At 64.0% G+C, this 57,671-nt stretch carries 44 protein-coding genes and 9 pseudogenes (1 of these 53 running past the window's edge); 29 read left to right on the top strand and 24 right to left on the bottom strand.

What is annotated here, in order from left to right; translation table 11 throughout:
- The first annotated feature begins 193 nt into the window (after positions 1-193).
- A protein-coding gene (locus ABC766_RS16150) for an ISNCY family transposase (RefSeq protein ID WP_345822778.1) occupies positions 194-1,704 on the top strand; the annotation gives its coding sequence in 2 pieces (ribosomal slippage) (positions 194-1,091 and positions 1,091-1,704; 1,512 coding nt in all).
- 2 nt (positions 1,705-1,706) lie between these two features.
- Here the strand turns inward: ABC766_RS16150 and ABC766_RS16145 are convergent.
- Together ABC766_RS16145 and ABC766_RS16140 are read right to left on the bottom strand one after the other, a co-directional pair.
- Positions 1,707-1,889: pseudogene (locus ABC766_RS16145) on the bottom strand (IS3 family transposase); the annotation flags it as partial.
- Positions 1,890-1,986: 97 nt separating this feature from the next.
- Positions 1,987-3,213: an IS701 family transposase gene (locus ABC766_RS16140; RefSeq protein WP_345822777.1), complete on the bottom strand. Its 1,227-nt coding sequence runs from the start codon at positions 3,211-3,213 to the stop codon at positions 1,987-1,989.
- A gap of 138 nt (positions 3,214-3,351) precedes the next feature.
- On the opposite strand from ABC766_RS16140, the gene ABC766_RS16135 reads away from it, so the two are divergent.
- A protein-coding gene (locus ABC766_RS16135) for an IS5 family transposase (protein ID WP_345818955.1) occupies positions 3,352-4,189 on the top strand; the annotation gives its coding sequence in 2 pieces (ribosomal slippage) (positions 3,352-3,708 and positions 3,710-4,189; 837 coding nt in all).
- 18 nt (positions 4,190-4,207) lie between these two features.
- On the opposite strand, the pseudogene ABC766_RS16130 reads toward ABC766_RS16135, so the two are convergent.
- A pseudogene (locus ABC766_RS16130) lies at positions 4,208-4,366 on the bottom strand (IS3 family transposase); the annotation flags it as partial.
- A gap of 278 nt (positions 4,367-4,644) precedes the next feature.
- On the opposite strand from ABC766_RS16130, the gene ABC766_RS16125 reads away from it, so the two are divergent.
- Positions 4,645-5,703, top strand: a complete 1,059-nt coding sequence (locus ABC766_RS16125) for a helix-turn-helix transcriptional regulator (RefSeq protein WP_287081763.1) — start codon at positions 4,645-4,647, stop codon at positions 5,701-5,703.
- 307 nt (positions 5,704-6,010) lie between these two features.
- Here ABC766_RS16125 and ABC766_RS16120 read toward each other — a convergent pair whose 3' ends face one another.
- Positions 6,011-7,012, bottom strand: a complete 1,002-nt coding sequence (locus tag ABC766_RS16120) for a GlxA family transcriptional regulator (protein WP_427902243.1) — start codon at positions 7,010-7,012, stop codon at positions 6,011-6,013.
- Between the two features lie 106 nt (positions 7,013-7,118).
- Between ABC766_RS16120 and ABC766_RS16115 the strand changes: the two genes are divergently transcribed.
- The 6 genes from ABC766_RS16115 to ABC766_RS16090 all read left to right on the top strand — a co-directional run bounded on the left by ABC766_RS16115 (position 7,119) and on the right by ABC766_RS16090 (position 14,547).
- Positions 7,119-8,369 carry a sarcosine oxidase subunit beta family protein gene (locus ABC766_RS16115; RefSeq protein WP_345818952.1) on the top strand — a complete coding sequence of 417 codons (1,251 nt, stop codon included), beginning with the start codon at positions 7,119-7,121 and terminating at the stop codon, positions 8,367-8,369.
- A gap of 12 nt (positions 8,370-8,381) precedes the next feature.
- Complete coding sequence (locus ABC766_RS16110) at positions 8,382-8,669, top strand: sarcosine oxidase subunit delta (protein WP_345818950.1); 288 nt, start codon at positions 8,382-8,384, stop codon at positions 8,667-8,669.
- Positions 8,666-11,701 (top strand): sarcosine oxidase subunit alpha family protein, encoded by a 3,036-nt coding sequence (locus ABC766_RS16105; RefSeq protein ID WP_345818947.1) that lies wholly within the window; start codon positions 8,666-8,668, stop codon positions 11,699-11,701. The genes ABC766_RS16110 and ABC766_RS16105 overlap by 4 nt, the downstream gene beginning before the upstream one ends.
- On the top strand, positions 11,694-12,317 hold the full coding sequence (locus tag ABC766_RS16100) for a sarcosine oxidase subunit gamma (RefSeq protein ID WP_345818945.1): 624 nt from the start codon (positions 11,694-11,696) through the stop codon (positions 12,315-12,317). Before ABC766_RS16105 ends, ABC766_RS16100 begins: the two co-directional genes overlap by 8 nt.
- Positions 12,318-12,569: 252 nt before the next feature.
- Complete coding sequence (locus tag ABC766_RS16095; protein WP_345822775.1) at positions 12,570-13,235, top strand: XRE family transcriptional regulator; 666 nt, start codon at positions 12,570-12,572, stop codon at positions 13,233-13,235.
- A gap of 262 nt (positions 13,236-13,497) precedes the next feature.
- Entirely contained in the window at positions 13,498-14,547 is a 1,050-nt protein-coding gene (locus tag ABC766_RS16090; protein ID WP_345818943.1) for a ketopantoate reductase family protein, read from the top strand.
- Between the two features lie 11 nt (positions 14,548-14,558).
- Here the strand turns inward: ABC766_RS16090 and ABC766_RS16085 are convergent, their stop codons facing one another.
- From ABC766_RS16085 to ABC766_RS16060, 6 genes are all read right to left on the bottom strand, one after another.
- Positions 14,559-15,560 carry a GlxA family transcriptional regulator gene (locus ABC766_RS16085; protein WP_345818941.1) on the bottom strand — a complete coding sequence of 334 codons (1,002 nt, stop codon included), beginning with the start codon at positions 15,558-15,560 and terminating at the stop codon, positions 14,559-14,561.
- 1,701 nt (positions 15,561-17,261) lie between these two features.
- Positions 17,262-17,810: a formaldehyde-activating enzyme gene (locus tag ABC766_RS16080; RefSeq protein ID WP_345818939.1), complete on the bottom strand. Its 549-nt coding sequence runs from the start codon at positions 17,808-17,810 to the stop codon at positions 17,262-17,264.
- A 104-nt stretch (positions 17,811-17,914) separates the two neighbouring features.
- Entirely contained in the window at positions 17,915-19,213 is a 1,299-nt protein-coding gene (gene glnT / locus ABC766_RS16075; protein ID WP_345818937.1) for a type III glutamate--ammonia ligase, read from the bottom strand.
- Positions 19,214-19,298: 85 nt separating this feature from the next.
- A complete protein-coding gene (locus ABC766_RS16070; protein WP_345818936.1) occupies positions 19,299-20,645 on the bottom strand; it encodes an FMN-binding glutamate synthase family protein in 1,347 nt (448 codons plus the stop codon).
- Positions 20,645-21,334 (bottom strand): protein glxC, encoded by a 690-nt coding sequence (locus ABC766_RS16065; protein WP_287082013.1) that lies wholly within the window; start codon positions 21,332-21,334, stop codon positions 20,645-20,647. The genes ABC766_RS16070 and ABC766_RS16065 overlap by 1 nt, the downstream gene beginning before the upstream one ends.
- The gene (locus ABC766_RS16060; RefSeq protein WP_287082014.1) at positions 21,334-22,227 is read right to left on the bottom strand and encodes a class II glutamine amidotransferase; all 894 of its coding nucleotides are present in this window, start codon (positions 22,225-22,227) and stop codon (positions 21,334-21,336) included. Before ABC766_RS16060 ends, ABC766_RS16065 begins: the two co-directional genes overlap by 1 nt.
- A gap of 727 nt (positions 22,228-22,954) precedes the next feature.
- On the opposite strand from ABC766_RS16060, the gene ABC766_RS16055 reads away from it, so the two are divergent.
- The 5 genes from ABC766_RS16055 (at position 22,955) to ABC766_RS16035 (ending at position 26,049) form a co-directional block, all read left to right on the top strand.
- Positions 22,955-23,260, top strand: a complete 306-nt coding sequence (locus ABC766_RS16055; protein WP_287080773.1) for a hypothetical protein — start codon at positions 22,955-22,957, stop codon at positions 23,258-23,260.
- Entirely contained in the window at positions 23,257-23,658 is a 402-nt protein-coding gene (locus tag ABC766_RS16050) for a hypothetical protein (RefSeq protein WP_345818931.1), read from the top strand. The genes ABC766_RS16055 and ABC766_RS16050 overlap by 4 nt, the downstream gene beginning before the upstream one ends.
- Before the next feature lie 63 nt (positions 23,659-23,721).
- Positions 23,722-23,892 (top strand): hypothetical protein, encoded by a 171-nt coding sequence (locus tag ABC766_RS16045; RefSeq protein WP_287080774.1) that lies wholly within the window; start codon positions 23,722-23,724, stop codon positions 23,890-23,892.
- A complete protein-coding gene (locus ABC766_RS16040; RefSeq protein WP_287080775.1) occupies positions 23,892-25,349 on the top strand; it encodes an APC family permease in 1,458 nt (485 codons plus the stop codon). Before ABC766_RS16045 ends, ABC766_RS16040 begins: the two co-directional genes overlap by 1 nt.
- A gap of 7 nt (positions 25,350-25,356) precedes the next feature.
- Positions 25,357-26,049, top strand: coding sequence for a hypothetical protein (locus ABC766_RS16035; RefSeq protein WP_287080776.1), 693 nt, complete (start codon positions 25,357-25,359; stop codon positions 26,047-26,049).
- A gap of 577 nt (positions 26,050-26,626) precedes the next feature.
- Here the strand turns inward: ABC766_RS16035 and ABC766_RS16030 are convergent.
- Both ABC766_RS16030 and ABC766_RS16025 read right to left on the bottom strand, forming a co-directional pair.
- A pseudogene (locus ABC766_RS16030) lies at positions 26,627-26,974 on the bottom strand (IS5/IS1182 family transposase); the annotation flags it as partial.
- 105 nt (positions 26,975-27,079) lie between these two features.
- A pseudogene (locus tag ABC766_RS16025) lies at positions 27,080-28,026 on the bottom strand (IS110 family transposase).
- Positions 28,027-28,164: 138 nt separating this feature from the next.
- Between ABC766_RS16025 and ABC766_RS16020 the strand changes: the two are divergent.
- The 4 genes and pseudogenes from ABC766_RS16020 to ABC766_RS16005 all read left to right on the top strand — a co-directional run.
- Positions 28,165-28,485, top strand: a pseudogene (locus ABC766_RS16020) (IS481 family transposase); the annotation flags it as partial.
- Between the two features lie 74 nt (positions 28,486-28,559).
- Complete coding sequence (gene istA, locus ABC766_RS16015) at positions 28,560-29,858, top strand: IS21 family transposase (protein ID WP_427902312.1); 1,299 nt, start codon at positions 28,560-28,562, stop codon at positions 29,856-29,858.
- Positions 29,858-30,646 (top strand): IS21-like element helper ATPase IstB, encoded by a 789-nt coding sequence (gene istB / locus ABC766_RS16010; protein ID WP_127991182.1) that lies wholly within the window; start codon positions 29,858-29,860, stop codon positions 30,644-30,646. Before istA ends, istB begins: the two co-directional genes overlap by 1 nt.
- A 66-nt stretch (positions 30,647-30,712) precedes the next feature.
- Positions 30,713-31,174: pseudogene (locus tag ABC766_RS16005) on the top strand (DDE-type integrase/transposase/recombinase); the annotation flags it as partial.
- Between the two features lie 95 nt (positions 31,175-31,269).
- Here ABC766_RS16005 and ABC766_RS16000 read toward each other — a convergent pair.
- A complete protein-coding gene (locus ABC766_RS16000; RefSeq protein WP_427902310.1) occupies positions 31,270-32,484 on the bottom strand; it encodes an IS110 family transposase in 1,215 nt (404 codons plus the stop codon).
- A 272-nt stretch (positions 32,485-32,756) separates the two neighbouring features.
- On the opposite strand from ABC766_RS16000, the pseudogene ABC766_RS15995 reads away from it, so the two are divergent.
- Positions 32,757-33,002 (top strand): annotated as a pseudogene (locus tag ABC766_RS15995) (integrase core domain-containing protein); the annotation flags it as partial.
- Between the two features lie 109 nt (positions 33,003-33,111).
- Here ABC766_RS15995 and ABC766_RS15990 read toward each other — a convergent pair.
- Positions 33,112-34,395, bottom strand: a complete 1,284-nt coding sequence (locus ABC766_RS15990; RefSeq protein WP_427902242.1) for an outer membrane beta-barrel protein — start codon at positions 34,393-34,395, stop codon at positions 33,112-33,114.
- Between the two features lie 677 nt (positions 34,396-35,072).
- Between ABC766_RS15990 and ABC766_RS15985 the strand changes: the two genes are divergently transcribed.
- Together ABC766_RS15985 and ABC766_RS15980 are read left to right on the top strand one after the other, a co-directional pair.
- Entirely contained in the window at positions 35,073-35,921 is an 849-nt protein-coding gene (locus ABC766_RS15985) for a Crp/Fnr family transcriptional regulator (RefSeq protein WP_345818920.1), read from the top strand.
- A 239-nt stretch (positions 35,922-36,160) separates the two neighbouring features.
- The gene (locus ABC766_RS15980; protein ID WP_345818918.1) at positions 36,161-36,373 is read left to right on the top strand and encodes a dodecin; all 213 of its coding nucleotides are present in this window, start codon (positions 36,161-36,163) and stop codon (positions 36,371-36,373) included.
- 808 nt (positions 36,374-37,181) lie between these two features.
- Here ABC766_RS15980 and metB read toward each other — a convergent pair.
- Positions 37,182-38,345 (bottom strand): cystathionine gamma-synthase, encoded by a 1,164-nt coding sequence (metB, locus tag ABC766_RS15975; protein ID WP_345818916.1) that lies wholly within the window; start codon positions 38,343-38,345, stop codon positions 37,182-37,184.
- Positions 38,346-38,787: 442 nt separating this feature from the next.
- The gene (egtD, locus tag ABC766_RS15970) at positions 38,788-39,741 is read right to left on the bottom strand and encodes an L-histidine N(alpha)-methyltransferase (RefSeq protein WP_345818914.1); all 954 of its coding nucleotides are present in this window, start codon (positions 39,739-39,741) and stop codon (positions 38,788-38,790) included.
- 570 nt (positions 39,742-40,311) lie between these two features.
- Here egtD and ABC766_RS15965 point away from each other — a divergent pair.
- From ABC766_RS15965 to ABC766_RS15955, 3 genes and pseudogenes are all read left to right on the top strand, one after another.
- A pseudogene (locus ABC766_RS15965) lies at positions 40,312-40,647 on the top strand (IS5/IS1182 family transposase); the annotation flags it as partial.
- Between the two features lie 329 nt (positions 40,648-40,976).
- Positions 40,977-41,582 (top strand): XRE family transcriptional regulator, encoded by a 606-nt coding sequence (locus tag ABC766_RS15960; RefSeq protein ID WP_345818912.1) that lies wholly within the window; start codon positions 40,977-40,979, stop codon positions 41,580-41,582.
- An 867-nt stretch (positions 41,583-42,449) separates the two neighbouring features.
- Positions 42,450-43,919, top strand: coding sequence for an MFS transporter (locus ABC766_RS15955; RefSeq protein WP_345818911.1), 1,470 nt, complete (start codon positions 42,450-42,452; stop codon positions 43,917-43,919).
- Between the two features lie 610 nt (positions 43,920-44,529).
- Here ABC766_RS15955 and ABC766_RS15950 read toward each other — a convergent pair.
- From ABC766_RS15950 to ABC766_RS15920, 7 genes are all read right to left on the bottom strand, one after another.
- Positions 44,530-45,141, bottom strand: coding sequence for a TniB family NTP-binding protein (locus tag ABC766_RS15950; protein ID WP_345822774.1), 612 nt, complete (start codon positions 45,139-45,141; stop codon positions 44,530-44,532).
- Between the two features lie 144 nt (positions 45,142-45,285).
- A complete protein-coding gene (locus ABC766_RS15945; protein WP_345818909.1) occupies positions 45,286-46,263 on the bottom strand; it encodes a hypothetical protein in 978 nt (325 codons plus the stop codon).
- Between the two features lie 62 nt (positions 46,264-46,325).
- A complete protein-coding gene (locus ABC766_RS15940; protein ID WP_345818907.1) occupies positions 46,326-46,586 on the bottom strand; it encodes a hypothetical protein in 261 nt (86 codons plus the stop codon).
- A 229-nt stretch (positions 46,587-46,815) separates the two neighbouring features.
- Positions 46,816-47,364 (bottom strand): hypothetical protein, encoded by a 549-nt coding sequence (locus ABC766_RS15935; RefSeq protein ID WP_345818904.1) that lies wholly within the window; start codon positions 47,362-47,364, stop codon positions 46,816-46,818.
- Between the two features lie 244 nt (positions 47,365-47,608).
- A complete protein-coding gene (locus ABC766_RS15930; protein ID WP_345818903.1) occupies positions 47,609-48,520 on the bottom strand; it encodes a hypothetical protein in 912 nt (303 codons plus the stop codon).
- 152 nt (positions 48,521-48,672) lie between these two features.
- Positions 48,673-49,773 carry a hypothetical protein gene (locus tag ABC766_RS15925; RefSeq protein WP_345818901.1) on the bottom strand — a complete coding sequence of 367 codons (1,101 nt, stop codon included), beginning with the start codon at positions 49,771-49,773 and terminating at the stop codon, positions 48,673-48,675.
- A gap of 343 nt (positions 49,774-50,116) precedes the next feature.
- A complete protein-coding gene (locus ABC766_RS15920; RefSeq protein ID WP_345818899.1) occupies positions 50,117-51,067 on the bottom strand; it encodes a GSU2403 family nucleotidyltransferase fold protein in 951 nt (316 codons plus the stop codon).
- A 793-nt stretch (positions 51,068-51,860) separates the two neighbouring features.
- On the opposite strand from ABC766_RS15920, the pseudogene thyA reads away from it, so the two are divergent.
- The 5 genes and pseudogenes from thyA to ABC766_RS15895 form a co-directional block, all read left to right on the top strand.
- Positions 51,861-52,133, top strand: a pseudogene (gene thyA, locus ABC766_RS15915) (thymidylate synthase); the annotation flags it as partial.
- On the top strand, positions 52,130-52,621 hold the full coding sequence (locus ABC766_RS15910) for a dihydrofolate reductase (RefSeq protein ID WP_043348252.1): 492 nt from the start codon (positions 52,130-52,132) through the stop codon (positions 52,619-52,621). The pseudogene thyA and the gene ABC766_RS15910, both read left to right, overlap by 4 nt.
- A gap of 284 nt (positions 52,622-52,905) precedes the next feature.
- Positions 52,906-54,090 (top strand): FtsH protease activity modulator HflK, encoded by a 1,185-nt coding sequence (hflK, locus tag ABC766_RS15905; RefSeq protein ID WP_043348254.1) that lies wholly within the window; start codon positions 52,906-52,908, stop codon positions 54,088-54,090.
- Entirely contained in the window at positions 54,087-55,064 is a 978-nt protein-coding gene (gene hflC, locus ABC766_RS15900; RefSeq protein ID WP_075381092.1) for a protease modulator HflC, read from the top strand. The genes hflK and hflC overlap by 4 nt, the downstream gene beginning before the upstream one ends.
- 116 nt (positions 55,065-55,180) lie before the next feature.
- Entirely contained in the window at positions 55,181-56,722 is a 1,542-nt protein-coding gene (locus ABC766_RS15895; protein WP_043354872.1) for a DegQ family serine endoprotease, read from the top strand.
- Between the two features lie 298 nt (positions 56,723-57,020).
- Here ABC766_RS15895 and serB read toward each other — a convergent pair whose 3' ends face one another.
- A protein-coding gene (gene serB, locus ABC766_RS15890; protein WP_075381093.1) for a phosphoserine phosphatase SerB crosses the window boundary here: on the bottom strand, positions 57,021-57,671 show its 3' portion. 243 nt of this gene lie beyond the right edge of the window; the window shows 651 of its 894 coding nt (coding positions 244-894); its start codon lies beyond the right edge, outside the window; its stop codon occupies positions 57,021-57,023.

Here is a 57,671-nt window from a genome sequence, read left to right as displayed (position 1 = left end):
GAGTGCCCCCTGTTTGACCGGACATGCGGCGAGCTCGGTTTTTTTCTAGGACGGCAAAGCTGGCTGTCTGGTAGCTTGCGGATTCGGAGCCGCCTGATGGAGGCGCGCCATGTCCCGCACCCAAGCTCGCGTTCCCAATCGTGAGCGGATGTTGGTGCCGGTTCGCCGGCTCTGCCCGGCCTGCGGGACGCGCATGCGCATCCGCTACGAGAACCGCCGCACGCTGGTGACACTCTCCGGCACGGTGCTGCTGCGACTGAAGATCCGTCGCTGCGAGGCGGAGGGCTGTGCCCGTTTCCACAAGCCCTACCGTCCCGAGGCCGAGGGCGCGCTCGCCCTGCCGCAGCATGAGTTCGGCCTCGACGTCGTGGCGCTGGTGGGCGCCCTGCGCCACCGCGAGCACCGCTCCGTCCCGGAGATCCACGCGATCCTGCGCGGGCGTGGGGTCGGGATTGCCGAGCGCAGCGTGACCAACCTGCTCGACCGCTACGACGAGGTGCTGGCCGCCCAACTCGGCGACTCTGTTCACCTGCGCCGGCAGCTTGCCGGGCAGGACCGGATCGTCCTCGCCCTCGACGGCCTGCAGCCGGACGTCGGGCACGAAGTGCTCTGGGTCCTGCGCGACTGCCTCTCGGGCACGGTGCTCCTGGCGCGCAGCCTCCTGTCCAGCACGGCCGAGGATCTCGCTGTCCTGCTGCGCGAGGTGGTCGAGGCCGTGGGCCTGCCGATCACGGGCGTGATCAGCGATGGTCAGCATTCCATCCGCAAGGCGGTGGCCGCCGTGCTGCCGGGCGTACCGCACCAACTCTGCCACTTCCACTTTCTGCGGGAGGCAGCGCTGCCGATCTTCGAGGCCGACCGGCATGCCAAGAAGGAGCTGAAGAAGGGCGTGCGCGGGGTGCGCCCGATCGAGCGGGCGGTGGAGGGGCGGACCGATCCAGAGGCGGAGTTGGTGCGAGGCTACGCGGCGGCCGTGCGCAGCGCGATCACCGACGATGGCCGTGCTCCGCTCGACGCGGCCGGCCTGCGGTTGAAAGGCCGTTTGGAGAAGGTGGCCGGGAGCTTGGAGCGGGTGCGTTCAAAAGGGGGGCATCGCGCCCGCTCGCGCGGCTCACGTTCTTGATCGAGCGCGCGCTCGCCGGCACGGCACCGCTCTGGCCTGCGGTGGAGCAGGGCTTCGTCTTCGTGCATGCTGCCGCGCGTCTGCTGGCCAATCCTGCCGAGGAGACAGGAGCCAAGGTCCGGCGGCGCTTCGAGGGTCTCTTGGCATCGATGCAGCGTCACCGCCACCGTGTCGGCGACCTTGGGGTCGCCCTCGACCACTTCCGCAAGGTGGCGCGCAGCTACCGGCCCGGGTTGTTCCATGCCGCCGACCGGCCCGACCTGCCGCGGACCAACAATGCCCTGGAGCAGCTGTTCGGCTCGCAGCGCTACCACGAGCGGCGCGCCACCGGGCGCAAGACGGCCTCGCCCGGCGCCGTGCTGCGGGGTGCTGTACGGCTCGTCGCCGGCATCCGCGCGCGGGCCGAGACACCATCCGGACGCGACCTCGGCCGGGTCGATCCGATGACGTGGCGGGCGTTGCGCAGATCTCTCGACCGCGGACGACAGGCCCGCACTGCACGCACCCGCTTCCGCTGCGATCCCGACGCCTACCTCGCCGCCCTCGAACAGCAGGCCCAACAGCCAGCTTTGCCGTCCTAGTTTTTTGCGCGCGCGAGGTCGAGGGCCTCCTTCAGGATCTCCACCTCTACGGTCTTGCGACCCAGCAGGCGTTCGAGGTCGCGTACCCGGCTCGTGCCGGCGACGTCCTCGTCGGAATGCACGGCCTGATAGCCGCCCTCGAGCATGTGTCGCTTCCACGAGAACAGCAGGCTCGGCGAAGTGCCCTAGCATTACAGTTGCATTCTACTTCTGCGATGCGCTTGCTGAGCGGCAGCTTGGTGGGCGCGCCGCCAAGCTGACCAGGCGAGCACGAAGGCGGTCTCAATGCGGCGCTGCGCCAGCCGCATCGCCACGCGCCGGATCTCCTGGATGGACCACGGCACCTGCGAGCTTGGCGATGAGCGTCGTTTTTGGGGGCGGCCCGTTGGCGAGCCGGCGCACCCGCGCCAGCATCGCGAAGGCGAGCATCACCAGGCTGACATGCCGGTGCCAGCCGTGCCACGAACGGCTCTCGTTGTGGGCCAGCCCGAGTTCCGTCTTGGCGGTCTCAAACGCGTCCTCGATCGCCCAGCGCCGGCCTTCCACCATCACCAGCTTCTCGACCGGCGTGCCGGCCGGGCACCAGGTGGTGAAGTACGCGAGCGCCCCGTCCGACAGGCTGCGCCGCACCAGCAGGCCGCGTGTCCACAAGCTCTGATCGAGCGCGGCGTCGAGCGCGTCAGCCCGGAGCGTGGCCAGCGGCAGATAGGCCCAGTCGTACAGGCGCGGTCCCTTGGTGCCGGCTCCGGCCGATAGGCGCACCCAGTCCTGATCGGGGATGCCCTTGGCGATCTCCGCGGCGGTGCCCGCAACGTCGAGGTTTGCGTCCCAGGACCAGAAGCGATGCTGACCGGTGACGCCGAGCACGTAGCCCTTGTAGGCCCGCCGCAGCGCCATCTCGATCTCGCCCACCCCGTAGATGCTGTCGGCGGCTACCCACGCGAACGGAACCTCGGCCTGGATGGCCCGCTCGATCATGGCCAGCGCCAACTGCGGCTTGGTGGCGAACGTGATCGCCTCGGGCACATGCGCCGTTTGCCTTCGGGCCGGATCCCCGGCCCAGGCCTTGGGCAGGTACAGGTGACGGTCGATGAAGGCGTGGCCCTGATCCGAGACGTAGGCGGCAAACACCCCAATCTGGCAGTTGGTGATCTTACCGGCCGTGCCTGTGTACTGCCGGCCCACACCGCACGAGGCTTTGCCCTGTTTGAGAAAACCGGTCTCGTCGACCACGAGAACCGCGTCGGGCGAGGCGAGCGTCTCGACGACGTCGTCGCGCACGACATCGCGCAGCGCCTCCGCATCCCAGTGCGTGCGACCGAGGATGGCCTGCTGGCGCCAGGGACCCGGATCGCCGGCAGCTTCAGCCCGCATCCAGCCGGTCTTGCGCCGCTCACCCCCGAGCAGGCCGTCCAGGAAGGCGTTGGCGGAGGCGGCGACGCTCGGGGCGGCAAACAGCGGGCGAATGCGCTGCTTGGTCTGCCGCAGCGTCGTGGACCAGAGCTCCAGCGTGGACTCGAGCGAGGATCAAGGCATCGCGCTCTCCCATCCGAAACCTCTCAGATAGGAGCCTTAGCTCGCAACTGTAATGCTAGGGCGTCTCTGCAAAGGGTTCACAGGCTGCGGGATCGGCCCCATGTGGGTCTGATGCGACGCTTTGAACTGACTGACGCGCAGTGGAAGCAGATCGCCCCGCTGCTGCCTCCGCAGAAGCCGCGCACGGGCCGGCCTGCTGAGGATCACCGCCAAGTGCTCAACGGCATGCTCTGGATCCTGCGCACGGGCGCGCCCTGGGAGGATCTGCCGGCGCGCTATGGTGCTGTGGGAACTGTGTCGAGCTGGTTCTACCGGTGGCGCAAGGCCGGCGTATTCGACCGGATGCTGCAGCGCCTGCAGGCGCAGGCGGACGCCCGCGGCGCCCTGGACTGGGATCTACACTTTGTGGACGCCACGGTGGTGCGCGCCCACCAGCACGCTGCCGGGGCACGCCGGTCCGGCGCCATCGGGGGGTGAGGGCACGGTCGAGGGCCTCGGTGAAGCGCTCGGGCGCAGCCAGGGCGGCTTCTCGACCAAGCTTCATCTGCGCGCTGAGGGCGGCGGCAAGCCGATCACCGCGGTGCTGACGGCGGGCGAGCGTCACGAGCAGTTCGCACTGGACGCTCTGATGGACAAGGGCGCGGTGCCGCGCCCAGGGCGAGGCCGCCCGCGCCTGAGGCCCCGCAGGACGGCAGGGGACCGGGGCTACTCCAGTCCGCCGGCGCGTTGCCGCCTCCGGCAGCGCCGGATCGAGCCGGTGATCCCGACCCGCAAGGACCAGCCGCGTCAGCCCGACTTCGACAAGGCCGCGTACCGAGAACGCAATCGGGTCGAGCGGCTGATCAACCGGCTCAAGCAGTATCGCCGCATCGCGACCCGCTACGAGAAGCGGGCTGTCAACTACCTCGCCATGGTCACGCTCGGCATGACCATGCTCTGGCTCACATGAGTTTGCAGAGACGCCCTAGCGGCGGCCCGCTAACGACACGGACGAGCCGGGCTGCTGACTCTCCTCGACGAAGCGGATCTTCTCGGCCGTGGACCAGCGACGTCGGCGCTGAGCGCCGGTCAGGATCTCGCCGTGCGCCGGCGGGGCGGTCGGATCAGATGACACAGCCTTATCCATAGGCTTACGCCTATGCCTGCGTGAGCTATGCCGCCTGTCCGGTCAAAACGGGGGTGCGGTTCACTTTCCTCGAGCGGGCGCCAAAGCGCAGTCGCGAGAATGTGACTCAGACGACGTGCATCGGCTGCAAACTCGTGGCCATCCCCCGGAGGGCATCTCTGCCCGGTAGAGCGGCTTGCCACAATCTTGAGCAGGCCGAAAAGTGATAATAGGTTAGCACCCGAGGAGGCTCCGCCATCAGCGCGAATGGGGGGCGTGAGCGTGCAGGCACCCCGGGGATGTGTGACGTAATTTCATGGAAAGAGCCGCTGCAGCTCACGGATGGCGAATGGTTCAAAGAGCTAGGAGGACTGGCAGCTTCGATCGGGACTGATGGGTTTCATCAGAGCCTGCTTAATATGCTGGCGCGATCCATTCAGACCGATTCGGGCTGGATCATAAGATATTCGCGGGTTGCGCCGCCAGATGTGCTATATACCTGGAACGTTCCGCAGAGGACTGTGGATTTCTATAATAATAAGTGCCTATCTATAGATCCATTCTCGCTTTACTGGACTAAATTCGGTCGTCCCGGTGTGCTCACGCTTGCCGAATTGACGGGAACCGGAAGAGAATCCGATCTTTATGCCAAAATCTTTACGGCGGCGGCTAATATCTCTGATGAAATGGGTATAATTTTCTCCACGGTGGGTCACTGTTGTTTAGGGGTATTTCTTGAGCGGGAGAAGGGGCTTTTTACGGCAGCTGACATCCAACTTGCGAATCTCATCTTTCCCGCGCTCGAGGGTTGTCACAAGAGCCACCTAGGACATTTGTTCAACAATCTTCGTTGCACTGACGCTGGCAAATCCGCAGAATTAGTTCTGCAGCCGACGTTGATCCGTGACCGCCACGGCGTGGAGGTTTTTGCCAACGAGTCATGGGCGCTGGCGCGCAGTTCGGATGCGTCCATCAACCCGATGCTAGAGACCGTTGACGGGAAGGCAGATTTTCAAACGATATCCACTAGAGACTTCCTGCTGCGGACGGAGTCGTTTGATCGCAATTTCCCGCTTGCGCCGGGAGGCCGCATCTTCACACTGGAGCGGAAGCCGGCTTCTTCAGATGGGCCGGTCGACTATCAAGCAGCAGCGGTGATTCTTCAAGCGCTCACCCCGCGGGAACGGGGTATATTGAGTCTGATTATGAAGGGTGACAACACCGGGCAGATTGCTCAGAAATTGAAGATTAGCAAGGGTACTGTCAAGAACTGCAAGCTTAGAATATACCGTAAGGCCGAGGTCACATCCGAGCGATATCTTGTTAAAAGACTCGGTCAGTTTTTCCCTCCGCACTAGGTGGGACTGATACTGTTGCTTGCATTTTTTTGATGAGAGTTGAACGCCGTTCGCGGATGCTGTTCGCTATGACCGTTCGTAGAAAGTCGGGGGGAGTAGCCGGTCCGGAGGTCGTGTTTGAGGTAGCGGTACAGGAGATTGGCCGGCGGGATCACCTACTGGCGAACGGAAATTTTTCTGGGTTTTAGGCTCGGGAAGGAGCAGCGTCGCAGATTCAGACCGATACCCAGTTTCGTGAGTGCTGGAGGTGCCGCACAGGTTGGGCGGTCCGGCGCGGAGCGAGGCCGGCTCGTTCGGTCAGGGGATCTCAATCTGGTTCCACCGCTTGCAAGCGTCGCCGACGCTCGGCTCGGGAGAGCTCGTCGGCGCTGGCGAACCCGGTTGCAGCCGCAATCTCGGATCTGCTCAACGAACTCTCCCGGGCAAGCTGATGCGCTCTGTCGAGGCGCAGCTTGAGATAGTGCCGATGAAGTCCTTGGCCGAGGAGATCATGAAATAGCCGCTCCAGTTGTCGCACTGAGACCCGCGCGAGATCTGCAAGAGCGGCGCGTGAGAGCGGTGTCTCTAGATTCGCTTCCATCGCCCCCAGCACACGAAGCAGCCGCGGGTCACGCACGTTAAAGCGCTGACGCAGGTCCATCCGCTGTGGACTCAGGCCCTCGCGGATCTGGTTGTGCAGAAACCAGTCACTGACGCCGGCAGCGAGTCCAGGGCCGTGGTCGCGCTCAATCAAGTTCAGCATCAGGTCAAGGGCTGCAATTCCCCCGGAGCATGTGATGCGATCGCCGTGGATCTCGAAGAGTGAGCGCACGACGTCGATTGAGGGGTAACGCTCCTCAAAGGCTGGAACATGCTCCCAATGCAAGGTGCAGCGGCGCCCGTCGAGGAGCCCCGCCCGGGCCAGGATGTAAGGACCACCCGAGATTCCACCAATGGTCACACCTCGCCGAGCAAGATCACGCAGCCACCCCGACAGAGCGGGATCGTCGAAATCGGCCGGGTTGCCGCCAGCGCAGACAAAGATCCGCTCAGCCTCGCGTGCTGTTGCCCCCACCTCGACGTCTGTGAGGATCGTAACGCCGTTCGAGGCCCTGACGACACCGCCGCCGGGCGCAGCGTGCCACCAATCGTACAGACGGCAACCCGACAAGGTGTTGGCGGCTCGCAGCGGCTCGATCGCGGCTGTGTAGGCCATCAGCGGGAATTCGGGCACGAGCACGAAGCCGACCGTCAGGGTCGACGGAGCCTCGACCCTCGGTGCTTTGCGTCCCGGCTTTGTGCGGGTGGAGACCAGAGCTTCGCTACTCATTTCTGCGGAATTTGCTGGAAGGCTGTCGTAAATTGCCAGCCTGCCTCTCCGGTTGGCGGTTATCAAGGCTTCAACACGCCGCTGTCACCGAAAAACGGTTTCATTCATGCGCTACTCCGTCTTCAGCGTCTTAGGACAAGCTTTGCGAGGCCAGCGGGACTGGAAGCCGCAATGGCGCGATGCAGCACCCAAGGCAGAATACGACGTCGTCATCGTGGGTGGCGGCGGACATGGTGTCGCCACGGCCTATTACTTGGCCAAGGAGCATGGCATCACAAACGTGGCTGTGCTCGAGAAGAGCCATATTGGGTCGGGCAATGTTGGCCGTAATACCACGATCGTGCGGTCGAACTACGGATTGCCTGGCAACATCCCCTTCTACGAGCATTCCATGAAGCTCTGGGAAGGACTGGAGCAGGACATCAACTATAACGCGATGGTAAGCCAGCGCGGCGTGCTCAACCTTTACCACTCGGACGGGCAACGCGACGCTTATGCGCGCCGCGGGAACGCTATGCGGATGGCGGGCATCGACGCTGAACTCCTCGATCGCGAGGGTGTGCGCTCCATGGTGCCCTTCATCGATTTCGACAACGCACGGTTTCCAGTGAAGGGCGGTCTTCTGCAGCGCCGGGGCGGCACTGTGCGGCACGATGCAGTTGCCTGGGGTTACGCCCGCGCGGCGGACCAACGTGGCGTCGATATTGTTCAGAACTGCGCCGTCACAGGCATCCGACGTGAGAACGGCCACGTCGTCGGCGTCGAGACGAGCCGCGGCTTCATCCGCGCCCAAAAGGTCGCATTGTCGGTGGCCGGCTCCAGCTCGTTGCTCGCGTCCATGGTCGACATGCGGCTGCCAATCGAAAGCCATGTGTTGCAGGCGTTCGTCAGCGAAGGCGTAAAGCCGCTCATCGACTGCGTGATGACCTTCGGGGCGGGCCACTTCTACGTCAGCCAGTCGGACAAGGGCGGGCTCGTGTTCGGTGGCGATATCGACGGCTACAACTCCTATGCGCAGCGCGGCAATCTCGCCACGATCGAGGATGTCATGGAAGGGGGCATGGCCCTCTGGCCAAGCCTTGGCCGCCTGCGGCTCCTGCGCCACTGGGGCGGCATCATGGACATGTCGATGGATGGAAGCCCGATCATCGACCGGACCGACATCCGCGGCCTCTACCTCAATGCGGGCTGGTGCTACGGCGGCTTCAAGGCGACCCCGGCGGCAGGCTACTGCTTTGCCCACCTGATTGCCCGTGACGAACCCCACACGGACGCTGCAGCCTACCGCCTGGACCGCTTCGCCACGGGCCACCTCATCGACGAGAAGGGCATGGGTGCCCAGCCGAACCTGCACTGAGGGTCACAGATCATGCGCATTCGATGCCCCTACTGCGGCGAGCGGGACAACGGCGAGTTCAGCTATTTCGGCGACGCGACGCTGACGCGCCCCGACGGCATGGAGACGGACGCCTCCACCATGCACGACTACGTCTACCTGCGCGACAATCCCGCCGGCGAGCACCGCGAGCTCTGGTATCACGCGGCCGGCTGCCGGACTTGGCTCGTCGTCACCCGCGATACGCGAACCCATACAATCAGTGACGTTTCGCCCGCTCGCGACGTCGCCCGCAGCCGCCGGACGGGAGAGGCCGCATGACCACCATCAGCCTGAGGCGCTCGCAAGCCGACGTTGCCGCTGTTTCTGCAGACGGCACCCAAGCGTTTCGCACCGCGAGTGGGGGCCTGATCGACAGGCGCCGGCCCCTCGATTTCCGCTTCGATGGAGCCCGCTACACGGGCTTCCAGGGCGACACGCTGGCCTCGGCGCTTCTCGCCAACGGTGTGCGTCTTGTCGGGCGCTCGTTCAAGTACCACCGCCCCCGCGGTATCCTCTCGGCGGGCTCGGAGGAGCCGAACGCGATTGTTGAGTTACGCACGGGTGCGCGCCGCGAGCCGAACACGCGCGCCACCGTGGCCGAGCTCTACCAAGGGCTCGAGGCAGTAAGTCAGAACCGCTGGCCCTCGCTGAAGCACGACGCGCTGGCGGTCAATGCGCTCCTGAGCCCGATCTTCGCGGCCGGCTTCTACTACAAGACCTTCATGTGGCCGGCCTCCTTCTGGGAGAAGCTCTACGAGCCGATGATCCGGCGCGCGGCAGGGCTTGGTCGAGCGGCGAACGCTCCTGATCCCGACACCTATGATCGAGAGCACGCCTTCTGCGACGTGCTCGTTATCGGAGCCGGCCCGGCCGGCCTGTCGGCAGCGCTCGCGGCCGGGCGATCCGGCGCGCGAGTGATCCTCGTGGATGAAGATTACCAGCTCGGTGGTCGCCTACTTTCCGAGCGCCGTGAACTCGGGTCAGGCTCCGGCGTGGATTGGGCCGAGGAGGCGATCGCCGAGTTGCAGAGTTTGGCGGAGGTGCGCATCCTCAGCCGCACGACCCTGTTCGGTGTCTACGATCATGGCGCCTACGGGGCTGTCGAGCGCGTCAGCGACCATCTGGCCGTTCCAGCCGATCACGCGCCACGACAGCGTCTGTGGCGTATTACGGCAAAGCGTGCCGTGCTCGCTGCCGGTGCAATCGAGCGTCCGCATGTTTTCGGTGGCAATGACCGGCCGGGCGTAATGCTGGCGGGTGCCGTACGGGCCTACATCAACCGCTTCGGTGCCCTGCCAGGTCGGCGTGTGGCCATCTTCACCTCAAGTGATGATGGCTGGCGTACGCTCAGCGACGTCAAGGCTGCCGGGGGGCAGGTGGTCGCGGTCATCGACTCTCGGTCGTCGGTCCCACCGGTTCTGCGGCGTGAGGCCGAAGCCGCAGGGGCGCGGGTCGTCACCGGCGGCTACGTCTCTGGAACGAAAGGAAAGCTGGCGCTTGAGGCCGTTGAGGTCGTTGATGCCTATGGCAGTTCCGAGACCATCGCCTGCGACTGCCTCGCGATGGCCAATGGCTGGAATCCCATCGTTCATCTCGACTCGCACCTGTCACGCCGACCGGTATGGAACGAAGCCATTCACGCTTTCGTGCCGGCCACGCTGCCCTCCGGCATGACCGCGGCTGGTGCCGCTGCCGGAAGATTGACTCTGGCCGAGTGTCTGGAGACCGGCGCGCAAGCGGGCGCCGAAGCCGCGACGGAGTGCGGCTTCAAAGCGGCGGCTCCCGACCGCCTCAAGACGGATCCGGAGGGTACTGAGCACACCCCCCTCTGGCGGGTGGCCAAGCCAAAGGGCAAGGCGTTTGTGGATTTCCAGAACGATGTGGCGGCCTCCGATGTGGAACTCGCCCATCGTGAGGGCTTCCGAGCTGTCGAGCACCTCAAGCGCTACACCACCCTCGGCATGGCCACCGACCAGGGTAAAACGTCGAACTTGGCGGGCTTGAGCATCATGGCCGAGCTGACAGGCCAGGCAGTCCCGAGCGTCGGCACGACCGTGTTCCGTCCGCCCTTCACACCCGTAGCGATCGGCGCTTTCGCAGGTCACCATCGTGGTAAGGAGTTCCGGGCAACGCGTCACGTACCCTCGCATGCCTGGTGCGAGGAGCAGGGCGCGGTCTTTGTCGAGACCGGCCTGTGGCTGCGCCCAGCCTATTTTCCGAAAGCCGGAGAGACCGACTGGCTAGAGACCGTCAACCGCGAGGTGAACACCGTCCGCAGCAAAGTCGGTGTCTGCGACGTCACTACGCTCGGCAAGATCGACATCCAGGGTCGCGATGCACTGGCGTTCATCGAGCGCGTCTGTGCCAATCCATTCGGGACGCTGTCCATCGGCAAAGCGCGCTACGCTGTGCTCCTGCGCGAGGACGGCCTCGTCATGGACGATGGAACCATCGCCCGAATGGCCGACACGCATTACGTCATGACGGCCTCTACCGCGAATGCGGCAAGAGTGATGCAGCACCTCGAGTTCTGTCGCCAATGGCTCTGGCCAGAGCTCGATGTGCAGATTGCCTCAATCAGCGAACAGTGGGCGCAGTACGCCGTCGCCGGCCCGCGTGCCCGCGACACTCTGCGCAGCGTCGTCGATCCTAGCTTTGACATCAGCAATGAGGCCTTCCCGTTCCTCGCCTGTGCTGACGTGACGGTGGGCGGGGGCATCCCGGCGCGCCTGTTCAGGATCTCCTTCTCGGGTGAACTCGCCTACGAGCTCGCAGTGCCAGCGGCCTATGGCGACGCCGCTTGGCGGGCGATCATGCAGGCGGGATCGCGCCACGGGATCACGGCGTACGGCTCTGAGGCGCTGTCGGTGATGCGCATCGAAAAGGGCCACGCGGCAGGCGCCGAGATCAACGGGCAAACCACCGCGCGTGATCTGGGCCTCGGGGGGATGCTGGCCAAGAAGAAGGACTACATCGGGCGCCTGATGAAGGAGCGGCCCGCTCTGACCGATCCTGATCGCCCAATCCTCGTGGGCTTCCGTCCGGTGGATCCGACGCAGCGCCCGCGTGCCGGCGCCCACTTCCTCGCGATTGCCGCCGAGCCGAGCCTGAGTGGTGATCAGGGTTACATGACCTCGGTCGCCTACTCACCCAGCCTCGGCCACTGGATCGGCATCGGCCTGATTCGACGCGGGCCTGAGCGCCACGGTGAGCGGGTGCGCGCCTATGATCCCGTGCGCGGCGGCGATGTCGAAGTCGAGATCTGCTCGCCCGCCTTCGTGGACCCGAAAGAGGAGAAGTTGCGTGTCTGAGGCAGTGATGACGAGCGCGTGGCAGCCCCGCAGCGCCTGGGCGGGAATCGCCCGCAATGGGCGGCACGGCCGATTGCAGGGTGAAGCAGGCATCCGGCTCTCACTCCGGGATGAGATTGGCCTCGCTACAATCATCGTAGCGGATGACCAGGAGACCAAGCTCCGGCAGATCTTGGCGGAACAGCTTGACTGGCTCTTACCCAGTGCTGGAAGAACGAGCATCGAAGGCGAGAAAGGTCTTGTCTGGTCAGCACCCGGCCAGTGGCTCGCAGTGGCCGAGTTTCGGCGGGACTTAGCGGCTCTGGCGGAGACTCTTCGCGGCGTGGCGGCAGTGACCGACCAGAGCGATGGACGCGCCCTGGTGCGCGTTTCGGGCCGACAAGCCCGCGCGATGCTGGCCAAGGGGGTGGCGGTGGACCTGCATCCGCGCGCCTTCCGAGCCGGGCAAGCTGCGATAACGAACATAGCGCACATCAACGCGCAGATCTGGCAGCGAGATGAGGCCCCGATCTACGACATTGCCGTTGCGCGCAGCTTTGCAGGCAGCTTCTGGTCTTGGCTAACTCACGCAGCGGCGGAGTTCGGCTACGAGGTCGAGCGCGCTCCAGTGCACTGACCGGCCAGGGCAAAGGGAGCCAGCAGCCTTTGGTGCGCCAGGAACCAACGGTAACTAGTGATCACGTCTATCGAAGGTGCCTAAGCGGCACCTTCCGGCGCCCGCATCGCTAACGGACCGCGGATCATCCCCGCTAGACTGCTGCACTAGTAGCAGAGGCTGCGGCTCTCTACGAAACGCCGGCGCAGAACATCGTTTGTTCTGTCAGAAAAAGGCGAAGACAGGCCCATGTCGCAGGTCACCAAATCTCCCATGCCGCCAAACTTCCGCGACCAGGTAAGATCAGTCTCGACTTTTCCCGAGGCGGAGCTCACGACGGCGTCCAGCGCTCCGCAGGAGAGCGCAAGGCCATTAGAGAAAGCATTGGGGCATAAGGTACGAATTCTCCGACGCGAGCGCGACTTAACCGCTGCGGAACTCGGACAAGCCGCGGGAATTTCACTCGCGATGATATCGAAAATTGAGAATGGGCAAATATCTCCATCCTTGTCGACGATCAACGCGCTCGCGAGCGCCCTCAATGTGCCACTCAGCTCTCTATTTTCTACTTTCGAGGAAAAGCGTGACTGTTCTTTTGTAAGACGCGCGCAGGGAGTTCTGATCGAGAGAGGCGGTACGAAGGCCGGGCATATCTACGAGTTATTAGGAGCTTCACTGAGAGGCGACGTTGCCGTCGAACCTTACCTAATCACGCTGGAAGAGGATGCCGAGCCCTACACGAGCTTCCGCCATGCCGGTGTTGAATTCATCTACATGCTAACCGGCGAGGTAATCTATAGACACTCCGGTCAGGATTACCATCTCCGGCCCGGTGACTCGCTAATGTTTGACTCGGCGGGGTTGCACGGCCCAGTCCAGCATATAAGAACTCCGATGACATATCTCTCCATCATTGTATATCCCCGTAGTCCGGCCTGAATTGGCAAGTTGCGCGCGTTCTAAAGCGTCGGACCGGCTATTTGGAACGTAGTTCTGCGGACTGCCGCGGAATGAGGACTCTAGCATCCGGCAACAATTGCAGCCGCTGCGCGACTATCAACATCCTCTTCTCCAGTCAGTCTTCAGTGTTAGTTGCGGGGCCGCAGCCGCGCCAGCTCCCATTACAGCTCCTCTTCCGCAGCGCCGGGTCGGAAGCTGTTGGCATCGAAATCAGCTTGTGAGACGAACTATAGGAGTAGCCGTGACACGTCGCATTTTGATTTTGGGAGCTTCTTACGGCTCGCTCCTGGGGACCAAGCTCCTGATGGCCGGTCACAACGTGACCCTGGTCTGCCGGCGGAAGACCGCCGACCTGATCAACCGCGCCGGCACCGAGGTCCGCATCAAGCTGCGCGACGAGAAGGAGCACCGGGCGATCCACGCGCGCGACCTGCCCGGCAAGCTCGACGCGATGCCGCCGGAAGAGGTCGACGTGTCGCGCTACGACCTCGTCGGCCTCGCCATGCAGGAGCCGCAGTACAACAACCACACGATCCGCGTGCTCATGATCAAGATCGCGGCGGCGCAGCTGCCCTGCCTGTCGATCATGAACATGCCGCCGCTGCCCTATCTCAAGCGGATCCCGGCGCTCGCCGCCATGGATCTTGAGGACGCCTACACCAATGCCGGCGTCTGGGACCGGTTCGAGCCGGGGCTGGTGTCGCTGTGCTCGCCCGATCCGCAGGCCTTCCGGCCGCCCGAGGAGGAGGCCAACGTCCTCCATGTCGGGCTGCCGACCAACTTCAAGGCCGCCACCTTCGCGGACGAGGCGCACAACCGGCTGCTGCGGGAGCTGGAGGCCGACATCGACGCGGTCCGCCTCGACGGGCAGGACGTGCCGGTGAAGCTCAAGGTGTTCGACTCGCTGTTCGTGCCGCTGGCCAAGTGGTCGATGCTGCTCACCGGCAACTACCGCTGCATCACGCCGGGCGAGCCGCAATCGATCCACGACGCCGTCCACGGCGATCTGGCGCGGTCGCGGGCGATCTACGACCATGTCGACGGGATCGCCCGGAAACTCGGCGCCGATCCGGCCGACCAGGTGCCGTTCGAGAAATACGCCAAGGCCGCCGAGAGCCTGCTGAAGCCGTCCTCGGCGGCGCGCGCGGTGGCCAACGGCGCCCCCTACATCGAGCGGGTCGATCTCCTCGTGAAGCTGATCGCGCACCAGCTCGGCGAGCCCAGCGCCGAGATCGACCGCACGGTCGAGACCGTCGACCGGAAGCTCGACGAGCGGATCGTCGCTGGTTGACGCGCTGGGGATCAGCGCGGATCTTCGCTCCCCTCGCAGTCAGTCTTACGGGCGCTGACGGGAAAGCTGGATTCATGCAGCCGTTCTACCGATGGGCTATGACCGAAATAGACCCGGTAGCATCGCGAGAAATGTGCGAGACTTGAAAATCCTGTCGCCGCGGCAATAGCGCCGATCGGTAGGCAGCTCTGACGCAGCAGACGCTTGGCGTGGTCCAGGCGAATCTTCCGGTACTGTTCTGAGAAGCTGCATCTCCGCTTCTCACGGAAAAGCCGGTCGAGTTGACGCTCGCTCAGCCCAACGCTTGCAGCCATCTCACCACGACTGAGAGGAGCTCCCACGGTCCTCTGCATCGTTTCGATGGTTGCAACCAGCGCGGGGTGGTGAACGCCGTATCGCTCAGCGAGAGAGGCGCCCTGCAGGTGTTCCGGCGCGGCGATTGGGGTATGGAGAAGGCAGTCTGATACCCGCTTCGCAAAGTCTTCGCCCAGGCGGTCAGCGATAAGCGCGTGCGTCATGTCGAGAACGGCAATGCCACCGATGCAAGTCACGCGACTCCCAGCAAGAACAAAGCGGGCAAGCCCCGGCGTTAAATCCGGAAATTCCTCCTTCGAAGCGGCAGCGTGTTCCCCGCCTATGGTAAAGTCAGAATTTTCAAGAAGTCCGGCTGCCGCCATCATGTAGGTGCCGCCGGATATCCCGCCTATGCGGGTTCCGCTGCGAGCCAAACATCGCAGTGCGGCGTGAACAGCCGGTTGCTGCCATGTTGCCGGCTCGCCGTCTGCACAAACGAAGACTGTGTGCAGCGCCCCTCGGTCTGCTGGTAATGGCTCGACAGGGACCTCCGCTCCGGACGAAGCAGCGACGCGGTCCGCAGCCTCATCGCCGAAGAAGCGCAATTGGTATAACGAACATTCAGCGAGGCGATTCGCCACATGAAAAGGCTCGCAGGCGGCGGCAAAAGACAGCAGCGAAAAACCTGGAACGAGGAGGAAGCCAATCTCTTGAGCCAAAGTCGTCCTGTTCACTTATGCCCCCGGTGGAGATACGCCGCCACGAAAGCGGACGCCCAAACTGTGCACCAGGATACCACCTGCCGGAGCGGGAGGTATGGACGCCAGCCCTGGCCTGAGTCAGCGGTGCTAGACCAGCGATCAGCACATCAGTCAGCGCTTCTCGCGAAAGTACCAGGGTAATCAGGGTGCGGCTGCTCTACTGTGCGACCACCAGCGCTATCTTCAGCTTGTCCGCGCTCTCGACAGCTCGGAATGAGGTCGCCTTTGCGAAGCCGAAAGCTACCCTCGGGGGCACCGTAGCTCCTGCCGTGTAGATCTCCGGGAGGCCGGCGAGCGAAACTTACCTGCAGGCGACCACCGAATGCAGGGGTGTATCTCGCCGTCGCTGGCTCCGACGCAACCCCAATTGGATCAGCGTCTAACCTCATGCGCATGGAGCATGGCCGAGATGTGGAACCCCCGCTACCAGTTTCGTTGTGCGATGCCACATATGGATCACCAACAGAAAGAGATTGCAAATCCGATGGCCGCCCTGCTGCTCTACTATATCTTTTGTGCCGGAATAACCGCTTCAATCTACTACGGCTTCCGTCTCGCTGTATCAGCGAGGATTGGATTTGCTGTTCGATTCGCCGACAGCCTCCGTCCGATTCCCAATGTCCTGAGCTCGAGGGACCGGGTTTCCTGCAGCAACGAGAACATTGTGAGGTCACGTCATCTCGCGGCGTGACAGCGAAGTGGCTTTGAGCGATGCTCGGCTGATACGAAGTGGCCCGCCCAGCTACGCTGAGGCGGGCTTCTGTTTGCGGCCGTACGACCGCAGTACAGTTGCCTTTCGGGTAGTGTGGTGACGCTCCTTCGCGCCCAGGAGTATGAAATCTGTGACTTAGGTGGGTTACTAGAGGTAGGCTCTAAAGGACAATGGCGCCATAAATTAGCGGAAGGTTGGGATTGTGTGTTCGGCGACGCTAAATCGTCTCGAGCTCAGCTTTGACGAAACTCAGAATTAACCAATTGGGCGCTCTTCGGGGAGGCTTATGTACATCCCCGACGTACTGCACTGCGGCACGGTTCGGTATTTGATCCTTCAGGCCGCGCGTGCTGTAGTATTTTCTCGGTTAGTACACGAGGACTGGCCCACGCTATACCCAACCAGTGCGAGAATGACGTACGGTCGCGTCGTTTCGAGGTATGCCGAGCTTCGGCTAGGACCGCGCGTAAAAGCGCAGCACAAACGGCTAACGGCGCGTCTGCTGCCATGGATGGACCCGGCCAACATCCCCACCGATCGCAATAGGCTACGGCACGCTCTCCCGGCCGGCAGATCAGTCGGAGGCGCCAACCTGGAAGAACGGTTCTGGCCAAGCACATGCTCGAGTCGAGGCCGCCGAGGAGGCGAAGATCATCCTCTCGCAGCCAAGCGTTGGCAGGAGCTGCCTGGCCAAATACGCGCGTGACTATCAACGCCCACAGTTCATCATCTAGCCGATGCGCATCGAGTGTCCGCGCCAGTAAGCCGGAGATCGTCTCGAGCCGTCTTTCGAGTTGGGCGTCAGCCGAGACTTCTGAAGGTCGCATTAGGGCTCAAACCTGATGTCGGAGTTGTCGCTATTGACGCGAAACGGTCGTGAATTCGAGACTTTCTCGAGTGCCTGCGCCCCGTAGATTTACTATGATTTCCGAAAGCCTTTTATACAGTCAGATTTTCCCTTCGAGGCCCATCGTGTAGTATTTGTGAACGATCTTGTCTTGGTTCTCGAGGAGCCAGTCGATCGACGGCTCGTTGGACATGGCCTTGCGGATCGCCTCGGTCATGCCCTTCCGCTGGATCTCGAACAGCGCCTTGTGGTCGACCGTCTCGGCCTCGATCACGCCGGGGCTCAGCCACACCGAGCAGATGATGCCGAGGTCGTTGGCCTGCTCCTTCGGGATGTAGCCCGCCCGCACGGCGTCGAGCACGCCGTTGGCGATGGCGAACTGCACCGTGCCCATCAGGATCGACGTGTACTTGCTCTCGGTCACGCTCACCTTGGACACGCAGAGGGTCACCGGGCGGACCATGATGTCGGTGTTGAGCAGCGCGAAGACGCGGCTGTGGCCGACGACCTGGTCGCCCGTCAGGGTCGCGAGCGCGGTGCCGACCGGCCCGTCGAGCGCGCCGATGATGACTTCCGGCTCGGAGGCCGTGTTGGGCGGGCCGCCCGCCACGAGGGCCTCGCCGGCGCGGAGGATGATCCGTTCGCTCATGCGTGCTGCCTTCAGCGTGATCTGTGACCGCGGATAGGTCGTGGTGTACTGGGCTAACTTGTCATTCGCGCCGGGCGGCGGTGCCGCCCGGCGACGCCACGACCTCAGCAATCGAGCGTGTTGTCGCGCTCCCAATCGGTCAGGTGGCGGCAGTAGGAATTCCACTCCTCCTGCTTGAGCTTGAGGTAGCTCGGTACGAAGCTACCGAACGCGTCATTCAGCACGTCGCAGCGATCGAGTGCCCGCATTGCATCGAGCATGTTCAACGGCAACTGCTTGACACCCTCGACCGTGTGACCGTCGGTGTACATGTTGATGTCGAGACGCTTGCCTGGATCGCGGCGGTTGCGCATCCCATCGAGGCCCGCGGCCAGGATGCCGGCCTGCAGGAGGTAAGGATTCGCCGCCCCGTCCGCGAGCCTGAACTCGAAGCGTCCACCGTCCGGGATGCGGATCATATGAGTGCGGTTATTGCCCGTGTAGGTCACGGTGTTTGGAGCCCAAGTGGCGCCCGACGTGGTGCGCGGCGCGTTGATGCGCTTGTAGGAGTTCACGCACGGGTTGGTAATCGCCGCGAGCGCGTCGGCCGAATGGATCAGGCCGCCGATGAAGTGGTAGCCCTCCTTCGACATGCCGATCTCATCGGATTTGTCGCTGAAGACGTTCTGCCCGTCGCGCCATACCGAGACGTGGGCGTGACAGCCTGAGCCCGTCAGATCCATGAAGGGCTTGGGCATGAAGGTCGCTCGCAGCCCGTGCTTCTCGGCAATCGAGCGAGTCATGTATTTGAAGAAGGCGTGCCGATCGGCCGTGATGAGCGCGTCGTCGTAGTCCCAGTTCATCTCGAACTGGCCGTTCGCGTCCTCGTGGTCGTTCTGGTACGGCTTCCAACCGAGCGCGAGCATCGCGTCACAGATCTCGGTGATGACGTCGTAGCGGCGCATCAAAGCGGACTGATCGTAGCAGGGCTTCATCTGCTTGTCGGCCAGATCCGCCGGCTCGGAGCCGCAGGGCGTGATCAGGAAGAACTCGCATTCGACCCCGGTCTTCATCTGCAGCCCGTCACGGGCGGCGTCCTTGATCAGACGCTTGAGGATGTTGCGCGGACCTTGCTCGACGGGCTTGCCATCCATCACGAGGTCGGCGGGCAGCCAGCCAACCTCGGGCTTCCAGGGCAGCTGGATCAGCCCGTCAGGATCGGGTACCGCGACGAGGTCTGCATCGGCCGGACTCATGTCGAGCCATGTCGCGAAGCCGGCGAAGCCCGCCCCGTTCTTGCAAGTGCTGCGGATAGCGGCGGCCGGTACGAGCTTGGCGCGCTGGGTGCCGAACAGGTCCGTGTAGGAGACGAGGAAGTACTTGATGCCGCGCTCTTTGGCGGCGGTCTCGAGATCGAGCGTCATCGCGAAGCCCTCCCTAGGGCGGAGATGGATCGGGTGCCTTATTGGCAAAGGCCGCCCCCCGGAAGGCGCGGCCTTTGCAGTGTTCTTAGAGAGCCGTCATGCCCGGGACCCAGCCCGTGCCCGCGAGCGGCACTTGGGCCATCGCAGCGGCTTCGATCGTGAGCGCCACCAGATCTTCAGGCTCAAGGTTGTGCAGGTGGCTCTTGCCGCAGGCCCGGGCGATGGTTTGCGCCTCCAGGGTCATGACCGCGAGGTAATTCGCGAGCCGCCGCCCCGCGAGCACGGGGTCGAGGCGCTTCGAAAGTTCCGGGTCCTGCGTTGTGATACCGGCCGGATCCTTACCCTCGTGCCAGTCGTCGTAGGCGCCAGCCGTGGTGCCCAACGCTTCGTACTCGGCCTGCCAGCGAGGGTCGTTGTCACCGAGCGCGATCAGTGCCGCGGTGCCGATCGCGACCGCGTCGGCGCCCAACGCCAGCACCTTGGCCACATCAGCGCCAGAACGAATGCCGCCCGACACCACGAGTTGCACCTTCCGATGCAGGCCGAGATCCTGCAGCGCCTTCACGGCGGGGCGGATTGCCGCCAGCGTTGGGATGCCGACGTGCTCGATGAAGACGTCCTGCGTCGCCGCGGTGCCACCCTGCATACCGTCAAGCACCACCACGTCGGCGCCGGACTTCGCCGCAAGCGCGGTGTCGTAATAGGGCCGCGACGCGCCAACCTTCACGTAGATCGGCTTCTCCCAGTCGGTGACCTCCCGCAGCTCCTCGATCTTGATCTCGAGATCGTCCGGACCCGTCCAGTCCGGATGGCGGCAGGCCGAGCGCTGATCGACCCCGGGCGGCAGGCAGCGCATGCCAGCGACCCGCTCGGTAATCTTCTGGCCAAGCAGCATGCCGCCGCCGCCGGGCTTGGCACCCTGCCCGATCACGACCTCGATCGCGTCGGCCCTGCGCAGGTCATCCGGGTTCATGCCGTAGCGCGAGGGTAGGTACTGGTAAACGAGCTTCTGCGAGTGACCACGCTCCTCCGGCGTCATGCCCCCGTCGCCCGTGGTGGTGGAGGTGCCCGCGAGCGTGGCGCCGCGGCCGAGCGCCTCCTTGGCATTCGCCGAGAGGGAGCCGAAGCTCATGCCGGCGATGGTGACCGGAGTCTTCAGCTCGATCGGCTTCTTCGCGAAGCGGGAGCCGAGCACCACCTCCGTACCGCAGCGCTCGCGATAGCCCTCTAACGGGTACCGGCTGATTGAGGCGCCGAGGAATAGGAGGTCGTCGAAGTGCGGCAGCTTGCGCTTCGCGCCAGCGCCTCGGATGTCATAGATGCCAGTGGCCGCAGCGCGACGGATTTCGGACATCACGTCGGGCGTGTAAGTCGCGGAGAAACGCGGCTTAGTGCGCGGGGTGCCGCGCGGATCCTTCGAATGCTCGGCCATCAGTAGGCTCCGGCGTTGTCAACGTGGAAATGGTAGAGGTTGCGCGCCGAGCCGTAGCGCTTGAACTCGGACGGATCGATTTCGCCCGCGAGTCCAGCCAGCTTCAGTTTGGCGTAGAGCTGCTCGCGGTGCTCGTCGCGCAGCTCCTTCTCGACGCAGTCGGCGCCGAGGCTCTTTACCGAGCCACGAACGAACAGTTTGGCCTCGTAGAGCGAGTCGCCGAGCGCCTCACCGGCGTCGCCCAGCACGGTCAACGTGCCAGCTTGGGCCATGAAGGCCGACATGTGGCCGATCGAGCCCTTCACGACGATGTCGACGCCCTTCATCGAGATGCCGCAGCGAGCACCTGCATTGCCGTCGATCACGAGGAGGCCACCATGCGCCGTGGCGCCCGCCGATTGGCTGGCGTCCCCGCGTACGTGGACGAAGCCAGAGATCATGTTCTCGGCGACACCCACCCCCGCGTTGCCGTTGATGACCACGCTCGCGAGCTTGTTCATGCCCGCGCAGTAGTAGCCGACGTTGCCCTCGATCTCGACGCTGATCGGCGCGTCGAGGCCCGCTGCGATGGCGTGGCGCCCGTCCGGGCCCCGCACAGTCCATTGCGTCTCGTTGGTGTCCGGCCGTAGCGCGTGAAGCGCACGGTTGAGCTCGCGCAAAGGCGCATTGTTCAGGTCATAGGTCGGCATCAGTGGCGCTCCCAGGCGTAGACCTTGGCCGGCTCGGGCTCGAAGACGCGGGCCTTGTCGATGCCAGGGAGGCCGACGAGGGCGCGATACTCGGAACCGAAGGCGACGTAATCGTCCGTCTCCGCCATGACGGCGGGCTTGCAGGCGATCGGGTCGCGCACGACCGCGAAGCCGGTCTCAGTTCCGACGACGAAGGTGAAGAAACCGTCGAGGTCGGTTAGGCTCGACTCAAGCGCTTCTTTAAGCGATGCGCCCTCCCGCATGCGCCAGCTCAGGTAGCCGGCAGCAACTTCGGTGTCGTTCTTGGTGGCGAAGCTCAGGCCCTCGCGCTCGAGGCGGCGGCGCATGTCGTTGTGGTTCGACAACGAGCCGTTGTGCACGAGGCACTCGTCCGTGCCCGTGGAGAACGGGTGCGCGCCATTCGTGGTTACGGCACTCTCGGTCGCCATGCGGGTGTGGCCGATGCCGTGGCTGCCCGACATGCTGGCCAGCTTGAACCGTTCGGCGACAGAAGCTGGGAGGCCAACCTCCTTGTAGATCTCCATACGGCGGCCCGAGCTGACGATATCGATGCCGGACGTGTTGGCCTTGAGCCAGGACCGAATCTGCTCTTCGCGCTCGGCCGGTACAGACAGCACGGTGTGCGTGTCGCGCTCCGCCTTGTCGAACGTGCGCTTAAAGACCTCTTCAAGGCCGGAAACCGCCTTGCGCAGCGCAGCCTGATCAGGACCGCGCAGTGTCAGCTTTACGCCCGAGGCGTCCGAGCCGTACACGGCAAAGCCCGCGCTGTCCGGACCACGATCGGTCATCGTCTCCAGCATATTGGACAAAAGACTGCCAAGCTGTGGCTCAAGCTTGGGGTTCTTCAAGAACAAACCGACAATACCACACATCGCAAGTTCTCCGTATCACAGCTCGATGTGATTACTGCTCGCACACTCTGCGCGCGGCGTCAACTGAGGGTCACGAAATTTTCTTTTCGGGAAACACGGCCGGCGGGCACTGGACGGGTACGAACCGGCTCGCGGCCGTTTGCGGTGACGCCGAGAGATGCCGCAACTGCTATAAAGATCCCTCCTGCGCACCTGGGTCGGAGGCTGAATAGCGGACCAGCAGAAAAACTAAGAACCACCTCGTATTTCTGAAAGCCTATACATTTCCAACGGAGCTGCACTAGCCTGGGTTGGACAGGGAAACCCTGGTGAAGACTCCAAGTGCGCTAGGCAAAACTTAGGCCGCACTTATCACCCAGCTACGACGAGCGCGACGTTAGGTGAACTGCGTCAGTATACCTGCTCGACCGCTATCGCACCTTCCTGCTGAGAAGCAAACTTTCTCCATAAGCGAACCGCCGTCAAGCCCTGACTCTAGGCCGAGAACACGGCGGTTTCGGGGGCAGCGAGGCAGATCCACCGCCGCTACAATGGCGGCCCACTCACTCTCCACGACCACCAAATTCAACGGTCACGCTCCGACCTCGTGATTCAATCGGCACAAAATTTCGTGTTTGCGCCTCATCCGACCCGATTGGGGTCTTGACATCACAGCCTTTGTGGCAGGATCTTTCCACAAAAGAACGGGCAGTTCCCAGAAAGAAATTATTTTAGCGGAGGGCGTGCCATGCTGCACCAGGATCCCCGGATCTCGTCAATGTTCAAACGTGACTGTGCAGCAGCGGCATGCGCCGTGCTCGCGGTCTGGCTGCTCTATGCATTCACATTTTGGAGCATGTGGCGGGTGTTTGAGGACACTAATCTTCTTATTCCCATGGCCGGAATTGGGTTTGTTGTTCTTCTGCTTAATACGGCCTCGATAACTGCCATGATTAAGCACTACGCCGAAGATAAGGCAGCAATCTACGGCACCGACATCTTCTATCTCGACCAACTCCGTGACGTACGAAAGAGCGAAGGAGCGAGCAAATGAAGAAGTTGCCCTATGAGCCGCCGACGCAATCGGTCGCCGGTCAGATCTTCGACGCGTTGTTGATGCTCGTTCTCGTGTTTATTACGCTGTATTTGCCGCTTTGGCTCAAGTTGGCCGGCGGCGGGACAACGACCACGGAGTACCCGAACCCGTCCTGGCAGGCGCTCGGACAGAACGCTACCATGGCGGCTCAGTGGGAAAAACTCGGATTTTCAGCCGAGAAGGCCGCAAGCATCATCGGCACCCGCTTTGATTACAGCTTCAACTGGGTAGCTCTCGCATTTACTGCGATTATCATCATCGGCTATTTCGTTTTTATGTTTCGCTACTCGGACTACGAGTATCGCGACGTCATTGCCGAGCGGTTCGGAGACGATCGAAGCCCCAAGGCGCGCTAAGCGCGGCCTCGCTGCAGGCGCGATCTGGACCGGCCTTATCTCCTTCCTGCAAGGATACCCGTCATGGTCGACATCATGAATTGGAGCGCCTGGGCGATAGCCGCTGCGCTCGCGCTCTGGATGGGCGTCAATCTCATCCGCACCAACAAAGCTTTTAGTGAGGACTACCTCCTTTCCTCTGAGGAGGGAGAGATTGTGGATGCCGAGGTCGGCGAGACGGCAGCGAGGTCGTGATGCAGAACGTTCAAGTTGCTCCTCAGCCGGGGCTTCACGCCCCTGACATCCGACTGGCAGAAGCTCCTTTAGTGGCGGCGGCTGCCCCGGCCAAGAAAATCGCGCTCCTTCGTGTGCTCGGGCCCGGTCACGTTTGGGCACTCGGGGTCGGGATCGTGCTCGTCGGCGAGTTCATGGGTTGGAACTTCGCGGTCGGAAAAGGGGGACCGGTCGCGGCCCTCACGGCCTGCTGGCTCGCCGGCATCCTCTACACCTGCGTGGCGATGATCGATTCCGAGATCACCTCGACGGTGGCTGCCGCCGGGGGGCAGTACGCGCAGGCCAAGCACATCATCGGACCACTCGCCGCCTTCAACGTCGGTCTGTACCTCGTGATGGCCTACACCATGCTCGAGGTCTCGAATGCTATCGTGACGGGCGACCTCATTGAGGCGTTCTTGACCAATCTCGGCGTAGCTGGCGCCGTCGACAAGCGCGCCTTTATGGTGCTCACCATCGTGGCGCTCGCGTTCCTGAACTATCGCGGCGTGCTCGCCTCGCTCACCATGAACCTCCTGATCACGGCGGCGGCTTTCCTCGCCATCGTGGTTCTATTCGTGGCGGCGCAACCATGGGCCCCGGGCGCGGTGCTGCAGCATGATGCGCTCCTCGTCGGCCTGCCTTACGGCAATCTCGGCATCCTGGCGGCCATGCATTTCGGCCTATGGTTCTATCTCGGGATCGAGGGGACGACCCAGGCCGCCGAGGAAGTGCGTTCACCCGCTCGCGCCCTGCCGCTTGGCACTATGACGGGCATGATCACGCTCCTCATTGCGGCGACTGCCACCTGGTATGTCTGTTCCGGCCTGATGCCCTGGGAATATCTCGGACAGGCCGTGACGCCGCTCTACGATGCGGGCAGGCTCACGGGGAACCGCTGGCTCGAAGTCTTCCTGTTCTTTGGGACGCTGTTCGCCACCGTTGCTTCTGCAAATGGCTGCATCAACGACGCGTCGCGAGCCTGGTTCGCGATGGGGCGCGATCGCTACATGCCGGCGTGGTTCGGTGCCGTCCACCCGGTCTACCACACGCCCTACCGCTCGATCGTGTTCTTCGTCCCCGTCGCGATCATGTTCGCCGTCTCAACCCCCCTCGACCAGACCATCACCTTCTCGATCTTGTCCGGGCTGCTCGGCTACACACTGATGGCGCTCTCCATTGTCCTGTTCCGCCGCAAGTGGCCGCTGGGCACCATTCAGCGGGGCTACGTCCATCCACTGCATCCACTGCCGTCCATGCTGCTACTGCTCCTGTGCAGCGTGACCTACCTCGCCGTCTTCTTGGGCTACGGCACGCAGCTTGTCGCGATGATGGCCTTCTACATCGCAGCTTCGGCTTGGTTCGTGCTGCACCGCTACAAGTATGTTCGGCGCGGCGACCAGTTCACGATGCACTGGCCGAAGCCCAAGGGCTACTGAGGTCGACATGATCGAGTTCCTCGCCCTTCCGATCCTCGGCGCTGCCGGCTACGCGCTCTACCGGCGCGCTCTGGCAGCGTCAGCCGGACGGGCGAGGATGCTCCAGCCCTGCGGGTCCGTTCTGGCGAATCCGGTTCACGGTCGTGATCGTACCGGCTACGGCACGCTCGCAGGCCGCTTCGAAGACTTTCCGGTCGAGGTCAGGCTTATCTCCGAGTCCCTCGCGTTCCGGCGGCTACCGCAGCTCTGGCTCAGCGTTTCGGTGCACCGCGCAACTGGGCTTTCGGAAACTCTCGACGTCCTGCGCCGCGTGGCCGGCGCCGAGTTCTATGCGCCGGGGCCCGAGCTTTCGACCCGCTTTCCCGTCCCACGCGGTTGGCCAGGCGAGACGCTGGTGCGCGGCTCACGTGGGGCCAGCGATCTGCTTGGCCACGTCGATGCCCCCATCGCGGAAATCCTTACCGAGCCACGCGTGAAGGAGGTGTTGCTCACGCCTCGGGGAGTTCGGATTGTGAGGCAGCTCTGCCAAGGCGAGCGCGGCGCCTATCTGCTCCTTCGCGAGAACCGGTTTCCGGTCCCGCACGTCGGTCCGGAGGTCCTGCAGCCACTGCTCGCCCAAGCCACTGACCTCGCGCGCTATCTTATCAGTAAAGGTACAGCCCATGAACCTGGCGAAGTCCATGCGTGCACCGCAGCCTAACCCGTACCTCGTCCTTGCAGTGGCGATCCTGCTGCCCGGTGTGGGTCATATCCTTATTGGTAAAACACAGCGCGGATTAGGGTTCGCATTTTTCACCCTAGTCGGAGCCTGGCTGACAACAAAATTCGCTGCTCCGGATATCGATATCATCGGACGCCATGCGGCCGGCCTTTTCGTTTGGGCTCTGTCGGTCCCCGACGCGTATCGGAGTGCACGACTCCTGGGACTGAAATCATCCGGCTCCGCCGCAGCTGCGTCCCTCGCCCGCCCAATCCCTTAACTTCTACCCTCCTAGACCAGCACCGCCATCGCCGTGGCGGCCTGACCTGTTCGGCTCACAGTTCCGCCGCAGGCGGATGCGGGCGCCTCGGCCCGGACGTGACGCAGGCCATCCCGAGGTGGGTCTTGCGGCTGGGTTGGCCCGGGCCGCGCACTCCACGTGGTTAGGCGGCCTCAAGGCGCGTGGTGCTGCGGCCATTGAGGCCAATTGCGGCAACGACCAAGATTTGGCGGCGATGCTGCAGCAAAGCAGAAGGGCATTCGAGAAGGGAGTTAATAAGCAAGGTCGCGACCAAACAACGACCCATCGCCGGACCCGAGTTTCTCGGTGCGCTCGATGCCGTGCCGAGCGATGCGCGGCACGATCCCGCGCCCAGCACTCCTGGCGCCGAGCCTGGGCATCATAGGCCTTGTTGGGCCGGCGGCGCGGGCGTCCACGCCGAGCGTTGCGCAGGGCCGGGATGGCGCCGAGCGGCGTGCCGCGCGCGTCGGTCACAAGGTCGCGCTTCGTCCCCGGATTGCCCGGGACCGTTGGGTTCGGCCTGGTCGCAGGGCCCCCATCTCGACTTGGACGGAGGCACTCCAGGCTTGCTCGACTCCAGTCGATCGCGCCGGCCGCGTGCAGGCGCTCCAGCAGCACTAGATGTTCGGTCCCGCTGTGTGGTGGTACGACTGACGCCGCATGGAGGGACGCGCTATGGGACAGGTTCTCCACGGCAGCGCCACGACGACGGAGCGGCTGTGTTGAAGGTCAAGCGGTGAGTGGCCGCCAGGGCGTGCGGTCGCGGACGATGGCGTTGAGCGTCACCAGGAGCTTTCGCATCACCGCCACGAGGGCGACCTTTCTCGGCCGGCCGCGCTCAGTGAGCCGCTCGTAGAAGGGGCGGAACGGAGAGCCTCGCCGGATCGCCGTCAGGGCGGCCATGTACAGCACACCCCGCACCGACGTTCGCCCGCCCGCGATGGAGCGTCGGCCCCGCATCAGGCCAGAGTCGCGGTTGATCGGAGCGATGCCGACGAGAGCGGCAAGCTGGTGGCGGCCGATGGTGCCGAGTTCAGGCAGCTGAGCCAGAAGCGTGCGCGCGGTGACGTCGCCGATCCCAGGAACGGACTTGAGCAACGCCTCGGTCTCGCACCAGACCGGAGATGCCTTGATGTTCGGCCGATGTCGCCGTCGAGTTCTGAGAGCTCCTTCTCCAGGAAGGCGATGTGGCGGCTAAGCCGTCGCATCAGCTGCTTGTCCACGGCTTGGTCGCGGCGGTTGGTCTCCATGTTGATCATCCCGATAATCTGCCGCCGCCGGCTCACGAGCTCGGCGAAGTGGCTTCTCTCCGGCTCGGGCAGAGGTCTGGCCGGTGGTCTGATGCGTTCGGCGAAGAGGGCGATCACCTCAGCGTCGAGCGCGTCGGTCTTGGCCAGACGGCCCATGGCTCGGGCGAAGTCGCGGATCTGGCGCGGGTTGACGATGCAGAGCGGCAGTCCGGCCGCTGCGAGCGCTGCAGCGACGTTCGCCTCGAAGCCGCCCGTGGCCTCCAGGACGACGAGGGCAACCGGGAGGTTGCCGAAGCGGCGCGTGAGGGCTTCAAGCCCCTTCGCATCCCGAGCGACATGGAAGGCTTCGTCCGTCGGCCTGAGATGAACGTCGAGACGGTCCTTGGACACGTCGATGCCGATGAAGATGCTGGGTTGTTCGTCCATGACCCTACCTTGCAAATGCGGGCTCGGGCCCGAGCGGCTGTCCGGGTTCGGGACTGTGGCGGTGAGGGCCGCACCTTGCTCTGTCGCGGGCTTGCGAGCCCCAGACGGACGCGGGCTGACCCTCACCATATAGCCTCGCTGGCTTTGCGCCGGCGGGCAACTCCAAGATACAAGACGGTCCGTCGGGCAATCCAAGCTCGTCAAGAGAGCGTAAGGGCCGCCGCCAAGCGCTACGGCATCAGCGCCACGACGGTGCAGAAGTGGCGCTCACGCCGGACCAGCACGGATGCGCGGATGGGGCCGAAGGAGCCTCGCTCCAGCGTGCGCAGCCTGGAGGACGAGGCGGTGATCGTCGCCTTCCGACGGCATACCCTGTTGCCGCTCGACGACTGCCTCTACGCGCTGCAGCCGAGCCTGCCGCATCTGACCCGCTCGTCGCTGCATCGCTGCCTGCAGCGTCTGTCAGGCGACACGGCAAACTGACCCCCTGACGCCATGAGGATCTGACCCCCTCGATGAGCGAGGAGGTCGAGATGATCAGGAACGAGGCTCAGGCTCTGACGCGGATGGACGATCCGTGGAGGGCCGAGATGAAGACGCCGGACGACGTGTCGGCGATGATGCGGCTGCAGGCGCTCGGCTGGGGCGCGAAGCGGATCGCAGCCGAGCTTGGCTGTTCGAAGAACACGGTGAAGCAGTGGCTGCGACGGGGGGATTGGCGCCCCTGCGCGACGCCCTCGCGCTCGAAGCAGCTCGACGGCTTGGCGGACTGGCTGGTCGAACGCTTCCGGCAGCATGCGGGCAACGCCGACGTCGTGCGCCAGGATCTGGCGACCGAGAAGGGCATCCACGTCAGCCTGCGCACGGTGGAGCGGGCGGTCGCGCCGTTGCGGCGGGATCTGGTGATCGCCGCGCGGGCGAGCGTGCGGTTCGAGACGCGGCCGGGCGAGCAGATGCAAATCGACTTTGGCGAACGGCGCGTCGAGATCGGCGGCGTGCCGACTCGGGTCTCCCTGTTCGTAGCGACGCTCGGCTACTCGCGCCGCCTGCACGTGCGTGCCTTCGGCCACGAACGGCAGGAGGACTGGTTCGCCGGGCTGGAGAGCGCTTTCCGGGCTTTCGGCGGCGTGCCACACGAGGTGTTGCTCGACAACGCTCGCGCCCTGGTCTTGCACCACGACCCTGTGAGCCGCGAGGTCGTCCTGCACCCGCGCCTGCACGCCTTCTCCCGCCACTGGGGCTTCCGGGTGCGGGCCTGCGCCCCGTACCGGGCGCGCACGAAGGGCAAGGACGAGCGCGGCGTCGGCTACGTCAAGAACAATGCCGTGGCCGGCCGCCGCTTCGCGAGCTTCGCAGCCCTGGAGGCGCATCTCGATGCCTGGACGCGGGACGTCGCCGACCGGCGCGTGCACGGCACGACCGGCGAGGCGCCGGGCGAGCGGTTCGCCCGCGACGAGGCTCGGGCGCTACGGCCGCTCGCGGGCGTGCCGCCGTTTTCCGCCGCGCGCGATCTCGTGCGCCGGGTCGGAGCGGACTGCGCGGTTGCGGTCGACGGCAACGCTTACTCGGTACCCTGGCGGCTGATCGGTGAGCGGGTGCGGGTCACCGTGAGCGGAGCGGTGGTGCGCGTCCACCACGGCGGACGGGAGGTCGCCGCGCATGCCGAACTGAAGGGACGTCACGGCCGTGCGGTCGACGACGCTCATCTGGCCGGGCTCGTGGGTAGCCGTGAGCGACCGGCTCATCGGCGCGACCCGCCTCCTCTCGTGGCGACGCCGGAACTGCTGCGTCCGCTCGCCGAGTACGAGGCTGTCGCCGGGGGAGGCTTCTGATGAGCGAGGAACACGATCACCTCACCGTACTGCTCGACCGCCTGAAGCTGACGGCCATGCGTGACCAACTCGACAGCCTGATCGACGAGGCCGGCCGGGGCGAACTGACGATCCGCGAGGCGCTGACGCTGTTCTGCGAGCGGGAGATCGCCCGGCGCGATCAGCGGCGCATCGACATGGCCTTCGGGCTGGCCCGCTTCCCGTTCGTGCGCGACCTGACCGGCTTCGACTTCGGCGCACAGCCCTCGTTGGACAAGGCGCAGATCCGCGAGATCGCCACCGGCCGCTTCATCGCCAACGGTGAGGCGGTGCTGCTCCTCGGACCACCCGGGGTGGGCAAGACGCATCTGGCGGTGGCGATCGGGCGTGCGGCGATCGTGGCCGGCTACGGCGTGTTGTTCACCCCAGCCACGACGCTCGTGGCGCAGTTGGCCAAGGCGCACGCCGAGGGGCGGCTGGAGGAGCGGCTGACGCACTATGCCAAGCCGAAGCTGCTGATCATCGATGAGCTCGGCTACCTGCCGTTCGAGCCGGATGCCGCGCACCTGTTCTTCCAGCTCGTCAGTCGCCGCTACGAGCGCGGCGCGATGCTGGTGACCTCGAACCGGGCGGTGGGCGAGTGGGGCAGCGTGTTCGGGGACGCGGTGGTGGCCACCGCCATCCTCGACCGGCTGCTGCACCATAGCCACGTCGTCACCATCCGCGGTGACAGCTACCGCCTGCGCGAGAAGCGTCGCAGCGGACTTCTACAGAGGGCCGCTATCGTCCCCAACCCCACGCCCGTCTAGGCGAGGAAACCGGCATGGGGGTCAGATCCTCGTGACGCGAAGGGGTCAGTTCCGGTTGTCGCTTGAAAGCGTCACGGCATCAGCCGCCTGCCGGACGTCGATGGCGACAAGCCCAAGCGCTCGCGCTTCAAGGCCTACCCGATCGGCTACTTCCACATCGACATCGCGCAGGTCAGCACCGAACAGGGCAAGCTACACCTGTTCGTGGCCATCGACCGCACGAGCAAGTTCGCCTTCGTTCAACTGCATGAGAAGGCCACACAACGGATTGCGGCAGCCTTTCTCCATGATCTGGTCGCTGCCGTGCCGTACACGATCCACACGGTGCTGACAGATAATGGCATCCAGTTCGCCGACAATCATCCGGTGGACGAGGAGGCTGAGGCCAAGGCGGCTGCCTATTGGGCAGAGCGCGACGAGCCGCGCATCTACCGCTGGCACTCGTTCGATTGGGCGTGCGAGCAGACCAAGATCGAGCATCGCCTGACCAAGCCGCGCTGCCCGTGGACGACTGATGTAATCGACAAGAGCTTTCTTCGTAGATCTGCGCTATTTTCGGCTGGCGCACGGGCGACCGCGTGGCGAAGAGCAGGGCGTGAGGTGGGAGCCCTGCCGCGCAGCCTCTATCGGCGCACCTCAGTTGCGGCGCCCGTGCGCACCTTCTTGGGCCCTTGCGGATTCCAGCCCGTCACGAAGCGGGCGTAGACCGTCTCAGCCTGTTCGACCCAGCGCCGCTCCCCATCGCGGTGGCTCTTGCTGTTGTAGGCGTGAGCTGCCCCCTTCTGACCGCGAGCCGCCTTGTAGCCGGCCCTCAGCTCAAGATCGCGAAGCTTCTTCGCGTGAAGCGAGGGGCGGGCCCAGACGTAGCTCTCGCTCTTGGTCAAAAGATGCCAGATCACGACCGCGAGCTTGCGGGCGGTTGCGACAGCGGCAACGTGCTGGCCGCGTCGCGCCCTGACCCGCAGGAAAAAGGCTCGGAGTGGGCCTGGAGCGCGGGCTGCGGCCCAGGCGGCCTCGACCAACATGCCGCGGGCGTGACCGCGACCCTGCTTGGTGATCCGGCCGTGGTGCGCGGGTCCCGGTCCTGATTGCCGCACGCTCGGGTTCAGACCGAGGTAGCTGACAAGCTTTTGCGGCTCGTCGAAGCGGGTCACCTCGCCGATGGCCGCTGTCAACGCAAGCGCCACCACCATGTCGATGCCGGGGACCGTCATCAGTCGCTTGACGCTTTCGTCAGCGAGGGCCGAACGGGCGAGATCGCGCTCGATGACCTTCAGGTCCTCGCCAAGCCTGTCAAACTCGCGCAGGTGCCGCTCGATCGCGAGCCGTTCGTCCTCTGGCACGACCTGTTCGACGAGCCAGGCCCGGCCCTTGGCCCCGCAGAGGTCAGCGTGGGGACAGGATGGGATCAGGTGGCTGTGCAGGATCGACTGGATGATGTTTTTTAGCCGGGATCGCTGCCGGACGATCTGGTTGCGGCGGGTAACCTGCCGGCGCAGCGCCTGGGTCGGCTCGTCTGGAACCCACACCTCCGGCAGGAACCCGCTCGCGTAGAGCTGCGCCAGCACGCCGGCGTCGATCGTGTCGGTCTTGATCTTGGCATGCGCGATCATCCGCACCTGCATCGGGTTGGCGATCACCACCTTCTTCACGTGCGGCGCGAGAACCGCCACAACGGCCGAGGCATTGCCGGTGGCCTCAACGACCACGACGTCATCCGCCGAAAGTTGCTCAGCGAAGGCGGTCAGAAGATCGCGACGCATGTCGACGCGACCCAGCCGCCTCAGCTTGCCATCATCCCACGCTACCGCTTCCGCGAAGGCGCGGTGAATATCCAGTCCGATAATCCGCATGCCCACTCCCCATGATGGTTCGTCGACAAAAACGGGAGCTGGCGGGCAACACGACACCTACTGATCCGCGCTCGCAGCGCATCCGGGAAAGTCGCAAGGGGCGGCCATGTAACGAGTTCGGGCTCTCAGCCCACTGTCTATCGACGGCCTGCCCGCACCTTCGTGCTCCCGGTGCCCCGCGTCCCAGATGGGCTCACCATAATGCCGTTCTCCGGGGAGAGCAGCGGAACGAGAAGGCACCGCACAGGTACATACCGGATAACGGTCAAGTCGAGCGGATGAACCGCACGATCAAGGACGCCACGGTCAAGCGCTACCATTACGCCAACCATGACGAGCTCCGGCTGCACCTGCAGCTGTTCGTGGACGCCTACAACTACGGACGCCGGCTCAAGACCCTGCGCGGCCTCACGCCCTACGAGTTCATCTGCCAGACCTGGACGAAAGAGCCCGAACGCTTCAGGCTCGATCCGTCACACCACATGCCGGGACCGAACATCTAGATACAGACGCGGGCGGACTCTTGCTCCCTGCCGGCCGCGCAGACGCTGCCAGCAATTCACCACGCAGCCGCATCGCTCCGCGGCCGCGCTCGGAAGTGGCCTGTTCGGTTCAGAAGGTGAAGCCGGCCTCGACCATATAGCGGTCCTGCTTTCTCACGTTGCCAGTGCGGCCAAAGCCGGTGCCGAGCGTGCCGGAGGCCAGATCGCCGATCTGGATGCCATATAGGTCAACGTGCGAGTACTCGCCGCGAACGAAGAAGCGGTCGAAGGTGAAGGTTGGCGTGATCGTGTAAGACGCCGCCGAGCTACCCGCGCCATAGAGCAGGTTGGTGGTGATGCCCGGGTTAAGCCGGCTGCCGTTCTGAGCGATGTACTCGACGCGACCGCCGATCGAAAACCAATCGGTGAAGTTGTAGGCGACGAGCAGGGCGCCGCCGTAGGTCTCGGCGCCCGCAAGCCCGAGGCGTGCATCCCGGTCGACGCTCGTGAACTGACCGTAGGGCGTGATCGTCCACGGGCCATTCGTGTAAGTGTAGTTCACACTGACGATGCTGCTGTTCTGCAGAGTGACTGGTGTCGCGACCTGAAACTTTGAGCCGCGGAACCGACTGTCAAAGTTCTGGAAATGGGTGCCGCCGTTGATGCCGATTGTGCTGTTATCGTCGATCTTGTAGGTGATGAGGCCGGTTACCCAGTTAAGATCACCGGAAAAAAAGCCGTCGGTGACCGCAATCGAGGCGTTCCACGGTCCGCTCGAATAGTTGAGCTGTACACCCTGATTAAGGAAAATTTCCTGGTTGAACAGCAGGCCGCCCGAGATGTTGATTCTCTGGTACGTGAACAACCCTTCCGAGCCGATGTTTCCGAACATCCGGCCACCCTGAACTGACCATTCGTCGTTGATCTGGTATTTGCCAAATGCGATCGGCACCGGTCCGAAAAACTGTGTATTCTGGTCGAATGAGGAGTAGAGTGGGAAGCCGAGTAGCGGGAACGAGTAGAGGCCGGCCTGAACGTAGAACTGGAACGGACCGTCGGCCTTCTGCACCGTGGCCATCAAATTGGTGAAGTCGACCCGATTCTGCTCGTCGCGTCCCGAGTTCAGCGGGACCGGGAAGACCGGTGAGAGTGGGCTAAAAGGGGGTGAAAAGTGATAGGCCATGCCGGACACAGCGCCGCCGACGTAGATGTCGCCGATCGCCGTCTCGAGGCAGGCAGGGTTCGGATTCGCCTTGATGGTTGGCCCGTAGACGGGGATTGAAATCGCAGCCTTGCAGTGCTCTGCGGCAACAGGGGAAGGCGCAACGGTCGCAATGTCAGCCGCGCCCGCTGTCGTACTGACCAGGGCCAACGCTCCGAAAGAACACCCTGACCACTTCGACACTCCTATCATCTCCAGGTCCCCCTTCGCGACTTCATGCGCGCTTGGCCCAGGCGCGACCGGGCCTTCGGCGGATTTCCTCACAGTCACAGGCTAAGCTCAAGAGGAAAAACCTGGCGTTGACCCTTTCACCGCATATCAATTCCGACGTGTCGCAATCGGGCAACGGCGGTTCGTACAAATCGGCCGATATGAGTCGCTGCGGTTGGTGTCCTAACGATCGATTTCGCCCTTTGCGAATACATCTGAGCCTTGGAGCGAGCCGCACTAGGGCAGATGCCGCAGAGCATCGTCACTTCGCATTGGTCGTTGAGCCGAGGACAAGTGGCAAATAGATATGAGCGCGCGTGTTCCGGATCAGCTGCACTCAATAACGTCACGAACAATTTCTATTGTCTGCGTGTCTCTGGCTGTTTTCGACTGCGCAATGAGATCGAGTCGACGAAGCATTCGAGAAGTTGAGTTCTGAACGGCTAGCCAGACATGATGGTTTTTTCGCGAGCGAACTCGCCTGGCTTGTTTACTTTATTCGATCCCTCCGTCGCGCCACGCGCATGAAGAGAGATCGCGCGCGAAGCTCCTGCTGCCCTATGCCGGAGGATCAAGTTGACAGCCCTGCGATCCTGGTGAGAAACTAAAATTCCGACTGGGAATGTGACGTACACAGGTTGCGGCCGAGTAGCCATTCCATGAACCACGATACCTCGAACGCCGCCGGTACGGGGCGGATCAGCGGAGACGAGCTGCTGCGCAGCCGCTTGGTCGCGCGATTGGAGCAGGCTGGCCGATTGTCTGAAGTGGAGCGACAGGCGCTCTACGATCTGCCTTTTCGGGCGCGAGCGGTTCCCCAGCACACTGACGTCGATGTGGACGGCGCGTCCCAGAGCGTCCATCTGATCCTGAGCGGCATTGCCTGCCGCTACAAACTTTGGCCAGGGGGGACACGTCGCGTTATCTCTCTGATCCTGCCAGGGGACCTCTGCGACGGACACCGGCCCCTACCCTTTATGCTCGGCAACACGGTTGGAACTCTTACCCCCTGCAGAGTGGCCGAGATTCCCCGCCAAGCCATAGCGGATCTAATCGAGGTCTACCCACGCATCGCGCGGGCTTTCTGGTGGATGACATTGGTCAAGCTCAGCATATTTCAAGAGTGGCTGGCGAGTACCGGGCGAGCGGCCGACAAGCAGTTGGCCCACATCTTCTGCGAGCTCCTGGTCCGACTTAGGACGGTGGGATTGGCAGACGAGACCAGCTTCGAGCTCGGTTTGACCCAGGGAGACATCGCCGACGTAGTCGGGATCTCGCCGGTGCACGCCAACCGTGTGCTCCGATCCTTGCGGAACAGTGGCCAGATCGTGTTCGACCAGCGCCGCCTTACCATCCCCGACTTTGAGCGTCTCAAGGCCCTCGCTGAATTCGACCCAGCTTACCTGCACAACGGCGCCGAGTTTGGCCGATCCCTCTGCATGCTCGCGACCAGCGCCCGTCGCGACGCGACTTGTGACCGTAGGGCCGGACTCGTAGCCTCCCCATAGTGCGCCGCTCGGCTCGTTGATGTCACAGCACTCCCAAAGGGGTATGCTTATTCCAAAACACGCATCTCAGTCGGTGGGGCATCTAAGTTACAAGGCCGCGCCAGAACGGCTCGTCGAACTGGCGCGGACTTACGAAGAGCATCGTTGCATGTACGTAAATCCCATTGGCCGGTTTTGGCTTGAATGGAAAAAACGTCGGAGTGCATAGCCGCAAAAATCTCACTTCAGAGGAGCAATCCATGTCAGAACATGTTTATAAAGTCACGGAGCTGGTCGGATCTTCTACGATTTCGATTGAGGAAGCGATTCAGGCGGCAATAGGTCGTGCAAGCGTTACGCTGCGCAACTTGCGCTGGTTTGAGGTACTAGAGACACGCGGGCACATCGATGCCGGAAAGGTTCAGCACTATCAGGTTACGCTGAAGGTCGGATTCACCATGGATGATTCGTGATCGACGGGCCTACGCGGAGGATCTCCGCTGAGCTTGGCTGTTATCGGCTTTGTCAGCTCTGCTTGTCCTGCCGCTGAAATCGGCTGCCTCCGGTTATAACAAGTCGTAGGCAATTGCATGCTCTGCAATTCGTTGCTTTTGCGCTGCGGCTGAATATTCCGCTTGAGGCGCCCTGCGCACCGCGGCGGAGCAGAAACAAAAAGAAAAGAGCTTCGTCGGCCGGAGCCGACGAAGCTGAGTCCTTGGGAGAAACCATGAGACCGGCAGAACCATCGCCCGACTGCGCAAGTCCCAGAAGGAAACTAGCATGCCTGTCAGGAAACGCAAGGCGACGTGAGTGAATTCGCTTGGACGGAGGTAAAATGTTGAGGCGGCTTCGGTTTCTCCGAAAGGAGCCGCGGCCTATGACAGGCACGGCAGTATAGGGAGCTTATTTCAGTTCTTTGCGGGGCAGCGGCCGGTAGCCGTGCCGCTTGATACGAGGAAGCATCCCGGTCTTTTGGGCACGACGTCAGCTTTGACGTGACCGGCTTGCATTGCACTGGGCTGATCCAGGTGTGCCGCTGTGGGTCGTGGCTGCTCCAGCCATGTTTCCGTCAACACATACGAAAGGCGGGTGCAAAGCTTTTGATCTCGGCCGATTGCAACCAAGCTCCGATTCGCTGTCCGGGCCGGATCAAAGCCGATCACTACTTCATCGGGCGGCTCTGGGCGAGGCTGGAGGAGCGGCGAGTCATTGCCGCCCGCCACAAGATGACCGCCACCAGCTTAGCAGGCATCCCCTGCCCCGCCGCAGCACTCGATTACCTCAGGTGCTGGCGACTGCCTCCAGCGCCCGGGACAGATCGGCCAGCAGATCGGCCTCGGCCTCGAGGCCCACCGACAGGCGCAGCAGCCCGTCCGTGATTCCGGCGATCGCGCGCGCCTCCGGATCCATCGCGGCATGCGTCATGGTCGGCGGGTGGGCGACCAGGCTCTCCACCCCGCCCAGGGACTCGGCCAGCGTGAAGACCCGCAGGGCCTCGACGAAGCTTTTCACCGCCTCGCGCCCACCCGCCAGTTCGAAGCTCAGCATGGCGCCGAAGCCCGCCTGCTGCGATCGGGCGAGGGCGTGCCCCGGATGCGTGGTCAGACCCGGATAGTGCACGCGGGCCACCGCGGGCTGCGCGTCCAGGAAGGCGGCGAGGCGGCCCGCGTTCCGCTGCTGCTGCTCCACCCGCACGAACAGGGTGCGCAGGCCCCGGAGCGTCAGGTAGGCGTCGAGGGGCGAGCCGGTGACGCCGATCGTGTTCGCCCAGGCGGCCAGCTCCTCGCCCACAGCCTTGTCGGCGGCGATCACCGCGCCGCCGATGACGTCGGAATGCCCGTTCAGGAACTTCGTCGTGGAATGCACGACCAGATCGGCCCCGAGGGCGATCGGCTGCTGCAGGGCCGGCGACAGGAAGGTGTTGTCGACCACCGCCAGCGCGCCGACGGCCTTCGCGTCCGCGGTGACGCGCCGGATATCCACCACCCGCATCAACGGGTTGCTGGGGGTCTCGATGAGCACGACCTTCGGCCTCTCGGCCAGCGCCGCCGCGAGCGCCTCCGGGTCGGTCTGGTCGACGAAGGTCACCCGGTAATGGCCCCGGGCGCTGCGGAAGCTGAGCAGGCGGTGCGTCCCGCCATAGCAATCATGCGGGGCGACGAGCAGGTCGCCCGGTCGCAGGCTCGACAGGGCGAGGTCGAGGGCCGCCATGCCGCTCGCGACCATGACGGCCCGGGCGCCGCCCTCGAGCTTGGCGATCGTGTCGGCGAGCGCGTCGCGCGTCGGATTGCCGAGGCGCGAGTAATCGTAGGGGCCGGCCTGCTCGAAGGCCGGGAACTTGAAGGTCGTCGACAGATGGATCGGCGCGATGACGGCCCCGAAGGCCGCGTCCTGGGCCACGCCGTTGGCCGCCGCGACGGTGCGGGCTGCTAATCCCTCTGACATAAGATTTTCCTTTTAGAATTCGCCTCTGAGTAGATCGTTCTCGCTTGAAAGTTGGTGTTCGTGTGGGGGTAATCACCATGCTGTCTAATGCTGCCGCTGATTAGCAGCGATGAAGATTGCAAACCGTTGGGTACGTCAACCAGTGCGCTGCGAATCTTCTATGTTTGGTCTGCCCTGACGAACTCACGCCTCCAGATCGGGCAACTCATGTCCCAATAGCTCAGCAGCGCGCGCACGAGCCAGCATAGCTCTAATGCGGTGATCGCGGGCTACGCGCTGGAGGTTACGAGCAGAATCCCGCCTGCCTTCAACGACGTTCGTTGCGCCCGCCCTTGTGAAGGTATCCGCAATCTGGTCCAAAAGCTCTGCCTCACCTAAAAGGCTGAGAATGCGATCATGTTCCGTCACAATCCCAGTCCCGCTTCTCACAAGCTCACATCAGCTAGCATTCAAGTAGATGCAGGCACGAGCTTCCAATATCATCCTGCCAGAATTCACGGACCTTCCAGCCTGCGCTCGAAGCAAGGGCGTGGAAATCCTCTGGGGTGTATTTATAGGAGGTATCCGTAAGGATGCTGTCCCCCGCTTCAAACGGTATCGACTGGGCACCAAGATGATATTCTGCTGATGCGCGTGCCACGAGGTGCGCCTCTACTCGATCGGGATGGCGGAATAGCCGGATGGTGTGATCGAAATTCTCGACATCGAAATCAGCGTCGCACTCGCGATTCAAACGTGCGAGCACGTTCAGGTGAAAGGCTGCCATCAAGCCGTCCGCACCAGCATAGGCTTGTTTTAGTCGCGCGGCATCCCGGGTTCCATCTGTACCGATAAGAAAGAGACTTGAGCCGAGCGTCGTTCTTGCGTGCTCGAGAAAAATTCTCGCGTCGTCGGGGCGAAAATTTCCAATGCTGGGGCCGGGGTAGAATCCCAGAACTGCACGTCCAGATAGGTTCAGCGGCACATGCACGGTTTCAGTGTAATCGGCGCAAACCGGAATCATTTGAATGGCTGGATAGTCAAACTTGAGCTGTTGAATTGCCGCATTTAGGTATTCGCGAGAAATATCGATTGCAACGTAGGTGTGTGGCTGGATCAGGGCGTCCAAAAGGGTGCGGATTTTACGGCTAGCGCCGCTACCAAATTCCACAACAGTCGCGCTTGGGCCGATGCGGTCCGATATATCTGACTTTATAGCGGCTAATAAACTCAGTTCCTGCCGGCTAGGATAGTAGTCATTATAGTGACAGATCCGATCATAGAGGTCGGATCCAATATCATCCCAAAGATACTTTCCTGGAATGGATTTCGGTCGGCTCGTCAGTCCTGATAGCGCATCTCGCAGCATGTCCGCGTGCTCGCCTTCAATCTGGGTGCCTTCTTGATTGACCGACATGCTGGTTCTCTTCTTAGCTGACACGTTCGGGGGGGCCGGAGTTAGGAGCACCTCGTGCCGTAACCAAATCGCCGTCTGTTGCGGCAATCCGAGAGTCCGTCCACCAAGGTCGTCACTCTGCTACTACTCCCATGGTGTTTCATTGAGTCTCTCAACGGCTCGGCTACTCCCCGGAATGCCAACGAGTGCAGATTGAAATCGCTCCTGTGGGCAACCTCCCCGAACCTACCAGCGAGCAAGAGGATGAAACCGGCTTTATATTTCTTAGAGGGAATTGACGGTTCTTACAAGGAACGATCGCGCGGCCGAGGTGCGTCGTGAGGCACCGATCCCGGCATGTTGCTCATTGCTGGGGCGCGACGGCGCCCCGTTGTTTGCTCCGAGATAGTCTGCCCCAGACCGCGCCGGGCGCAGCCTTGGTTTTGCGGCCCTCAATCAGCTGCACACGTGACGTGCCACCGAGCTCGAGGCGCAGGGCGTCAATGGACCCTGGCGTCGTCGGACGAGTACGTTCGTCCGTCCCGTCGGCCGCGGCGGTGCAGTTGAATTGACTGAATATGGACGGGCCCGCTCGACCTCAATCCGCAGCTGCCTGACCTCCGGGATTGGGATGGAGTCATGCCGGTGCTGCGCCTGTCGCGCCGGATCTTTCCGTTCGTTGCCGCGATGTCTGCTCTCGCCGGCTATGTGGGTGACAGGGTTGCGACAGCCACGAACATGGCCGTTGAGATCGTGCAAAGGCCACCCGGACAGGTCGGCTTCACCGTATATCCGCGTAGGTAAGTGATCGAGTGCTTCTTCGCCTGGATCAGCCGCAACCGACGCCTCTGAAAGGGGCCGGGGGCAGCGCTCGCCTCCTTCGCAGCCTTCCTCTACGCCGCAGTGGTCCTGATCTTCGTTAGGCGCCCTGCTCAGCTTGACCTCTCGGACAGCCTCTTGCGCTTTGTGCTTAGATGCCTGAGCAGAGTGCGTGGGCCAACCTGAGGTCGACCGTCAACCTCACGTACGTTCCGCATCAATCTGTTTAGGCGCGAGCCCTGCGCCTCACAAGATTATTGCTCAGAAAAATCAAACGTTTGCGCGTCGCCGCCGCGCGCTACCAGACAGATCCCGGCAGCTTCCTGGCCAGTGTCAGGCTCGCACTCAACGGCGGCTAACCGCGAACTTTATGGTTTCGCGGCCTAGTGGTACTCTCGGGCGTCGCTTCAATTTCGTGCACTGGACCAACTAACCACATGCTGAACACCGCGTCCAACGCGCCTACCGATGAGAGACGGACTCTCGAGAAGGCTCTAGGCCATCAAATTCGTTTACTTCGGCGTGAGCGTGATCTTTCAGTGGCCGATCTGGGCACGGCCGCCGGCATATCGCCTGGCATGGTTTCCAAGATGGAGAATGGGCAAATATCTCCGTCGCTTTCGTCGATCAGCGCGATCGCCAGCGCGCTAAACGTACCCATCACGGCTTTGTTCTCGGCCTTTGAGGAAAATCGAGATTGCTCCTACGTCAAGCGCAATCAGGGTGTCGTCATTGAGCGTAGCGGAACGAAAGTCGGGCACGTCTACGAATTGCTTGGCGCTAGTTTGCGGGGTGAACTCGTCATCGAGCCCTATTTGATTACGTTGAAACAAGACGCTGAGGCCTACACTAGCTTCCGCCACGCAGGCGTAGAGTTCATCTATATGCTGACTGGAGAGGTGGTGTACCGACACGCCAATCAAGATTACCATCTTGCGCCCGGAGACTCGCTCTTATTCGATTCAGGAGCTCTGCATGGACCTGCGAAATTGGTCAAAACCCCAATGACGTATCTTTCAATTATTGTCTACCCTAGAAAGTAATCAGCATGTCCGGGTCGCGTCACGCTCGCAGGAATCCATGCGATCGTGAGGTGTTCCTCGACAACATGGGTAAAGATCGATGCTGGCTAGTATTCGGCTAAAAAAATCGAGCGCGTAGCGAAGGAATTTCGATTGGTTCCGCTGAATGTTCGATTCGCTCGTCTGATGAGACAGATTTTAGCCTCGGTGCGGCGAGGCCGAGAGATCCAGGTGCAGGGCGGCATTCCGAACGCGCGTCTGTCGTTTCTCATGGGCTGTTCTGACACCGGGCGGGCACACGCGGTTCGGCCGCATCCTGTACCGGGCCTCACCCCAGGTGCAGTTTGGATTTCGCTGATTTCCTCGTGAGAGGGACGGAATGATCTGGAGCTATCGAGCCGCGAGGGACTGATCGAGCCGGTGCTACGGCTGGAGCGTCCGGGGGATCCTCGTGAGCCTCCTCCAAGCCGCCGCAACGGGCCGCGCGAAGGCAAAGCCTGGCAGGGTCAAGCCAGGTTCAAAGGGCATAGGCGGGGCTAAGCCACGATCCCGATGCGGGCGCCGCGCGACGTCCCAGCCGCTGCTCCGGCTGTGTCGGCGACCTGCTCAGGGCTCTTGAAGCTGAGACCCGTGATTTCTCGGTTCCGTTTTACGCGAGGCGCAGCCGGAGGCACTTGTTCGCGCCGATCAGGCAGACGCCCGGCCACCCTTACTTCTCTCGGGCTCTCGGGTTCACAGGACTGGGTGGAACGCATATGCGGCAGAGCGCGATGCCGTCGCATGCTCGTGGCGAGCAGGGGCACGATATCGCCACCCGCCACGCCCGTGTACCGGTTTCCTCCGACCGTTTCAGCCTGCCATACCCATCGTAGTGGGCCCGATCTAAGAATGGCGCCGATGAACCTACCTCTGCGGCGGGTGTTCCCGCCCATCCTGCTTCCAACCTTCCTCGCCGTGGTGGACGGCACCATCGTCACAGCAGCGCTGCCTGCCATGGCCGGTGCGTTCGGCGACGTGGAGCGGGTATCCTGGGTGGTCGTGTCCTACCTGGTTGCCAGCACTGTGGCGGCGCCTGTCTACGGCCGGCTCGGAGACGCCCTCGGGCGGCGCCGCCTCCTGGTGACGGCTTTGGCGCTGTTTATCGCGGCGTCTGTGCTCTGCGCCTCGGCGCCGGGCATCTTATCGCTGGCCGGCGCGCGTGTGCTGCAAGGTTTCGGCGGCGGCGGCCTGATGGTGCTGAGCCAGGCGCTGCTGGCCGAGAACGTACCGCGCCACCAGCTCGGCCGGGCTCAAGGCGTCATGGCCGCGGTTATCGTGACTTCATCCACTTTCGGGCCGGTGGCGGGCGGGGCTCTGACGCAGGCCTTCGGATGGCCTTCGGTGTTCCTGGTGAACCTGCCGCTCGGGCTGCTGGCCATGCTTCTGGCGATGCGGCTACCCGGACGTCACGGCAGCGGCGACCGTGGCAGGTTCGATTGGCCGGGCCTGCTTCTGTTCGCCGGGTCGGTGGTGCCGCTGCTCTTGGCGCTGGAGGAATTTCAACGCGTCGAGCCCACCACACTGTTCTGCGCGCTGGGCGAGATCGGGCTGTCCCTGGTCTGCCTCGTGTTGCTGGGGCGGCAAGAGCGGCGGGCGAGGCAGCCGCTGTTTCCATTGGACTTGCTCCGGCGCCCGGCCATGTGGCGGGCGAACGCCATGGCCGCTTGCTCTGGCGCATTGATGGTCAGCGAAGCGACGATCCTGCCGATCCATCTGCGTGCCGTGGATGGCGCCTCGGCCGGTCAGATCGGCCTGATGATGCTGCCACTGACGACGACGGTCGGGCTGGGCTCGCTAATCACGGGGCGACTGGTCTCGCGCACCGGGCGCGTCGCCATCTTCCCTTCGGTGGGACAGACGGCGGCAGCGTTGGGCTTGCTCGTCGTGGCGTTTGGGGCGGGGCACGCCGGCGCGGTGCTCGGCCCGTGGGGCCTGCCGGCGATGCTGGCGCTCGTGGCCGTGTTCCAGGGTTCGGCAATGCCGGTCGCTCAGATCACGATGCAGTCCCAAGCCCCACCCGCTATGCTGGGGGCTGCGTCGGCATCCGTGCAATTGTCGCGCTCAGTCGGCTCGGCGGTCGGCGTCACCATCGCAATCGGGGTGCTGTTCGTGACGCTGGGCCGAAGAGGCGGGATCGCCGATGCGTTCGCGGATGCGGTGCGACACGGCCCCACCGTCCTGGCGAGCTTGCCCGAGGCACAACGCGCCGTGGCAGAGGCCGACATCGCCAATAGCTTTTCCGCCGCTTTTCTGGCCATCGCAGCCTTCGCTGTAGTGAACGCTGTGCTCGCTTGGACCCTGCCGCTGCGGCGGTTGTAGTGTAGATCAGCGGCCATGGCCGCTGCGATCGATCATTAGCGGCCTGGCGGGAGGGCCCATGCCGCGAGGTTGGGTTCGACCACGACAGCCGGCCCTAAGCGTGGCGCGTCGGGTCGCCGGGTGGCATACCCCCACTCGTCATCGAAGCCAGCAGATTCTGACCTTATCAAAACCTTCCGTCTTGCCGTTTTGGAGGATTATTCAGACGGTAGAAGCGGTTCTGGCAGCGGCGGCCACGACATCAGCGGGTACGGGCACAGCCACCATGCAGTAGCGTCGCAAACGGCCCGGTCCAAAATCCCGATCGGGACAGTTTGCCAAAGACCGTTGCAGGGCCAGAAAACTATCTTGCCTTTCCTATAAGGAATGGTATTTTCCCTCTGGGATTGGCTGCCATGCTGGGTGTGGCCGATTTCTAGACGTTCTGCAACGACTTAGGAGGGCGAACTAGTGGCTGTGAAGTTGTTGTCGCCCGAGTTCCCTCACACCGTCATCGTCCCCTGTACCGACGAAATGCTTCCGGAGCGCCTGTCTCACGCGTGGCTGCTCGGATCCTGCGGCAAGGATTGGACTTGGGGGCGGGCAGGCTTGGAACAGCTGCGGTTCTCCTTCAAGCGCGAGACGGACAGCGCCAAGTTCCGGCTCCGCACGCTCCCTGAACGCCGGCCACCCGCGGTCTTGCCGGGCTAAGGGTAGCTTGTGGCGCGGGCCGCCCTCCGGATTGCTCTATTCCGCGGGACGGCGGTGCGCTGATTCGAAGTGCTCGAGACGCGTGGGCACTCAAGCTTTTGACCAGCAACAACCGGTCGCGCTGGGCCAAGCGCGTGATGTTGTGCACCTCGTCGATCATCAGCATGCGCACCTGCAGTTGATCCATGATCGCGCAGGTGTAACGCATCAGGTTCTCGCTTCGTCGCGGCGGCGCGCAGCGCATGCTCTCCAGGATCGCCTCCCAGAACGCGGCCTCGTTGTTGTCGCGCGGCATCTCGATGAGCACGACCGACATCGGTCGGTCGCCCGGCCGTCCCTCGTCGTCGCGCAGTCCGGGCGGCGTCCCGTGATGCGCCATGAACGTCCCCAGGATCGTGCTCTTGCCGTTGTTGCTGTCGCCGGCCAGCAGGCAGTTCTCCACGCGCCGCGCTCGGGCGTGACCCAGGATGCTCGCCAGGTGATCCATCGCGGCGGTCGCGGCGGGGTATGGATGGGCGAGCCACCACGGGATGTCGGGGACGCCATTGAGCCTCTGCGAGATCTGACCCTAGTCCATCTTGCGAGGGCCCAGCGCGGTGAGATTGGCGGCCAGCTGAGCGCCGAACCAGCCGGTCCGCTTCAAGGCCGATCTACGTACAGCTTGAGGGCCGAGGTCTTACGGATCTGCGATGAGGACGAGGGTGCGGAGCCCAATCGGGGCAAACTGCCGCCGCACATAGCGGACCGAAGCCTTCGAGCGCGGCATGACGCGCAGGTCGGCGTTGCCAAGAATCTCTGCATGCTCGATGACGACCATGATGTCGTTGTCCGCTCCCTTTTGACGCGACCCTGCCGGACGGTTCGCCGCAAGCGCCGCCTCAAGGCGCGCAGGAACACCGACTACCTCCGGTGCCGCGACGATCGATTGCAGCTGACGCGCGTAAGCTTGAACGCTGGGATCCTCCCGTCCTGCCGCGACGCCAGCAAGTTCGTCGAACCCGAGATTGGGTAGCTTTCCCGGGACGAGTGCCCCGTCCGGCCGTACGACGGCGCGCAGGTCGGGGATGGGAAAGGGTCGAGGACGGCCTCCTTCGACCAGGAACTTGGCGACGTCTGCCAGCAGGTGGCAGTCGGCTTCGCCGATGACGAGGACGGCGCCGACCTGCCAGGCCAGGACCGGCTGTAGCAGGAGTTCCGTGAGATAGGCATGCGCGGCACCAATGCTGGCCCGCTCCAGGCTGCGCGGACTGTCATCCTCGACCCAAGCGTCCGGCGTGTCGATCTTTTCCAAGGTCGCTTGGGACCGTTCGGAGTAGCTCCCCAGGAAGTCCACGGCCTTCACCAGCCCGGCGGCATCGTCGTACAGGTCCGCCCAAGCGCTCTTCGTGAGCGACATGCCGGGTGCGAAGCTCGGATCCATACGATCGCCAATTCGGGCGTTCTCATCTTTATCGTCGAGGGGGTACCAGTCCGGGGTGGCTACGACAGTCTCGCTCAGGGCGGCCAGCGTTCCGGCACGATGGAAGTGGAGCCGGTCTTCCTCGTACTGAGCGCCATCAGCGTTGTCGTTCGCGGGGCTTGCCGCATCGCCTGAGGTACGAGCACGGGCATTCGCGTATACACGGTCTAGTTGACCGCCCAGCACGATCTTCATGGTGGCAGAGCTCTCTCTTCTTGTACGTACCCGTGCTGGGACTGAGCGGACGTATGGCCGCCTCAGTTCGGATCAGGCTGGTCGGCACACCAAGCGCACCACGCGTAGTGAACCGGGAGGGGTACGACGGGTATCTTCACCCGCACGGCGAACTCGCCCGGCAAGAGCGTCTCGTGCAGCGTGATCAAGCCACGCCTCTCGAGCGCCGCGAGCGTTGCGGGTGCATGACCTCGATCGTCGCCGGTGGCGATGCGCTCGAAGGCTTCGATCTGAACCCTCGTACAACCTTTCTCCATTGCAGGATGTCGAGATTTCGTCGACATGAGAGTCTCCCCTTGTGCAGGATACACGGATCAGTTTGCGAATTCCCGGCTCGACGACGGCTGGGAAGGCCTCGAATTGTGCCGTTACTGCAGCGATTCACGCAAGCTCGGTCAGGCCCCGGTTCGCCGGCCCCCCTGTGGCCGGTGAACTGTGCTTTCAGGGCTACGTCCAGGCTTGTGGATTGGTGGAGCGCAACTTCGCCAGCCGAGCTGTGAGGCGCTTGGCTCCTCAGCCGATGCGCGCCAGGTCGCCGAGGAAGGCGACGAGCACCGCGCGGATGGCCTCACTCGTGACCTCCGGATATTGGAGCAGCGGCTCGTAGGAGGGGACAGCCCCTTCGATGAGCTGAGACAGCTCCACGTGCGTTGCCACGGCTAGGCTCTGCGCACTCCCGTAGAAGCCGACGAAGCAGGGCGGCCAGATCATGTCGCCGGCCACCCTGCGGGATGGCTGGCGGCTGCAGTAGAAGCGGATCCCCGGGGTGGCGAACATGGCCAGCCGGTCCAGATCGTCTTCACGGACCACGGAGACGTGCCAGCCGCGCTGCGTCGCCTCGTCTGCGAATTCACGCATCGTCGGTTCGATGACCGTACGCGAGACGATGTCGAACCGCACCGCTTCCGCCGCGAGCGCGGCAGCCAATACGGGATTGTTTTCGGCGACGTATTCCTGAAAGCGTTGCTGCTGCGCACGCGCGCCTTCACGGCCGGCCTTAAGGACTTCCTCGAACGGCCAAGCCTCCTCATGATCGTCGTAAGCGTCTCGGTTGTTGCTCATGGCTCGATGTCCTTCAAGGGATTTCAGATCGACACGATATGCAATCGAATAAAATAACTTTATGGAAGTAATCTATGAGTCATGCTGAGAAATTTGGGCGCCATTAATCTTCGAAAGCGCTGATCTTATGTTCGAGCGCGAACCTGAGCGAGGATTGACAAGACAAACAGGTGAGTTCAAGGAACGTTCCACCACAATCACCGGCTGTCGCACACCGGTCATGATCGGATCGCGCGTCGTGTCGTCAGCTTAGACTTCGTGAGCCGGACAGCACGATGATGTGCATCTTCGGCTTCAAGGGTTTTCGGTCGGTCCATCGGAACGGATCGACTCTCACAGTTTCGAGATCGACGGTGTCGATGGTCCTGACCCATGTCGACGTCAGCGTGATGTTCGTCGGCGCCTCCCAGAGGCGAGGGCTGGACCTTCGTGCTTCCTCCAGGGCCGTCTTCAGCAGTGTGCCGACGTTGACCATACGGCTCTCCGGCAGCCGGCTGAGACGGCGACGATACGTTCGCATCACCGGATCCTCACGTATGGCGTTTAGGTCGCTGTGATCGCCTGGCTCCAGGTTCGCGATGGCGCCCGAGGTCTTGCTATCGGACGTTCTCACTTTCCGGAGATCGGGGATGCAGAATGGCAAGGCTATGCCGTTCTCGATGACACAGTGCATCAGCTCCACAAGGACTTGCCGGTCGCAATCCGCTAGGACGAGGGTCGCGCCGGTCTGCAAAGCCTGCAGAATGGCAAAGAGGATTCCTTCGACGTGGTGCTCGGGGTTCGGTTCGTGCGGATCCTCTGGCGCACGCAGGCGCATCATCTCGACCGTCGCGTCCGAAAAGGCCTTCATGACCACGACAAGTTTGGCGAGACGCTGCGCGTCATCTTCGAGCTCGGCTCTGAGAATCGAGTCGTACATACGGCCGTCCTGGCCGCGATGCGAGACGACCTGCTCGCCAGGTGGCGAACGGTCCAGCGGGCTTACGACGCCGTTGCTGAGCGCGGACATCATCCCCGCCCGGTGGTAGAAAGACCGGTACGGTTCGAACGTATCCGCGTGGGGCGATCGACCGCGCGAGGGCTCCGCCCGGAAGCGGTCCAACTTCCCTCCCATCAGAAAACTGCGGTCGAGATGACCGGCATGCAAGATGTTCATCGACAGCTCTTGATAAGGATGATCAAAGTACGGCCGCAATCTCGCGGAGGCCCGAGAAGAACTTCGTCGCCCTTAGCCGTGGCCGGTCTCGGCGTGCGGACGATGGTTTCAGGATCGGAGTGAGCCGAATGGGATCGTGGCGGGGCGGCCCGTCACCGCGGCGCATCGTCCAGCTCTGGGAAGTCGGACCAGAGTTCCGGCTCAGAAAAGCCGACGGGCCATGCGTATGCGGCGATGATCTGGCGGCAGAGATCGTTGATCCACTCGTTATTATCGTCGAACACACGATCGAAGTACGCGACGCGCCGGAGATCATGTTCGCGCACGGATCGGCGCGCTTCTTGGAGCGTCTGGTACCCGAACGTGACCAGCTCGACGGCCTTCCGAACGTGGATCCTCCGCTCGCTCACGTAGAACGGGCTCACCTCTCGACGCAGTCGCTCTACGAACACGCGGTAGGTCAGCTCCTCGAGTTCGAGTTCATGGAGCGTGTGCAATACCTCGAGGGATGGTTTCCAGGGACCTTGCGGCTTGAACGCCACGACCGCCCCGACGAGCTCGCCCTCGCACGGCAGGCCCAAGGGGATGGCGTCGCGATCGTTCAGCCAAAGCGCGGCCGTAACCCCATCCCAGGTGTCAATCGGATGGAGCAAGTACCCGTTCGGCGGGAAGCGCTTGAGCCAATCCGCCGCGTTTCCGGGGCGCCAGGCCTGCAGTTGGCGCCCGCGCGGAGCGAGAGGTTTGTTCCAGTCCGGAAATGCCTCTCGCATGACGAGGGGCGGCGGATCGGAGAAGTCCTGCGCCATCATCTTGGCGACGCCCGCATGGATATTCAGCGGCACGAGTGCGGGATCGGCCTTGGCGTCAATCACGCCCCGCATCTCCTCCGAGTGGAGCGCGCCCCCCAATTGGCGTGCGATCGCGGGATGTGTGAGCGGGATCGGACCGTTGATCGCCTTTCGTAGGCGCTCAAGCGGTATGCCGCGACGGCTTGCAAAGCTCTCAAGAATTGGTCGCGCCGCAGCGTTCATCCGGTGGCGAACGAGCCTGCCGCGCTCCTTGGGGGAGGCAAACGTCGGAAGCGCGACAATTGAGGCGGACGTCGGTGCGCTGTTCCGGCCAGAATCGTCGCCCGGGATCTTGGGGATAGCGGCCGAGGGATGCCTGTCGACCTGCTCTGCGAGCACGTGCTCGGCTTCGCCCGACACCCCCTCGACTTCGGCGTGTCTCGGCGTGGTGATGTCCGAGGCCAAACCGTCCCCCAAGCATGGCGCCTCCATGCTCGTTGCCGTCGAAGACCGGCAAATCGGCGCTCTGCCAGGCAAAGTCACAACAACTGCCTGCAGCGACGCGCCCTTAGAGGGGATGGGCCGATTTGGTGGAGAGCCAGAGCATTTCGTCATCGGGAATGTGCCAAATGATGGTCGGGAAGGGTAGTAGAGTCTCGTGGGCTTATGTCTTCCGGTGAGAACCGAAGTGCATTGAGAACGATTGTGCGGCCGCTGCAGCGATTCACGCAAGTCTTCCGGAAGCGTCTGCCCGGTCGAGGGCGCGCCCGCACGGGTCGACCTGTCTTGCCGGCGATATCGCCTGACGTCAGGGCTCGTGTGAGACGATACGCGGCCGCGACGATGCCGGCACCGGCGACCGCTCACTCAGCTTCGTTGCATGCGCCTTGAGTGTCGTGCCCACGGTTCCGGGCAATCCGCTGACGGATTCCGATAGGTGTACGCGCCAAGTCGGCTCACGCTCCCACGCTTCCGCGAACACCTGAACGAGGGCTCGGTCGCGGCCAACCATGCCGAGAGCCTCGACGAGTTCAGTGGCCCGGTCCAGGTCCCTCGTTGTTCGAACCTGACCGTCCGTACCAATACCCTGAAGCCCATGCACAATCAGCGCGTGCACCGCATAGCGCTCGGGGGAGGGAACGGTAACGGCAATACCGGGGCCGTGCAGGACGATTGATCGCACGGGCTTAGCTATCAGGAAGTCCAGGAGGCGCGTGGGCTGCGCTGCAACACTGCGCGGTCCCAGCGTCGCCATCGGCCCAGGTGTAGGTCCATCGCCGCCATGATGAACCATAAGGACGTTTTCGTCGCCCGTCGCGCCCAAGATTTTGGACAACCGGACACCGAGAACACCGCTATAGGTTTGGTAAGCTGCAAGACCTATCAGAACCGCTCGGGAGGGAAAGTAGCCGGCTCTGGCCAGTCCCTCAATTGTGCGGCCAATGTTTGCCTGGGGTCGGGGCATGCCTGCACCGATCAAGGCGCCAACAGTGCTACTCCGCTCAGCGCGAACGGCTTTAATCCGGTTGAAACGCGCGATTTGCTCGCCGATTGCCGGGTCGTCGGCCGGACCGATATAGTAGCTATAACGCGTCCCTCTGTCTTGTGCGTCTGTAGCTGGACGGTAGCCGTGATAGTACGCGTAGCTGCGGATCGCCCCTGCGCGGTTTGTCTTCCGGCGGACCAGAAAGGTCCCGTTTTCGGGAAATTGTGCATCGAATAGGTCCTCGCAGCCTTGCTCCAGCAGCTCGGCAAACAACGTGTGTTGTGCGAGTGATAAGGGTCGCAGCATGAACCGGCCCCGCGACATTGAAAGTCCGCGATCCGCGTGTTTCGAGAATGTATTAATTTATAGGAATTGCTGATTGCTTCATTATTCTCTTCCAGAGGCTAAGAAATGGTTGAGCCAAGTTTTAATCCAAATCGTTTCGAGGTTGTTTGCTGCATAAATTAGATTCTTGAGTTGTGGATTTCTATTCAAGATCTCGCCCAACCAGCCGCTGAAGCGTGCTCTGAAGGACCGCTTGCCCGTTGCGCCCTTGCGGGAGGGCTGAAAGACGAAGCCGCACCTGCTGAGCGCGTCACCAAACCGCTGCGAGTATGCAAAAGGTGCTGCAGGATCCTAAAGAGCTTGAGGGGCTTTATAACAGTTCTTTGTGGACCAGCTTCAGGAGTGGTTGCCGGCTCTCGGGCGCTCGCGCCTTCAAAAAGAATGTCATCTTATAGCCGCACGGCGCGCCGGCGATTTTAAAGCCGGCCCCTGTCTTGAGAGGCGCAGCCGCAATCAGGTCGTTGGTGTCCCTCATGAGCGTAGCGCTTGAAAGGCTATGAGGTCCCAATTTTCGACGAGCACTGTATCGTTAGGCTACGATGCTCCTTAACGCGAAGGAGGCCGCACCCGTCATGGACTTCGCCCGATCTGCCACCTATTCGGTAGGCCGTGCGGCAAAGTGACGTATGGCTCTGTCCTTAGCTACCGAGTGCAGTCGGCTCTCATGCGGTGAGGTCCCAAAGTGATAGCGTTTTCCGCAAATTCGGTCGATGTGAGCAAACCCTTCAACATCGCGAGCTACGCCCTGCTGACCCACATGATCGCCCAGGTGGCCGGCCTCGGGGTCGGCGACTTCGTCCACACCTTCGGCGACGCGCATCTCTACCGGAACCACCTGGAGCAGACCCGGACCCTGCTGGGCCGGACCCCGCGCCCGCTGCCGCAGCTGCGGCTCAACCCGGAGGTCCGCGACCTCTTCGCCTTCCGGTACGAGGACATCGCCATTGCGGGCTACGAGCCGCACCCGGCCATCGCGGCCCCGGTGGCGGTATGAGCCCGATCGTCTCCCTGGTCGCCGCGGTCGCCCGCAACGGCGTGATCGGCCGCGACAACGGCCTCGCCTGGCATCTCTCCAGCGACCTGAAGCGCTTCAAGGCCCTGACCATGGGCAAGCCGATGCTGATGGGCCGGCGGACCTGGGATTCGATCGGCAGGCCCCTGCCGGGGCGTCGCACCCTGGTGCTCACCCGGGATGCCGGCTTCCGCGCCGAGGGGGTCGAGACCGTCCATGACTGGCCCTCCGCGCTGGCGGCCGCCGCCGGGGCGGAGCTGATGGTGGTGGGCGGGGCCGAGATCTATGCGCTCGCGCTCCCGCAGGCCGACCGGCTCCATCTCACCGAGGTCGAGGCCGAGCCCGAGGGCGACGTGCGCTTCCCGGCCTTCGACCGCGGTCGCTTCCGGGAGACGTTCCGCGAGGCGCATCCGGCGGGACCCCGGGACGAGCACGCCTTCGCGTTCGTCGATTGGGAGCGCGTCCGCTGAGGCGCGCCGCCGCAATTGCGTTCCATGCCGCGCATGCCCACCTGCCAGCCTTGACAGCACGGGGCGCGCGCCCGCAGGTGCCTGTCGGGTGCGCGTGCTCACGCTGGGCCTGCGCATCCTGCGGGAAGATGCGTGCGTGCAGGCTCTTAAGGCTTGAGGCCGGATGCGGTCGCCTCGCGATCGATCCGGATGGCCGGGACTAGGCGGGCGAGCGTGGCCGTTCAGGCAGGGGGCGCCGGCCGGGGTATGGGCCGGGCGCGGACAGGCAGGAGACGACGTCTAGGATGCCTTGGAGCAATCAGAGCGGCGGCGGGGGCCCGTGGGGCCGGCCCGGCGGCAACGGCGGCGGTCCCTGGGGTGGTGGCGGCGGCGGCGGCAAGACGCCGCCGAATCTTGAGGACCTGCTCCGGCGCGGGCAGGACCGCCTGCGCGGTCTGATCCCGGGCGGCGGTGGCGGCTCGGGCGGCTACGGGGGCGGCGGCGCGCAGGGCGTCGGCGGCGGCCGCAGCGCGGCGGTGATCGCCGTGCTCGCCGTCGCGATCTGGCTCGCCACCGGCTTCTACACCGTCTACCCCCGTCAGGTCGGCATCGAGACGATCTTCGGCCGCTATGTCGGCACCAAGGGCGAGGGCCTGCGCTACAACTTCCCCTATCCGATCGGCGGGGTGGTGAAGCCGGATGTCGGCTCCCAGAACTCGATCCAGATCGGTTTCCGCGCCGGTCCGAACGGCCAGGGCCGCACCCGCGACGTGCCGGACGAGAGCCTGATGCTCACCGGCGACGAGAACATCGTCGATCTCGATTTCGAGGTGCAGTGGCGGGTCAACCCGCTGAAGGCCTCCGACTTCGTGTTCAACCTCCAGAACCCGGAAGGCACCATCAAGGCGATCTCCGAGAGCGCGATGCGCGAGGTGATCGGCCGCCGCAACATCCAGGCGATCCTCACCAACGAGCAGTCGAGCATCGCCCAGGAGGTGAAGGAGATGGTCCAGAAGGCGCTCGACGAGTACGGCGCCGGCGTGCGCATCGAGGTGGTGCAGCTCGTCTCGGTCAACCCGCCGCCGGAGGTGCGCCCCGCCTTCATCGACGTGAACGCGGCCCAGCAGGACGCCGATACGGCGCAGAACGAGGCCAAGACCTACGCGAGCCGCGAAGTGCCGCAGGCCCGCGGCAAGGCGTCCCAGATCGTCCAGCAGGCCGAGGCCTACCGGACCAAGGCGACCGCCGACGCCACCGGCCAGGCGGCCCGCTTCAGCGAGGTCTACGCCTCCTACAAGGCCGCCCCGGCGATCAGCCGCGAGCGGATCTTCCTGGAGACGATGGAAAAGGTACTGGGGTCCGTGAACAAGGTGATCATCGACCAGAACGGGACGCAGCCCGGGGCGGCGACCGCCGCCGGCGTGCTGCCGGTGCTGCCGCTCTCGGAGTTCGGCGCCCGCGCCCAGACCCAGACGGGAGCCGCCCGATGAAGCAGGCTCTCCGCACCGGCCTGATCGCGATCGCGGCGATCGTCGCGATCGGCCTCTACGCGTCGATCTTCACCGTCGGCCAGATGCAGCAGGCCCTGGTCCTGCAGTTCGGCCGCGTCCGCGCCGTCCTCAACGCCACCGGCGAGGAGAAGCCCGGCCTGTACTTCAAGATCCCGTTCATGGAGAACGTGGTCCTGTTCGACAAGCGCGTGCTCGACCTCGACCTGCCGGTGCAGACGGTGCTCACCGCCGACCGGCAGAACCTGGAGGTGGACGCCTTCGCCCGCTACCGGATCCTCGACCCGCTCCGCTTCTACCAGGCGGTGGGCAATATCGGGCTCGCCAACCAGCGGCTCGCGAGCTTCACCAATTCCGGCCTGCGCAACGTGCTCGCCCGCTCGACCCGCGACGCCATCGTGAAGACCGACCGCGGCCAGCTGATGCACCAGATCCAGGAGGACGTGAACCGGCAGGCCAAGGCGCTGGGCATCGAGATCGTCGACCTGCGCATGACCCGCGTCGATCTGCCCGCGCAGAACTCGGCCGCCGTCTACCGGCGGATGAAAACCGAGCGCGAGCGCGAGGCCGCCGACATCCGCGCCAACGGCGACCAGATCGCCGCCACGATCCGCGCCAAGGCCGACCGCGAGGTCACGGTGATCCTCGCCGACGCGACGCAGACCTCCGAGCAGCTGCGCGGACAGGGTGACGCGGACAAGAACCGCATCCTCGCCGAGGCGTTCGGCAAGGATGCGGACTTCTTCAGCTTCTACCGCTCGATGCAGGCCTACGAGAGCGGGCTGAAGGGACCCGACACCCGTCTGGTGATCAGCCCGACTTCGGACTTCTTCCGGTACTTCAGCGACCCGCAGGGCCGGCCCCCGGCCCCGGCGGCCCGCGGGCCGCGCGGACCGGCCGATCCGAGCGCCGCCACCGGGTCCACCACCGGGTCCGCGGCCGGGACGGCACGCTGATCGGGATGCGAGTTGGCGCCCCGGCGTCCGGAGACTACCTTGCAGGAAAACCCGCGGGCCCCCGATCATCGGTCGAGGCCCGCGGCGCCGGAAACGCGTTCTTGAAGAGGTCGACCATGCACCCCGTCGCGAGCGCCCCCGTGGCGCCCTTCGGCCGCGCCACCGCGCAGCCCCGTTCCCGCGCCCGCGCGCTGATGGCCTCGATCCTGATCGGCGCCTCCGTAGCCGCGGCCGCCCTGCCGGTTCCCGCCCTCGCCAAGGGGCCGGCCTCGCTCGCGGATCTCGCCGAGCAGGTCACCGACGCGGTGGTCAACATCTCCGCCTCCACCACCGTGGAGGCCCGCGGCGGCCGCGCCATGCCGCAGGTCCCCCCGGGCACCCCGTTCGAGGACCTGTTCGAGGAGTTCTTCAACCGGCGCGGAGGCCGCGGCGGCGGCGGCGGTGGTGACGGCGAGGCGCCGCGCGCGCAGCGCAAGTCCAATTCCCTGGGCTCCGGCTTCATCATCGACGCCGCCGGCCTCGTGGTGACGAACAACCACGTCATCGGCGACGCCAACGACATCCAGGTCATCCTGCACGACGGCACCAAGCTCAAGGCCGAGATCGTCGGCAAGGATTCGAAGATCGATCTCGCGGTCCTGCGGGTGAAGCCCCCGGCCGATCACCCGCTGAAGGCGGTGCCGTTCGGCGATTCGGACAAGATGCGCCCGGGCGACTGGGTCATCGCCATCGGCAATCCGTTCGGCCTCGGCGGCTCGGTCTCGGCCGGCATCGTCTCGGCCCGGGGCCGCAACATCGAGTCCGGACCTTACGACAACTACATTCAGACCGACGCGGCCATCAACAAGGGCAATTCGGGCGGTCCGCTGTTCAACATGGACGGCGAGGTGATCGGCATCAACACGGCGATCCTGTCGCCGACCGGCGGCTCGGTGGGCATCGGTTTCGCGGTCCCGTCGGGTACGGCCAAGCCCGTGATCGATCAGCTCCGCGATTTCGGCGAGGTCCGCCGCGGCTGGCTCGGCGTCCGCATCCAGAACGTCGACGACACCACCGCCGAGGCGCTCAACCTCAAGGGCGGGGCGCGGGGCGCCCTGGTGGCCGGCGTCGACGAGAAGGGTCCGGCCAAGACCGCCGGGATCGAGGTCGGCGACGTGATCCTGAAGTTCAACGGTGCGCCGGTGAAGGCCTCCGGCGACCTGCCGCGGATCGTGGCCTCGACCCCCGTGGGTCAGAAGGTCGACGTGGTCGTGGTCCGCAAGGGCGAGGAGGTGACGAAGCCCGTCACCCTCGGCCGCCTGGAGGACAGCGACAAGCCGCAGCTCGCCAACCTGCGCCAGCCGGAGCCCGAGAGCGCCACCCGGCAGGCGCTGGGCCTCAACCTCTCCGGCATGACCGACGAGCTGCGCAAGAAGTTCTCCATCAAGGACACCGTGAAGGGCGTGGTCGTCACCCGGGTCGACCCGAACTCGACGGCGGCCGACAAGCGGATCCAGCCCGGCGAGGTGATCGTCGAGGTGGGCCAGGAGGCGGTGAGCACCCCGGCGGAGGTGACCAAGCGGATCGACGCCCTGAAGAAGGATGGGCGCAAGTCGGTGCTGCTGCTGGTGGCGAGCGCCACCGGCGACGTCCGTTTTGTGGCCGTCGGGCTGGACTGAGCGCTGTCCCACGCGAGATCGAAGGCCGTCGCTTCGCGAGGAGCGGCGGCCTTCCTGCGTTCAGGACACCCGTGGTGCCGCGGCGCGGCACGCCGGTGCCGCGAGGCGCTGCGGCTCGCGAACCGGCCGGAGATCGAGAAGCTCCGCGTATCGACACGCTCTGACATCGCGGCCACGATGGGCGCCGTCGCCTGCGCGAAGGTCGAGCCGGTGCGCCGGCGGGTCGGTGCGACCGGCGTTCAGGCCCCGGCCGTTCCAGGCGCGGTCCGCGCCCCGACCCGAACCCTTCAGTGAGGGCTCACCCCACGAACTCCGCTGCCGCATAGCCCTGCAGGTACAGGAGCGCGGTGAGGTCGCCGTGCTCGACCCGGACCCGCGCCGCGGCGGCGACCGCGGGCTTCGCGCGGAACGCCACGCCGAGGCCGGCCTCGGTCAGCATGTCGAGATCGTTGGCCCCGTCGCCCACCGCCAGCGTCTCCGCAGGGCCGAGGGACAGCGCCTCACGGAGTTCGATCAGCGCCGCGCGCTTCTCGGCCTTCCCGACGATCGGATCCTCCACGAAGCCGGTGAGCCGTCCGTCCGCCACGCCCAACAGGTTGGACCGGTGCTCATCGAAGCCGATCATCGCCGCGATCGGGCCGGTGAACAGGGTGAAGCCGCCCGAGACCAGGCAGGTGTGGGCGCCGTGCGCCCGCATCGTCCGCACCAGGGTGCGGCCGCCCGGGGTCAGGGTCAGGTGCTCGGCGATCAGCCCGTCGACCGCACCGACCGGGATGTCCTTCAGGAGCGCCACGCGCTCGCGCAGCGCCGGCTCGAAGGCGATCTCCCCGCGCATCGCCCGCTCGGTGATCGTCGCGACATGATCCTTGAGGCCGAGCGTTCCGGCGAGCTCGTCGATGCATTCCTGCTCGATCATGGTGGAATCCATGTCGGCCAGGAACAGGCGCTT

The sequence above is a fragment of the Methylobacterium fujisawaense genome (genome assembly GCF_039619325.1).
In the GTDB taxonomy this organism is placed as follows: Bacteria; Pseudomonadota; Alphaproteobacteria; order Rhizobiales; family Beijerinckiaceae; genus Methylobacterium; species Methylobacterium fujisawaense.
The sequence above is the reverse complement of the archived record's forward strand: the minus strand, read 5'-3'. Positions and strand labels throughout refer to the sequence as shown.

What these genes read in the sequence shown, in the direction of transcription:
- ABC766_RS16125 (WP_287081763.1), top strand. Translation starts at nt 4,645, where the DNA reads ATGTGTGACGTAATTTCATGGAAAGAGCCGCTGCAGCTCACGGATGGC.
- ABC766_RS16120 (WP_427902243.1), bottom strand. Translation starts at nt 7,012, where the DNA reads ATGAGTAGCGAAGCTCTGGTCTCCACCCGCACAAAGCCGGGACGCAAA.
- ABC766_RS16115 (WP_345818952.1), top strand. Translation starts at nt 7,119, where the DNA reads ATGCGCTACTCCGTCTTCAGCGTCTTAGGACAAGCTTTGCGAGGCCAG.
- ABC766_RS16110 (WP_345818950.1), top strand. Translation starts at nt 8,382, where the DNA reads ATGCGCATTCGATGCCCCTACTGCGGCGAGCGGGACAACGGCGAGTTC.
- ABC766_RS16105 (WP_345818947.1), top strand. Translation starts at nt 8,666, where the DNA reads ATGACCACCATCAGCCTGAGGCGCTCGCAAGCCGACGTTGCCGCTGTT.
- ABC766_RS16095 (WP_345822775.1), top strand. Translation starts at nt 12,570, where the DNA reads ATGCCGCCAAACTTCCGCGACCAGGTAAGATCAGTCTCGACTTTTCCC.
- ABC766_RS16080 (WP_345818939.1), bottom strand. Translation starts at nt 17,810, where the DNA reads ATGAGCGAACGGATCATCCTCCGCGCCGGCGAGGCCCTCGTGGCGGGC.
- glnT (WP_345818937.1), bottom strand. Translation starts at nt 19,213, where the DNA reads ATGACGCTCGATCTCGAGACCGCCGCCAAAGAGCGCGGCATCAAGTAC.
- ABC766_RS16070 (WP_345818936.1), bottom strand. Translation starts at nt 20,645, where the DNA reads ATGGCCGAGCATTCGAAGGATCCGCGCGGCACCCCGCGCACTAAGCCG.
- ABC766_RS16065 (WP_287082013.1), bottom strand. Translation starts at nt 21,334, where the DNA reads ATGCCGACCTATGACCTGAACAATGCGCCTTTGCGCGAGCTCAACCGT.
- ABC766_RS16060 (WP_287082014.1), bottom strand. Translation starts at nt 22,227, where the DNA reads ATGTGTGGTATTGTCGGTTTGTTCTTGAAGAACCCCAAGCTTGAGCCA.
- ABC766_RS16055 (WP_287080773.1), top strand. Translation starts at nt 22,955, where the DNA reads ATGCTGCACCAGGATCCCCGGATCTCGTCAATGTTCAAACGTGACTGT.
- ABC766_RS16050 (WP_345818931.1), top strand. Translation starts at nt 23,257, where the DNA reads ATGAAGAAGTTGCCCTATGAGCCGCCGACGCAATCGGTCGCCGGTCAG.
- ABC766_RS16045 (WP_287080774.1), top strand. Translation starts at nt 23,722, where the DNA reads ATGGTCGACATCATGAATTGGAGCGCCTGGGCGATAGCCGCTGCGCTC.
- ABC766_RS16040 (WP_287080775.1), top strand. Translation starts at nt 23,892, where the DNA reads ATGCAGAACGTTCAAGTTGCTCCTCAGCCGGGGCTTCACGCCCCTGAC.
- ABC766_RS16035 (WP_287080776.1), top strand. Translation starts at nt 25,357, where the DNA reads ATGATCGAGTTCCTCGCCCTTCCGATCCTCGGCGCTGCCGGCTACGCG.
- istA (WP_427902312.1), top strand. Translation starts at nt 28,560, where the DNA reads ATGATCAGGAACGAGGCTCAGGCTCTGACGCGGATGGACGATCCGTGG.
- istB (WP_127991182.1), top strand. Translation starts at nt 29,858, where the DNA reads ATGAGCGAGGAACACGATCACCTCACCGTACTGCTCGACCGCCTGAAG.
- ABC766_RS15990 (WP_427902242.1), bottom strand. Translation starts at nt 34,395, where the DNA reads ATGATAGGAGTGTCGAAGTGGTCAGGGTGTTCTTTCGGAGCGTTGGCC.
- ABC766_RS15985 (WP_345818920.1), top strand. Translation starts at nt 35,073, where the DNA reads ATGAACCACGATACCTCGAACGCCGCCGGTACGGGGCGGATCAGCGGA.
- ABC766_RS15980 (WP_345818918.1), top strand. Translation starts at nt 36,161, where the DNA reads ATGTCAGAACATGTTTATAAAGTCACGGAGCTGGTCGGATCTTCTACG.
- metB (WP_345818916.1), bottom strand. Translation starts at nt 38,345, where the DNA reads ATGTCAGAGGGATTAGCAGCCCGCACCGTCGCGGCGGCCAACGGCGTG.
- egtD (WP_345818914.1), bottom strand. Translation starts at nt 39,741, where the DNA reads ATGTCGGTCAATCAAGAAGGCACCCAGATTGAAGGCGAGCACGCGGAC.
- ABC766_RS15960 (WP_345818912.1), top strand. Translation starts at nt 40,977, where the DNA reads ATGCTGAACACCGCGTCCAACGCGCCTACCGATGAGAGACGGACTCTC.
- ABC766_RS15955 (WP_345818911.1), top strand. Translation starts at nt 42,450, where the DNA reads ATGGCGCCGATGAACCTACCTCTGCGGCGGGTGTTCCCGCCCATCCTG.
- ABC766_RS15945 (WP_345818909.1), bottom strand. Translation starts at nt 46,263, where the DNA reads ATGAAGATCGTGCTGGGCGGTCAACTAGACCGTGTATACGCGAATGCC.
- ABC766_RS15940 (WP_345818907.1), bottom strand. Translation starts at nt 46,586, where the DNA reads ATGTCGACGAAATCTCGACATCCTGCAATGGAGAAAGGTTGTACGAGG.
- ABC766_RS15935 (WP_345818904.1), bottom strand. Translation starts at nt 47,364, where the DNA reads ATGAGCAACAACCGAGACGCTTACGACGATCATGAGGAGGCTTGGCCG.
- ABC766_RS15930 (WP_345818903.1), bottom strand. Translation starts at nt 48,520, where the DNA reads ATGAACATCTTGCATGCCGGTCATCTCGACCGCAGTTTTCTGATGGGA.
- ABC766_RS15910 (WP_043348252.1), top strand. Translation starts at nt 52,130, where the DNA reads ATGAGCCCGATCGTCTCCCTGGTCGCCGCGGTCGCCCGCAACGGCGTG.
- hflK (WP_043348254.1), top strand. Translation starts at nt 52,906, where the DNA reads ATGCCTTGGAGCAATCAGAGCGGCGGCGGGGGCCCGTGGGGCCGGCCC.
- hflC (WP_075381092.1), top strand. Translation starts at nt 54,087, where the DNA reads ATGAAGCAGGCTCTCCGCACCGGCCTGATCGCGATCGCGGCGATCGTC.
- ABC766_RS15895 (WP_043354872.1), top strand. Translation starts at nt 55,181, where the DNA reads ATGCACCCCGTCGCGAGCGCCCCCGTGGCGCCCTTCGGCCGCGCCACC.